Source organism: Mesorhizobium sp. M7A.F.Ca.US.010.02.1.1 (genome assembly GCF_004023085.1).
Taxonomy (GTDB): domain Bacteria; phylum Pseudomonadota; class Alphaproteobacteria; order Rhizobiales; family Rhizobiaceae; genus Mesorhizobium.
Genome location: NZ_RZRV01000011.1, coordinates 111969 through 167975, shown reverse-complemented (window position 1 = coordinate 167975; position 56007 = coordinate 111969). Strand labels below are relative to the sequence as shown.

Below are 56007 nucleotides of genomic sequence, written 5' to 3'. Positions count from 1 at the left end.
TTGTCAAATGGATTTGGTTCGCGGGAATTCAAGCAGCCATGGAAAACGAACCCTTGATCGACGACGCGCTGAAAAGCGAGCTTTCGGCTCTCTATCGGGCGCCAGGCCGCCACTATCACAACCTTTCCCATATCGAAGCAATGCTGGCGCTCGCTGGCGACTATCGAAGGTTGCTCGGCGACCCCGAGGCGATCGAAGCGGCGATCTGGTTCCACGATGCCATCTACGACAGCAAGGCCAAGGACAATGAGGCGCAAAGTGCGGCCCTTGCCGAGAAAGAGCTGGCGGGCCGCGCGGATTCTTCACGTCTCGACCGCATCTCGGCAATGATCGTCGCCACCGCCACGCATCAGGTGCCGCCGTTCGACGACGCGGCGGCCATACGGGACGCAAGTCTGTTTCTGGATATGGACCTGTCGATCCTGGGAGCCGCGCCGGACGCCTTCGACGCCTATGAGCGCGCCGTGCGGCGCGAGTATCACTGGGTGGAGGAGCCGATGTGGCGAGCCGGACGCAGTGCGGTGCTGAAGAATTTCCTCGCCCGCCCACACATTTTCCACACCGAGGAATTCCGGCAACGCTTTGAACGGCAGGCCCGGGAAAACATGGCGCGGTCGCTGGCGGCTCTCACCACAGGCTGAGGGCAGTCACGTCCCGCGTCCCTCGCCGTCCGCTCAGAGCGGATTCTCGGCATAGAACTCCAGCACGCGCTGCTTGAAGGTCTTGTCCCCGACGGCCAGCATATGATCCCGGCCCTCGATGTGAAAGGCGCTGGCGTTCGGCATCAACGCTGCAAGCTCGTCGGGCGAGCCGCCAATGTCGTCGGTGGTTCCGACGGCGACAAGCGTCGGCTGGGCGATGCGCGCGATATCCTGCTCGCTCAGCAATTCGCGCGATTTGGCGATGCAAGCGGCCAAGGCACGGCGATCGCTGCGGGTCTGGTCGGCGAAGGCGCGAAACGACCGGCCGCGCGGATGGCTGGTGGCGGCCGGATCATCGGCAAGCAGGGCGGCGGCGATCGGATCCCAATCGCCGACACCGTCGACCATGCCGATGCCGAGACCGCCGAAGACCAGCGTCGCCACCTTGTCCGGATCGGACAGCGCCATGAACGCCGCGATGCGGGCGCCCATCGAATAACCCATGACATGAGCGCGCCCGATGCCGAGATGGCCGAGCAAGGCAGCGGCATCGGAGGCCATCTTGACCGGCGTATAGTCGGCTTCGTCATAGCTCTTGGACGACGCGCCGTGGCCGCGATTGTCGAAGGCGATGGCGCGGTAACCGGCATCGTTCAGCGTCTTGAACCAGCCGGGCGACACCCAGTTGACATAATGGCTCGAAGCGAAGCCATGGATCATGAGCACCGGATCGCCTTCGCCCGATGCCGGCTGGCGGTCGAGGAAGGCAAGCTCGAAGCCGTCATGGGTGAAAAACTGCATCTGCGATCCCGCCTGTGTGCTCAACCGCCACCGCCATTCGGCGCATCGCCATTGTCGGCTGGTGGCATGCCGGGGCCGGATACCGTGCCCACGGCCGGGTGGCGCAAAAGGTCGTCATACTCGATGCCGTTCCTGGCGGCAGTGCCGGCCTTGAGCTCGAGCACGAAGCGCACCGGCACGCCGGGCGAGATGACGGCGTCCGATTGCGGCTCGCCGTGCTTGACCGCCCGGATCTTGCCATCCTGGCCGACGAAAATCAGATCAAGCGGCATTGGCGTGTTGTGCATCCAGAAGCCAACCTGCTGCTGGACCTCGAAGACGAACAGCATGCCGTGGTTGTCCGCCATGTCCTGGCGGTACATCAAGCCGGCCTCGCGCTCCGCAGCGGTGTCGGCGACTTCGATGGAAAAAGAGCGATCACCGCCTTTCGTCACCACGACCAATGGCGCCGGATCGGCCGGAAGGATCATCGCCCGGCTGTCCGCCGAGGTCGGCTTTTCGGAATAGAAGTAACCACCGGCGGCGGCGATGAAGGCAATCGCGCACATCGCGCCCGCGGTCAGCCAGTTCCTGTAAGCCATTCGAAATCCTCGGCCGGAAACGCCCTAGTGCGAGACCGGCAAGGTCCCCATATCGGGGTGAATTTCGGCGGCCATAAGGCCTTTGTCGCCGCGCCCGAAACGAACCAGCACGACCTGTCCGGGCCGAAGCTCGGTGATACCGTAACGGCGCAAGGTCTCCATATGGACGAAGATGTCCTCGGTGCCCTCGCCGCGGGTGAGAAAACCAAACCCCTTGGTGCGGTTGAACCATTTCACCAAGGCGCGTTCGAGACCGCTCTCCGGCGTCACCGCGACATGGGTGCGCTGCTCCTGCATCTCGGCCGGGTGGACCGCGGTGGTGAGGTCCATGGAGAGCACCCGGAAGGCCTGCAATCCGCGGTCGCCATGTTTGACAAGGCAGACCACGCGCGCGCCCTCCAGGGCCGTCTGAAAGCCGTCCTTTCGAAGACATGTCACATGGAGGAGGATGTCGCCCGAAATGCCGTCATCCGGGAGGATGAAACCATAGCCCTTGGCCACATCGAACCACTTGATGGCGCCGGCAATTTCTCGCAGGTCGGCGGCGTCGCCGCCTTCGTCACGCTGCGGGGCGTCGCCAAGGGGTCCGTCCCGCCCCATGAAAGAGGCCTTTTCCCCCATAAGAATGCCCCCTCTTTTCAAGAACACCGCAACTGATTCTTGCCAACAGATTAACACTGCGGCTTCCGGTCTGTGCAAGACCTGCCGTGCCTTTTTTCACGGTTCATTTGGGCAATACCGGATTTGTTCTTTGCCGGCATTGCGCACCGCCGCACGATTGCCCTTTGACAGGGCCGACCCTATGTTGCGCCGCAACGCAATTTATCAAGGAAATCACATGCGCTATCTGCACACCATGATCCGCGTCACCGACGTCGATGCCTCGCTCGACTTCTACTGCAACAAGCTCGGCCTCAAGGAAGTGCGCCGCTACGAAAACGAGCAAGGCCGCTTCACGCTGATCTTCCTCGCGGCCTCCGAAGACGAACAAAGCGCCATCGCCGACAAGGCGCCGCTGGTCGAACTGACCTACAATTGGGACCCGGAAGACTACAAGGGCGGGCGCAATTTCGGTCACCTCGCCTATGAGGTCGACGACATCTACGCCACCTGCCAGCACCTGATGGACAATGGCGTCATCATCAACCGGCCGCCGCGCGACGGCAACATGGCCTTCGTCAGATCGCCGGACGGCATTTCGATCGAGCTTCTGCAGAAAGGCCCGGCCAAGGCCAAGGCCGAACCATGGGCTTCGATGGCGAACACCGGAAGCTGGTAGCCGATCACGCTGTCTTGAGCGGACAATGGCAGTCTGACGGCCCGGTACTGTTTGGTTTTTCAGGGACGGCGCCTATCTCTCTGGCTGAGGCGCCAGGCTTGGGCCGGTGCCCCGGCCACGCAACAGGCGCTTGCCCAGGAGAATTCATGCCGACCAGCCATGCCGACGTCGCCACCGAACATGCCAGCCGCTACCTGCAGCAGCTGTGCAAGCACTGGGCGCACAAATTCCCGGTCGAGTTCGATCTCACCCACGGCATCATCGATCTCTCAATGGGCCGTACCGTCATGGATGCCGATGCGGCAACGCTTCATATCACGGTGTCGACTGACGAAGCAGGATCGATCGAGCGCCTGGAAAGCGTTGTCGCCGATCACATCAAGCGCTTTGCTTTCCGCGAAGAGCTGACCTTCGACTGGAAACCCACCTCCGCCTAGGCAGTGACCTACTTCTCACCGGCGTGTGCGGCCATCTCCAGCAACGCCTGCACGGAGCGCCAATTGCGCGCGGTTCCCGGCACTTTCAGCGTGCGCGGGATCAGCCCGGCAAACACCGATTTGCCCAGCCCGTCCGGTGCGCTGAGGTAGAGCACATCGCCCTTGATCTCGAAGCGTTCGGGGCCGGTATACTTTTCGGTCAGCCGCGCCACCTCGTCCGCTGTCGGCTCGCGCTCCAGCACATAGGCGTGCAGCTTCGTGTGGTCCGCGGCAATTTCCGGATAGGGATTTTCGCTCACCAGCCGCTCGAACCACGAGAGATCACGCACCATGATGCGCGAATAAAAACCCCATTTCTTCTCGAAGGCTGCTTCGATCTGTTTCGTCAACGTGACCGCTTCGCCCTCTTTCGCCCGGAACACGGCATTGCCGCTCTGCACATAGGTGGCGACATCGGAGAAGCCGAGCCCCTCGAAGAACGACCGCAGCTCCGCCATCTTGACGATGCGATTGCCGCCGACATTGATGCCGGAAAACAGCGCGACGAAGATTTTTCCCGGCTCAATCATTTGATCTCCGATCGCTCATATGATGAACCCGGCCAGTGTCTCGTTGTCGGTGATGTCCTGATACTGGACGCCCTCGGCCTCGAACTTCGCCTTGAGCAGATCGAAATTGCGGCGGTCCCTGGTTTCGATGCCGATCAGCACCGAACCGAAATTGCGCGCCGATTTCTTCAGATATTCGAAACGGGCGATGTCGTCGTCGGGCCCGAGCAGTTCGAGGAAGTCGCGCAGCGCGCCGGGCCGTTGCGGAAAACGGATGATGAAGTATTTCTTCAGGCCCTCGAAGCGCAGCGCCCGTTCCTTGACGTCCGGCAGCCGCTCGAAATCGAAATTGCCGCCCGAAACCACGGCGACGATGGTCTTGCCCCTGATCTCCTTCTTGGAGAAATCCTTGAGCGCATCGATCGCCAGCGCGCCGGCCGGCTCCAGCACGACGCCTTCGACATTGAGCATCTCGATCATGGTGGCGCAGAGCCGGTTTTCCGGGATCAGTCGCACCGTGTCAGCTGGAAAATCCTTGAGATGACGCAACGGCTCGCGGCCGATCTCGGCCACCGCGGCGCCATCGACGAAATTGTCGACCTTGGCGAGTTTGAGCCGTTTTCCCGCCGCGAGGCTCTCGCGCAGGCTCGGCGCGCCGGCCGGTTCGCAGAAGACGAAGCGCGCTTCCCGGCCCTGATCGGCGAAATAATGGGTGACACCGGCGGCAAGCCCACCGCCGCCAACCGGCAGCATGATGATGTCAGGCATGCGGGCGCCCGGCATCTGGTCTGCGATCTCGTAGGCGACGGTTGCCTGGCCCTCGATGATGTCCTTGTGATCGAAGGGTGGCACCATATGGGCGCCGGAACTGCCAGTGAATTCCAAGGCAGCGCGATAGCAGTCGTCGAAGAAATCGCCGACCAGTCTGATCTCGATGAAATCGCCGCCGAACAGCCTGGTCTTGTCGATCTTCTGCTGCGGCGTCGTCACCGGCATGAACACAACGCCTCGCCTGCCGAAATGGCGGCAGACGAAAGCAAAACCCTGCGCGTGGTTGCCGGCCGACGCGCAGACGAACAGTTCAGCCTCGTTGCCGGCCGCCAGTGTCTTGCGGAAGAAATTGAAGGCGCCGCGGATCTTGTAGGAGCGGACCGGCGACAGATCCTCGCGCTTCAACAGCACCCGCGCACCGGTCTTTTTCGACAGATAATCGTTTTCCTGCAGCGGCGTTTCACGGAAGATCTGGCGGATCGCGGCGGCAGCGGCAGCAACACGGGAAGAGAAACTGTTCATCGGAAACCACCCTTGGGAAAGCCGCCTTGCGCTGCACGCTGTCCGCGGACCTCTATCATTGATCGGGTCGCGCACGTCGGTTGTTGAGCGCCCGGACAAGGTGCGGCGCGAGCCCGCGTATTGCATATCCGGCTACGCGGCGCCATCGTCCATCATGTGCGTCCTTCCGGGCGGAAATTTTGCGGAATACTTTCAGCTACTTGCGGGTGCATTCTAATGCCCCCTCGCACCGGGCGGCTTGAAATCGCTATCTCTGCGGGAATTGGAAGGCCGGCGGCGACGGCGCTTATTGCGCGGATCACGCAGGCGTTTTCCGCCATTTTGGCTTTCGCGCAACACTGCGATGCCCGCAGCGGGGCGCCGATCACATTTCGACTGGACATGACTTAGTTCTGCCGCACTCTGCCTGTCCGGGAGGTATCGTGAGGATAGACAGGCCTTTCGGCCGGAGTTGGAAATTCAGGCGTGCCTTTGAAGAAGATTTTTACCGTTGTCCTGGCCTTGTTCGTCTCCGGCTGCGCCGGCCAGCAAACACAGGAATTGCTGGGCAGCGCCATGGTGTCCGCGCCGGTGACGGAGATTGCCGGCAACCACTCGATCTTCATCGCCACGACGCGCAAGAAATCCGACGATCCCAACAAGGTTTTCGACGGCGAACGCTCGGCGACGCTGAACTATGCCCGCGTCAACGTCACCGTTCCGGGGCTTCACAAGACCGGCCAGATCGAGCGCCGCTCGCGCGGCAAGTCGGACGACCCGGCCAAATATTTCATGGCTTCCGAGGTCGTCGGCTACGACACGCAGCCGAAATTCTCCAGCGTGCTCAACGCCGACATCGCGGCGCGTGGCGGCCGCGTCATGGTCTTCGTGCATGGCTACAACACCGGCTTCGATGCCGCCGTCTATCGCCTGACCCAGATCGTCCATGATTCCGGCTATCCCGGCACGCCCGTGCTGTTTTCCTGGGCATCGGGCGCCAGGACCACCGACTACGTCTATGACAAGGAAAGCGCCAGCGCTGCCCGCGACCAGTTGGAGGTGACGCTCAGGATGCTGGAGCAGTCCGGCGCGCGGCGCATCGACATCGTCGCGCATTCGCTCGGAACCTGGGTCACCATGGAAACGCTGCGGCAGATGGCCATCACCGGCGACCGCGATCTCGGCGGCAAGCTCGGCGACGTGGTGCTGGCCTCGCCCGACATCGATGTCGACGTGTTCAAGAGCCAGATGCGGCGCTATGGCAAGCCCGACAAGCCGTTCATCCTGCTGTTGTCGGACGACGACCGCGCGCTGCGGCTCTCCGGCCTGATCGCCGGATCCCGGCCGCGCGTCGGCGACTACAAGGATGCCGCCGATCTCGCCTCCTATGGCGTGACGGTCGTCGACCTGTCCAAGGTCAAGGGATCGGACAGCTTCAACCATACGAAGTTCGCCGACAATCCGACGCTGGTGAAGATGATCGGCCAGCGGCTGCGCGAGGATGACGGCTTTGCCAGCGACCGTGACGTGACCGATCGTATCGGCCTGCTTGGACAATAGATGCGGTCCCGCGGTTTTCGCCGTGCCTGTTCACCACTGCGGATGTATCGATTCACTTTGAACTGGACCGCGCCGGTCTCCGGCCTTATCGGAATAGCCAGCGACGTCATGCGTTTGACGTCCCCCTTTGCGGGAGCCGGCGTATGACCATGCGTTCGAAGAGTTATCTCGTCGTTGCATTGACGCTCGCTGTCACCGGCTGCGCCGGCGGGAAAACGCACGACCTGCTCAACAAGACGACGGTCACGGTGCCCGCTTCCGACATCGCGGCCACGCATGAGATCTTCGTCGCCACGACACGCCAGAGGGCAACAAAAGACCCGCGACAGGTGTTCGATGGCGATCGCTCGCTGACCACCAGCTTTGCCCGTGTCGACGTCACCGTCCCGAAAAACCATCAGGTCGGCGCCATCGAGCGGGCCAAGGGATCCGCGAACAGCAATCCGGCCAAGGATTTCACCGCCAAGGACGTCACCTTCTATGAAAGCGCGCCGCAATTCGCCAAGGCGGTCGGCGCCGACATTTCCATGCGCGGCGACCGTGCGCTGGTTTTCGTGCACGGCTTCAACAACGGTTTTGACGACGGCATCTACCGGCTGACGCAGATCGCCCACGACACGAAATATCCCGGCACGCCGGTGCTGTTCTCGTGGGCTTCGAGCGGCAAGACCACGGGTTACATATACGACAAAGAAAGCGCCAACGCAGCGCGCGACGACCTCGAGGCGACGCTCAGGATGCTGGCCAAGACCAAGGTCAAGAGCATCGACATCATCGCCCATTCGATGGGGACCTGGGTGACCATGGAGGCTCTGCGCCAGCTTGCCATCACCGGCGATCGAGATCTCGACGACAAACTCGGCTACGTCATCCTGGCCTCGCCCGACATCGATGTCGACGTGTTCAAGAAACAGATGATCCGTTACGGCAAACCCGACAAGCCATTCGCCATCCTGCTCTCGGCGGATGACCGGGCTCTCAAGCTGTCCTCCCTGATCTCGGGCGATAAGCCGCGCGTCGGCGATTACGGCGATGCGGCCGACCTCGCCAGCTATGGCGTGTCGGTGGTCGACCTTTCCCAGGCCAAGGGCGGTGACCGCCTCAACCACGCCAAATTCGCCGACAACCCGATGCTGGTGCAACTGCTCGGCGACCGGCTGCGGGCGCCTGCCGGTCTTGCCTCGGACGAGCCCGTCCCGACTCAGCTCAACAATCTCGGCCAGGGCCTCGGAAAGGCCGTCGGCTCGGTCGCCGAGATCGTCATCACCACGCCGTTCAAGGTGCTCACCATCGCCACCGGCGGGTGAACGGCCGAGCGCCGACGGCTGATCTCAAACAAACAGATCGACTTTCTGGAACGTCGTCACGTCGATCAGGCCGACATCGGAAATCCTGAGTTCGGGAATGACGACCAGCGCCAGCAGCGAGTGCTGCATGTAGGCGTTGTTCAGCGAACAGCCCATCTTGCGCATCGCCTCGGTGAGCTTCTCCGCCTTGGCCGCGACGATCTCGGCCCGCTCGTCCGACATCAGGCCGGCGATCGGCATTTCGACCAGCGCCAATTCCTTGCCCTTGGAGAACAGCACGACGCCGCCGCCGACCTCGCCCAGGCGGTTTACCGCCAGCGCCATGTCCTGCTTGTTGGTGCCGACGCAGATGATGTGATGGGCGTCATGCGCGACGCTGGACGCCATGGCGCAGTCGCCCATATAGCCGAAGCCGGAAACGAAGGCGTTGGTGACGCCGCCCGTGCCCCGGTGGCGCTCGACCAGCGCGATCTGGCAGATGTCGTTGCGGCGGTCCATGGCGACCAGCCCGTCCTCGACCGCCAGATCGGCCTCCAGCGCGCGCGTCGGCGCCTGGTTCTCGATGACGCCGATAACACGCACCCGCACCTCGTTGGCGCCTTTGGGAGCAACGATATCGAAGTCGCCGCCCTTCAGCTTCTTGCCGAGCTTGACGGTGTTCTTCGCCGTCTTCGGGTAATCATAGGCCGGAATATCGATTTCGAGCTTGCCGCCCTTGGCCAGCCTGACGCCGCGTGCATAGACCTCGTCGATGGTCATTGCGGCGAGATCCGATACGATCAGCAGGTCGGCCAGCCGGCCCGGCGCGATCGAGCCGATCTCGCGCTCCAGTTTGAAATGCTGGGCGGTGTTGAGCGTCGCCATCTGAATCGCCGTCACCGGCTTCAACCCCTGTTGGATGGCGTGGCGCACCACGCGGTCCATATGGCCTTCCTGGACCAGCGTGCCGGAATGGCTGTCGTCGGTGCACAGGATGAAGTTGCGCGGGTCGATGCCGCTCTCCGTCACCGCCTTGATCTGCGAGGCGACGTCGTACCAGGCCGAGCCCAGCCGCAGCATCGCCTTCATGCCTTGGCGCACCCGGGCAATGGCGTCCTCGGCGCGTGTGCCCTCATGGTCGTCCTCGGGGCCGCCGGCGACATAGCCATGGAACGGCAGGCCGAGATCGCGCGAGGCATAGTGGCCGCCGACCGTCTTGCCTGCATGAACCGTCGCCGCGATCTCGCCCGACATGACAGGATCATTGGCGGCGACACCGGGAAAATTCATCACTTCGCCCAGGCCGATAATGTTTTCCCAGGTCATCGCCTCCTCGACATCGGCGACCGTCAGCTCGGCGCCGGCATGTTCCAGCCCCGGCGCCGAAGGCACGCAGGACGGCATCTGCACATGCACGTTGATGGGCATGGCGACCGCTTCGTCATGCATCAGCCGCACGCCGGGCAGACCCAGAACATTGGCGATCTCGTGCGGGTCGATGAACATCGAGGTGGTGCCGTGCGGAATGACGGCACGGCAGAACTCGGTCACCGTCACCATGCCGCTTTCGACATGCATGTGCGCGTCGCAGAGACCGGGCACCAGATAGCGCCCGCCGGCGTCGACCACCGTGGTGCCCTGCCCGATGGCATGGCTGGCATTGGGCCCGCAATAAGCGAAGCGCCCGCCGGCAATGGCGATGTCGGTGCCGGCGATGATCTCGCCCGAATGGACGTTCACCCAACGGCCGTTGCGGACGACCAGGTCAGCGGGTTTGCGCCCCATGGCGACATCGACCAGATGTGTCGCCATCTCGGTCCACGGTCTGGGTTTTGCGGGCGTTGCTTTCGTCATTGGCGATTCCTTCGGTTGTCGCCAGTCTCGCAAATGTCGGCGGGCGCCGCCAGAGCCGTCGGGCCAACACACCGCGGCAGACTGAGCTTGTTGACTAATCTGGCCAAAGCGCGATGCTGGCTACGGACCGAGCCGTAAGGGGAAAACATGACCCGTTTTTGCAAAGTGTTCGCCATCGTCATCTTGTTCGCCGCCTCGAGCGCTTTTGCCGCCGCCGAGGAACGTTGGCAGACCTTGCCGGAGCCTGCGGCCATGCCCAAACCCGATCAGAGCGGATATGCGCCGGTGAACGGCATCCAGATGTACTACGCCGTTTTCGGCGCGGGCGACCCGGTGCTCCTCATTCACGGCGGCCTCGGCCACGCCGACATCTGGGCCAGCCAGGTGGCCACGCTTTCCAAGACGCACAAGGTGATCGTCGCCGACAGCCGTGGCCACGGCCGCTCCACCCGCACCGAGCAGCCCTATGGCTATGACTTGATGGCGTCGGACTATCTGGCGCTGCTCGATTACCTGAAGATCGACAAGATCGCGCTCGTCGGCTGGAGCGACGGCGGCATCATCGGTATCGACATCGCGCTGCATCATCCGGAGCGGCTGACAAGGCTGTTTGCGCAAGCCGCCAACGTAACCACCGACGGCGTCGATCCGGGCGTGATGACCAACAAGACCTTTGCCGCCTACATCGACCGCTCCGGCCGCGACTACAAGAAGATGTCGAAAACACCGGACCAGTATGACGCCTTCGTGGCGCAGATGAGCCATATGTGGGAGACCGAGCCGGCGTGGACCAAGGAGCAGCTCGCTGAGATAACCACGCCGACGGCGATCGTTGCCGGCGACCATGACGAAGCGATCAAGCGCGAACACACCGAATATATCGCCTCCGCCATCCCGGGCGCGAAGCTGATTATCCTGCCCAACGCCAGTCATTTCGCCATGCTGCAAGCGCCGGATGAATATAACCAGGCTGTGCTGGACTTCATCGACGACAAATAGAGGATTCTGTGCGGCGACAGGGGGATTGCGATTGCGGCGAATGCGGTTATCCTTCTGGCGAGGATCTTTCTGAATCGTCATTTGGGGAGTTCGATGCGTCGACTGATAGTCGCAAGTGCCGGTTTTCTCGCCGTTCTGGCCGTGCCGGCTTTTGCAGCCGACCCAACGGTCGACGTGCCTATGACCGCGCCCGGCTTCGACTGGACCGGCTACTACGCTGGTCTGCAGGCCGGCTATGGCTGGGGCCAATCCGATATATCGGTGACAGAAGGCGCGCCGTTTTCCATCGCGCCCGACATTGACGGCGGTTTTGTCGGCGGCCATGTCGCAGGCCTGTGGCAGTTCAACCAGGCGGTGCTCGGCGCCGAGGCGGACCTCAACTATTCCTCGGTCGGCGGCACGACGGTATCGGCGCTGGGAAGCACATTCGGCACCGACATCAAGTGGTTCGGGTCGGTCAACGCCAAGGCCGGCTACGCCATGGATCGCCTGCTGGTCTACGGCATTGGCGGCGTCGCCTTTGCCGGCATCGAAACATCGCAAGTCGCGGGTCCGGCGTTCGCCAGCACGCGCACGAATGTCGGCTGGACCGTGGGTGCCGGCGTCGACTACGCGTTGACCGACAAGTTCGTCGTCGGCGCACAGTATCGCTACTATGATTTCGGCTCCGAGCACTACGACGTGGCGGAACCCTTCAACGATCGCGATCAGAACGTGAAGCTCAACACGGTAGGCATCAATTTGAGCTACAAGTTCTGAGCAGGGCCACAATCGCGACGCTGCCGGACCAGGCAACCACTCAAAGGGCTCTTTCATGGAAGGGTGGCCGACGCTCCCAGTGGGCGGGGGGAATGGGTTGGGCCTGAGAGGCGCCGGCCTTGGCAGATCAAATCCACCACACAGGCATCCTACCACTACCCGCCGCGCCGATAATTCCGTGATCGCGCCAGTATCATCAAGCCGCCCCGTCTGTTTGCACGTTCGGCGAACGCTCAACAACACGACTTGACGGCCTGTGTCAGGCGTCTGAAAAGGGCTGGCCTGCGGACGTGGCGGAATTGGTAGACGCAAGGGACTTAAAATCCCTCGATCTCTGATCGTACGGGTTCGATTCCCGTCGTCCGCACCAGCCTTCGCTCTTCGAGCTTGGGGTGGCGGGCCACCTGAAGCTCGTTAGTGCATGTCGCCCAAAGTGACCTCGGTTTTGGGAGAGCGACATGCACAAAGACAAAGACCTGAAGCGGGTCGCCTGAAGGCGCGACACCGCTTAGACAAAGGAGCGTCCTCCGAAGCCTTGGCCAAGGAGGACCGGTTCGAATTTCATCCGTTCAGGCGCACCAATTTCACCAGCCAGGGCTTGTTGGCATCTCTACGCCTCGAACACTTTCTGTGTGAACCATTCCGCCAGCCTGGCAAGCTCAGGCCCCAGCACACGATCGGCACCGACAGGCGGCACGATAGCTCTGATTTGATCGACGAAGGAGCGCAGTGCCGGCGGCGGCGTCCGTTCGGTGACGTGCAGCGCCTGCGAGGCGATCATCGCCAGCATCGCCATGGCGGCATCGACGCAGCGGCCGGCGGTCGCTTCCTTGGTCCATGCGAAGAATGCCGTCGTGGCGACGTCGTCCTGCCCCGCACCGGCCGATTCCGTGCCCGGAATGAAGGTACGTTGCGCCGCCAGCTTGGCCTGCTCGAGATAGCCGGTGATCGCCATCGGCACGTAGCCGACATTGCCGTGGCCATCGCTGTCGGCCGAGTGTCGTCCGGTCATCAGAAGATCGGGCAGCAGCGACACCTTGCCGTTGAGCAGCTTGGAGGCGTGGCGATCACAAAGCAGGCAGATGTCGGCCCATATCGCCGCCAGATCATCCAGCGCCGGCGTCGCCATGGCGTTGTGATAGCCGCCGGTCGAGATGCAGCGGCCGAGCGGATGTGCATCTTCGGGCGGGATATAGACCGGATTGTCCGATATAGAGGCCAGCGACACATTGGCTGCCCGCTCGGCCGACGACAGCGCACGATGCGCCTGGCCGAGGACGCGCGGCACGATGCGGTAGCTGACCGGCGCCTGATAATTGCGTCGCCCATCGCCGGCGCCAACCAGAAATTCCCGCAAACCCTGCAGGGCCGCGGCCTCATGCTCATCACCCCAGAGCGTATCGAGGGCGGCGTCATAGTGTTCGAGCGGGGCGCGAAACGCCTCGATCGACAGCGCGAACACTTTTTGCGCCATGCGGATCCGGCGGCGCGCCGCGAGCGCCGCGTCCGCTACGAGGGCTGCAGCGCAGGGCGAGCCGTTGATCAGCGAGCCGCGTTCCTTGACCTCGAGATCGAAGCGCGTCGAAAGCTCGGCAAACAGCGGATAGAGCGCCAGGATTTCGCCGGCGCCGCCCTGGCCCGAGGCCGGCACTGTTGGCATCGGCCCACCATTGAGCATTGCGGCCACGGCAAGCGCGATGCGTGGCGAGGTGGCGGCGTTGCCCTCGATGAAGTTCGTCAGGCGGGCAAGCACGATCGCCCTGACCACGCGATCCGGCAAGGGATCGCCGAACGAGGTGGCGGCGGCAAACGCCTTGATGCGCGCATGGCGATCCCGCTCGTCGAGTTCGAGCTTGCGGCTCGCCAGCTCTCCCATGGCGGTGGTGACGCCATAGATGACCGGTGGCGGATCGGATTCAATCAGCCTGAGAAACGAGGCGCGGCATTCGGCGATGCGCTGCAAGGCCTTCTCGTCGATGTCCACCGTGTCCTTCTTCCAGGCGACGCGGAAAACAGTGTCGAGGTTGATGTCCTCACGCGTCGACAGGCTAACTGGCATGTTTCACACCACTGCAAATAAGGGACTTAGTAGAGTGGTTCCTCGAACAGCGTCTTGTCGCCGTCCACCAGCGCCTTGATCTGCGCGGTGCCGTCGCCGGCGAGCGCAAGACGGATGCCGAATGGCCGCACCCGCATGTCGTTCTGGATCGCCATCCCCTCGCCTTCCGGCAGATAGAAGCGTTCGATGCCATAGTCCGGCGCGATGGTCATCCCTTCGCCGCGAAGATCCCAGCCCTCGGCGATGTGGCCTAAAATATCGGCCTCGTCCGCAGCGGCCGGCTTCGGCGCCTTGCCGAACCAGGCTGTCGTCGGCTGCCAATAGCCGTCGGAGCCCTTCTTCAGGCGCACGACAATCGAGGTGTCGTCGCTGGAAAACTTGTCGGGCGGAATGTTGGCGATCATTTTCACCGGTATGCGCGAAATATCGTAGCCCAGGATAATATAATCGCCGCGCAGGAGGTCGCGCGGATCGACAGGTTCGATCTTCAGCAAGACTTCCTTGCCGTTGCGCAGGATGGCCGCGCGACCGGCGATGATCCAGCTCAGGAAGCCGATTTGAACGAGCGCCAGCACCAGTGCCGAGATGACAAGCCTTTTCCCGGTGATCATGCCGTGGCTCCTTTGGCATCTGGGCCCTTCATGCGTTTTTCCACGCGGATGATGACGATCGCAAGGATGCCGAGCAGCACCGCGGCGGCAAGGAAGAAGCCGGCTGTATCGAGCATCGATTGCAAGGTCACCACATAGATGATGGCGAGTTCGAAGGCGAAGCCGGCATAGGCAAGCCAGCGCAGCCCACGGCTCTCCCGTCCTGCCAGCACGATTGCGGCGACAATGCCGGCAAGCGCGATCACCGAAGCGAGGGCAAAACCGCTTTCGTAGGTGCTTTCATCGGCCAGTTCGAACTGGATCATTGCGAGGCCGGTGAGGAAGCCGAGCAATGCGTGCAAGGGCAAGCGGCCGCCGAGCTGCACGACCCGGTCGACCGGATCCGGCGCGAAGACCGAGGCCGCGAACAGCAGCGCCGAGACGACGACCAGCGGGATCGCCACCTGCAGCGTGTCGTGGTTGGTGACCAGCAGCACAAGATAGAACAGAACCGACAGGGTGATCAGGTGGCGCGCCGCCTGGCTGCGGGTCCAGAACGAGACGGCAAACAGCACGATCGCCATGATCAAGAAGGCATGCGGAAATTCGCTGCGGCTGTAGTAGTCGAAGCCTTTCAGGAACAGCCAGGCATCGGCGATGCCGACCGAAGCCATGGTCAACGGGTTCGAACGCATCGCCACTGCCGCCAGCGCCGTGCCGGCGCCCCAGGTGACCAGAGCCGAGGCCTCGTCGCCCGAGAGATGATACATCTGGCCGACCAGTGCGATCGAGCCGCCGAAAGCCGCAGCCGCCACGATCCAGAGCGCTTCCCCGATGGCCGCATGGTCGCGGGTCTTCAGCACCGCGCCGCCGACATAGCCGCCGAGGATGACGGCAAACAGTGCCGCCACGCGTGCCAGGCGCGGGATGGCGTCCCAGTTGGCGGCGACGAAAATCAGGATGGCGGCGCCGAACAGCAAAGCGGCCATCATTGCCAGGATAGAGCCGAAGCTGATCGACTCGCGCGCGTTGGCCTCGACATTGCGCGAAAGCGAATCGGCTGTGGCGGCGTCAATCAGCCCGGCCTGCAGCCAACGCGCGATATCCGCCCTGACTCGCGACGAATACCCCGCCATGCTGTGTCTCCCCCACGTTTGGTCTTTTTTTCAGCCGATCCGGTCAAATCGTTGACGCGGCGGCATTTTCCGATTCGGGTTTCTTTGTGTCAGGTCCGTGAACGCCCGTTAATGCTGCATTGCACAATTTGCATTGCTGCCATGCAGCCATAGCGCTTTTAAATCGATATGGGTCCGCCTATTTATAGTTCGTACACAAACGGAATGATCCGCAAGAAAGACGAAACGAGAACTACCATGAACCTGATCCGCAACTACCGCAACTGGCGCCGCTACAGGGACACCGTGTCCGAGCTGAGCCGCCTGAGCAACCGTGAACTGACCGACCTCGGCATCAGCCGCAGCGACATTCCTTACGTCGCTCGCAAGGCGGTCTAATTCTTCGGACCGCGAATGGTCCGAACCAGTTTTGAAAAAGAGAACGACAATGAACCTGATCCGCAACTATCGTAACTGGCGCGTTTATCGCGAGACGGTTACCGAGCTGGGTCGCCTTTCCAACCGCCAGCTGCATGATCTCGGTATCGTCCGCGACGAAATCAAGATCATCGCCCGCCAGGCGATCTAGACAGAATTTCGGCAGGGTCGACCTCCTCCCCGACCTTGACGAATACGGTCACCCCTTACCTCCTCCCAAGGGTTGACCACAAAAACGGCGCCCGCCGCACCTCCTCCCGCGGCGGGCGCTGTTTCCCCGGGGCAGATCAAATTTGCCCCAAAGGGTTTCGCCCCTTTCAAAATTAGCGAAAGAGATTTCGTCAAAGCCGACCTCCTCCCCGGCAATGACGAATAGGTCCGACCTTCACCTCCTCCCGAGGGTCGACCCCAAAAACGACACCCGCCGGACCTCCTCCCCCGGCGGGTGTTGTTGTTTTCAGGGGCGCTCCGATCAGCAGCTGTTTGCTCCGCACCGCGCACGGCAATTGCAATCGCCGCACCAAGCGATTATTCCGGCGTTCATGAGCAAAAACCCAATCCACATCATCGGCGGCGGCCTCGCCGGTTCCGAAGCCGCATGGCAGGCAGCCGAGGCCGGCGGGCCCGTCATCCTGCATGAAATGCGGCCCGTTCGCGGCACCGATGCGCACAAGACCGACAGCCTGGCCGAGTTGGTCTGTTCGAACTCCTTCCGCTCCGACGACGCCGACAACAATGCCGTCGGCCTGTTGCATGCCGAAATGCGGCTGGCCGGCTCGCTGATCATGAGCGCCGGCGACGCCAACCAGGTGCCTGCTGGCGGCGCGCTCGCCGTCGACCGCGACGGATTTGCCGACGCGGTGACGAAAAGGCTTGAAGCGCACCCGCTGATATCAATCCAGCGCGAGGAAGTGCCGGGCCTGCCGCCGGCGGATTGGGACCAGGCGATCATCGCCACGGGTCCATTGACCGCGCCCTCACTTGCCCAGTCGATCGCGGAAGCGACCGGCGCCGATGCGCTAGCCTTCTTCGACGCCATCGCGCCGATCGTCCACTTCGACACGATCGACATGGACATTTGCTGGTTCCAGTCGCGCTACGACAAGGTCGGGCCCGGCGGCACCGGTAAGGACTACATCAACTGCCCGATGGACAAGGACCAGTACCTTGCCTTCGTTCAGGCGCTGGTCGACGGCCAGAAAACCGAATTCAAGCAATGGGAAGGCACGCCCTATTTCGACGGCTGCCTGCCGATTGAGATCATGGCCGAACGCGGCGTCGAGACGCTCCGTTACGGCCCCATGAAGCCGATGGGGCTGACCAATGCACACAATCCGACGGTGAAGGCCTATGCCGTCGTCCAGCTGCGGCAGGACAATGCGCTGGGCACGCTCTATAACATGGTCGGCTTCCAGACCAAGCTGAAGCACGCCGAGCAGGTGCGCGTGTTCCGCACCATACCGGGTCTCGAAAACGCCGATTTCGCCCGCCTCGGCGGCCTGCACCGCAACACCTACATCAACTCGCCGACCTTGCTCGACGCTTCGCTGCAGCTGAAGTCGCGCCCCGGCCTGCGTTTTGCCGGCCAGATCACCGGCTGCGAGGGCTATGTCGAGAGTGCCGCGATCGGCCTGCTCGCCGGCCGTTTCGCCGCCGCGGAAAGGCTCGGCCATGCGCCGTCGCTGCCGCCGCTGACCACGGCCTTCGGCGCGCTGCTCAACCACATCACAGGCGGCCACATCGTTTCGGATGACGAGCCGGGAAAGCGCTCTTTCCAGCCGATGAACGTCAATTTCGGCCTGTTCCCGCCTGTGGAAGCGCCGAAGACCGAGGGCAAGCGCATGCGCGGCAAGGACAAGACCGTCGCCAAGCGGCATGCCATCACATCGCGCGCACGCGCCGATTGCCGGCAATGGCTGGGATTGGCGGCGCAAACGGAAACGGCCGAAGCTGCAGAGTAGCCAGCTTCCTCTCTGATTGGACCATAGGCGTCAAGTAGGATACTATCTCACTTCTTGCCTAAGAGAGACAGCCATGGAATCCGCCGAGAAACTATCGGTCACCGTCACGCCCGCAATGGCGCGCATGATCCGCGAAAAGGTCGAAGATGGCTCCTTCGGATCGGCCAGCGAAGTCATCCGTGCAGCCCTTCGCGCCTTCCAGCGCGAAGAGGAAGAGCATGCCGAGCGCATGGCGTCGATCAGAGCCCGGGTGAAGGCGTCGATCGAGGATACAAGGCCGGGCCATTCGGGAGAAGAGGTTCGCACTCACCTCCGGGGACTCTTCGCCCAGTATTCGAGCCGTGCCGATGATTCGGCGGCTTGAGGTCGAGTATCGTGAAGATGCCAGAAATGATCTGGCCAACATTTTCAGACATATAGTCGAAGCCAATGGAAGTCCTGACGTCGCGCTGAAGTTCGTTCTGCGCATCGAAGACCGGTGCCAGAGCATCGGCAACGCGCCTCGCGGCGGTCGTTCCCGCGACGACATCCTGCCAGGATTGCGAACAGTTCCGTTCGAGCACTCTGCAGTCATCGCTTACATCATCGACGATAACTTCGTCCGCATCGTCAACATCTTCCATGGCGGTCGCGACTATGAAACGCTGATGCGCGAGGGCGGGTCGAGCGAACCATCCTGAGGCGATGGTTATTCGGCTGGCTCGACACCAGCCGCCGGCAACCCCGGCTTGCCCGCCTCATCAGGATTTCGCCTGACATAGGCAGCTTTCAATGTCTCGGAAGTTTCGCGCGAGCCGTCATGGCTCCAGCCCGGCGGCTTGATCAGATAGTTCAGGCGGTCGCTCAACGTCAGACCGGGCGCAAAGGCATCCCTGAACATGCCGATCCATTCATGGAACGCCACTTTCAGCGGATTGAAGGTGCCGAGATTCCTGACGATGCCGTAGCGCGGCCGGTCTTCTTCCAGTTCTCCGACGAAGGTGCCGAACACGCGATCCCAGATGATCAGCGTGCCGGCATAGTTGGCGTCGAGGTAGCGCGGATTGGTGGCGTGATGGACGCGGTGGTGTGACGGCGTGTTGAAGACGAACTCGAACCAGCTCCACATCTTGCCGATCGTCTCGGTGTGGATCCAGAACTGCCAGACAAGGTTGAAGCCGAAGGTGAAGGCAATCACCGCCGGGTGGAAGCCGAGCAGCACCAGCGGCGCCTGCAAAACGAACATGAAGGTGAACAGACCGGTCCAGCTTTGCCTGAGCGCCGTCGACAGATTGTAGTGCTGGCTGGAATGGTGGTTTACGTGTTCGGCCCACACCCAGCGCACCCGGTGCGCGATGCGATGATAGACGTAGTAGCGCAGATCATCGAGCAGGAAGGCGGCCAGGAACACCCAGACCGACAGGCCGAGATTGAAGACGCGGAATTGCCACAGCCACAGCAGTGCCCAGTAGGACACGACGCCAAGCAGCAGCCCGGCAACGACATTGCCGGTGCCCATCATCAGGCTGGTCAAGGTGTCGCGCGTCTCGAACGAATCCCTGGCGCGGCCGGTGCGCACCAACCAAAGCTCGATCAGGATCGCGACCACGAAGAACGGGATGGCCAGTTGGGTGACTTGCGGGAAATTGTAGCTGTCCATCACGCGGCCTGCCCAGTGGAATTTGAACCTTGCGGCTCAAGCGCTTTCAGCACGCCCTGTGCATCCGTTGAGCTGGCAAAGCGGAAGCGGCCGCCCTTCCAGGTGAAATCGGCGAGCCGCAGCGAAACCGTGTTCGCATCTCCGGCGTTCAAAACCGCGACATTCTGAGGCGAGACGATGCGGGTCAAAAAGCGATCGCCGATGCTGTGAACGATGCCGATGCGCCCTCGCCCGATATCCAGAAACGCCGTCTTGGCATCCGCTGTCAGGCGGACCACCGTCGCGATCTCGTCGGGAAAATCCTCAGTGAATCGGCTCACTGCGCGATCGACACTGCTGAGCGTCGCCGTCTTGCTGCCGCCGGTGAAATGCACCGCCGCAACCGACAGCGCGATGCCGAAGGTAACGATCGCTACCAATATGGGTAAGCTCATTCATCTCCTCCGGGCCGGCCTGTTGTCTTCAGCAACAGTTTGGCGCGGGGACGTCTTAACATGATTGACGTTTACGTCAAAGCGCAGGCCAGCCCTTGCTCGCGCGACGCAGCAGCAGCCAATGCCGGCGCAAGGCCGACAGCCGCGCCACGCCTTCGAGCGGCGAACCATTCTCCATCTTGCCGAGATAGGCACGTGACAGGGCGAGCGGCAGGAATGCCGGACGCAGCGATACAGGCAGAGCCGGAGCGCCTCGCTCGAAGGCGGAAAGATGTTCCCGTGCCAGCGCCATCATCGCCGCCACCGCGCGTTTGGCGCCGGGTCCGCCATCACCGGCAACGAACTCCTGCGGCGAAGAGCCGGCCGCTGCAAGGATATCGGCCGGGACAAAACACTGTCCGCGCCGGCGATGCAGCGGCAACAGCAGCAGCAGGCCGGTCATCGCCTGCGCACAGCCTGCCCTGCCCGCCAGATCGGCAAAGCGCGGCGCCTCGACGGGATCGAGCACCATCGCCGCAAGCTGGATGAGTGCTGCGGCCGTCTCGCCGCAATAGCCTTCCAGATCGGTGCGCGACGGCATCGGGTCGTCGTAGAGGTCGAAGATGCGCGCATCGAGCATGTTCTCGAAGGCCGGCTCCGGAAGGCCGAACGTCGCTATCGTGGCGTTCAAGGCTTCGGCAACGGGATGGCCGGCGCCGGCCTCGCCGCCGGCGGCAATGACATCGCGCCACCACTGCAGCCGCACTTCGCCCGGCAGCGCTTCATGGATGCGATCGCGAATGCCTGCGATCTCGGCATTGAAGGCATAGAGCGAAAACAGCGCGTCGCGCTTGTCCGCCGTTGCATAGAGCGCGGTCAGATAGCGGTCATGGTCGGTGGCGCGCACCGCGTCCATGACGATTTCAGCGCTTCGAGACATGTCAATCGACGGCAATGAGCGCTGCGGCCACCGCGCGCTCTTCCGCCAGAAGGACATTGTAGGTCCGCACCGCGGCCCCCGTCGACATCGGGTCGGATGCAATGCCGGCGGCCTTCAGCGCGGCCCGCAATGCGGCGGGCAATGGCCTGAGATCCCTGCCCATGCCGACCAGCAGGATTTCGACCTTGTCGGCCTCAGCCAGCAGCCTGTCGAAATCCGCCACCGTCAGCGCCAGGGGATCAGCCGGTTCCCAACCATGGATGCCGGATGGCAGGCACATGAGCGAACCACGGTGCGACATGTCGGCAAAGCGGAACCCGCCATTGCCGTAGGCTTCGATCGGCGCGCGGCCCGGAAAATGCGCCTCGCGGATGACGATGCCTTTGCTGGTCATCGTTCTGTCATCCCTTCGGGGCGGCGCGTCAGGTCGCGACCGCCTTGCCGCCATTGACCGGCTTCTCCTCGTCGGCAGTTGCCTGCGGCCGCAACTTGAACAGGATCAGCAGCGGTGCGGCGATAAAGATCGAGGAATAGGTGCCGAAGACGACGCCGAACAGCATGGCCATGGTGAACGAGCGGATCACCTCGCCGCCGAACAGCACCAGCGCCAGCAGCGCCAGGATCGTCGTCACCGATGTCAGTGTCGTCCTCGACAGAGTCTCGTTGATGGCGTTGTTCAACAGTTGCGGCAGCGGCATCCGCTTGTATTTTCGCAGATCCTCGCGAACACGGTCATAGACCACGATCGTGTCATTCAGCGAATAGCCGATGATGGTCAGGATCGCCGCCAGTGACGACTGGTTGAACTCCAGCCCGGTGATGACGAAGAAGCCAAGTGTCATGACCACATCGTGCACCGTCGCCACGATGGCGCCGACCGCGAACTGCCATTCGAAGCGGAACCAGACATAGACCAGGATGCCGAGCAGCGCGATCAGCATGGCGATGGTGCCTTGCTTGGCGAGTTCTCCGGAGACTGTCGGTCCCACCACTTCCACGCGGCGGAAGTCATAATTGTCCTGCAGTTCGCCGCGCACCTTGTCGATGACGGTCTGCTCGGCATTCTCGCCGCCATCCTGCGTGCCGACGCGGATCAACACGTCGTTGGGCGTACCGAACTGCTGGACCTGGACTTCGCCGATGTTGAGCTCGGTCAGGCGCGAGCGGAGGTCGGCGAGGTCGGCATTGCCGCTCTTGGCCTGTACCTCGATCAGCGAACCGCCCTTGAAATCGATGCCGTAATTGATGCCGACGGTCATGAACATCACCACCGAGAGGATCGACAGTGCGCTTGACAGCGTGAACGTCCAGCGACGGATGCCCATGAACGGAATTTTCGTGCCGGGCGGAACGAAGGTCACCGGCGCGCGCGGCAGTTCCTTCGGGCGAGCCCGGCGCAGCCAGATCGAGACCAGCAGCCGGGTGAAGGTGAAAGCGGTGAACACGGTCGTCAGGATGCCGATGGCATAAGTGATGGCAAAGCCCTTCACCGGCCCGGTACCGAGATAGAACAGCACCACGGTGGCGATCAGCGAAGTGATGTTGGAATCGACGATGGTCGCCAGCGCCTTGGTGAAACCGGTATCGATCGCCTGGATCACGGAGCGGCCGGCGCGTCGCTCCTCGCGGATTCGTTCGTAGATCAGCACGTTGGAATCGACCGCCATGCCGATGGTCAGCACGATACCGGCGATACCAGGCAAGGTCAGCGTCGCGCCAAGCAACGAGAGCACGCCGACGATCATCGCCACGTGCACCGCCAGCGCGATGTTGGCCAGGAAGCCGAGGAAGCCGTAGGCGACGAACATGAAGGCGACGACGAGGATAGAACCGATGATGCCGGCGACCTTGCCGGCATGGATCGAATCCTGGCCAAGGCCCGGACCCACCGTGCGTTCTTCGATGACCGTAAGCGTTGCGGGCAACGCACCGGCGCGCAGCAGCACCGCAAGGTCGTTGGCGCTCTGGGCGGTGAAGTTGCCGGATATCTGGCCGGTGCCGCCGAGGATCGGCTCGCGGATCTGCGGCGCCGAAATCACCTGGTTGTCGAGGATGATGGCGAACAGCTTGCCGACATTCTGCGCAGTGGCCTGGCCGAAGCGCGCCGCCCCTTTCGAATCAAAGCGGAACGACACCACCGGCTCGTTGTTCTGCGAATTGTATGTCGCCTGTGCGTCAACGAGGTTTTCGCCCGAGACGATGACGCGATTTTCGATCAGATACGGAACCGGCGGATCGTCCTGCGAGTACAGCACCGACGAGCCGGCTGGCGGACGGCCGTTGAGGGCATCCTGCACCGGCATCGACTGGTCGACCATCTGGAAGGTCAGCTTGGCGGTCTGGCCGAGGATTTCCTTCAGCCTTTGCGGGTCCTGAAGACCCGGCACCTGGACAAGGATACGGTCGTCGCCCTGTCGCTGCACGATAGGTTCGGTCGTGCCGAGTTCGTTGACGCGGCGCTCGACCACCTCGATCGACTGCGTCAGCGCCGTCGATGTGCGATATTTGATGCCGGCGTCGGTGACGTTGAACTTGAGCAGGCCGGGCTCGGAATCATCGAGCGTCATTTCCTGGATGGAGCCGCCGGTGAACAGGCCGGCAGCGACCGGATCGGTCAGCGTCTTCAGCGCCGTCTTGGCGGCATCGATCTGGGCGGGATCGGTGATACGGACCTGCAAGACACGTCCGGTGCCGGCGAGGCCGGTGTAGCCGATCTTGGCGTCACGCAGCAGCGTGCGGATTTCGTCGCGCGTCGTCTCCAACCGGTCCTTGATCAGATCGTTCTGATTCATCTCCAGCAGGATGTGCGAGCCGCCCTGCAGATCGAGGCCGAGCGTCATCTGCCGCTTCGGCACCCAGTCGGGAAGCTTGGCCAAAGTGCTTGCGGGGATGAGATTGGGCGCGGCGAGGATCACCGTGATGGCCACGGCCACCCAGATCAGGATCATCTTGAAGCGCGAAAAATACAGCATATGGCGTCGTCCGTCAGAGCGTGTCCGCGGATCGCTCCGCCTAAAATTCGGTTATTTCTTGGCATTCTGGTTCGCCACCGGCTCACCATTCATCCGCGCATCTGTGGTTGTCGAGCACAAGGCGGTCACTTTGGTGCTGCCATCGGACTTTCTTCAACTATTGTCAATCGTGCGGGTAAGCGGCCATTGCGTAATAGCACGGCGAGATCGTTAGCGTCCTCGACAGTGAAATTGCCCGATATCTGGCCGATGCCGTCAAGGATGGGCTCGCGGATTACCGGTACTGAAACCACCCGACCGTCCAGCACGACTGCAAACGAACTGCCGACATTCTGCGAGGTCTCCCGGCTTAGCCGTGCGGTTCCTTTTGAATCGACCCGAAACAGGACAATCGGCTTGTGACTTTGCGGGCTGTAGGCCGGCTTCGCATTGATCAGGTTGTCATCCGAAACGATGACACGGTTCTCGATCAGGTAGGGGACCGGCGGATCGTCGTGTGAATAAAGCATGCTGGACGAATTGGGCAGCGGCCCATTAAGCGCGTCTTTCACCGGCATCGATCCATCAATCATCTGGACAGTCAGCTTGGCGGCACGAACAAGGATATTACTTAGCCTATGCGAATCCTTGAGGCCCGACACTTGGACCATAATCCGATCATCGCCTTGCTGCCGCACGATCGGCTCCGAAATGCCCGATTCAACCCTCCTGAAGTCATGGATGCGATGCTTGATGACCTCCACTGACTGCTTCAAAGCCGCGGACGTTAGGTATTTGATGCCGGCGCCCGTGATGACGAATTTGAGCAAGACTGGTCCGGACTCATCCAGCACCAGCTCCTGGACTGCGTCATCATCGGCAGACGGATCGGTCAGTGTCTTTAGCGTTACTTTGGCCAAAACAAGCTGAGCGGCATCCGAAATGTGTACCTGAACCGCGCGACCCGATACAGCCAGACCGGTATAGCCGATGTGAGCGGAACGCAGCAGTGAGCGGATTTCGTCTTGGGTCGTCTCCAGCCTGCCTTTGATCAATTCGTCCAGATCCAGGCCGAATACGAAGCGCGAAATGCCCTTTTGATCGAGGCCAATCGCCGTCTGGATTTTTGGTGCCCAATAAGGCTGCTTCGCGAGCGGACTTGCCGCGAAAAGGATGGACACATCAAGCACTGCTGTAATGACCGCAGCCACACAGATCAGAACTATCCTGAAGCGCGAAGAAGGCGGCAAATGGCGTCCTCCGTCAGGCATGCTGGCGGATCCCTCCGCCGACAATTCGGTTATTTCTTGGCGTTCTGGTTGGCGACCGGCTCGCCCTTGACGCGCACATCGGCGATCGTGGAACGCAGCGCCGTCACCTTCATGCCACCGCCGAGGTCGATCTCGAGCTCGTTGTCGTCGATCACCTTGGTCACCTTGCCGACGAAGCCGCCGCCGGTGACGACCGTGTCGCCGCGACGGACCGCGGCCAGCATCTCGCCGCGCTTCTTCAGCTGCGTGCGCTGCGGCCTGATGATCAGAAAATACATGATCACGAAAATCAGGACAAACGGCAAAATGCTGATAAACATGTCTGGAGAAGCGCCGACGCCTTGGGCGTATGCCGGTGTCACGAACATCGAGGTACTCCTGAATTTTGAAAACAGCCGCCAATCTGGCGGCCCCTTGAAATTTGGCCGGAATATAGTCGGTAAAGTTGTCAATGCAACTGCGCGGCCGCCCAAATCGGCTGCTTTTCCGGCCTGTTGAGCCGTGTTAGAGCAGGATCGCGAAAAGCGCGAGCCAGTTTTTGGAAAAGATCACGCTCGAACAAAAGGTTGCAGCCGGTTTTGTATCAGACGGAATCGGCCAGCTTCACGCCCCCACACGTCAAAACGCGAAACAAAAGACAGCCATGACCGACAGCAGCATTGAAGCCCTGAACCAGAAACTCGACCGGCTGATCGAAGCGGTGAGCCGTCTTGCCCCGCCGCCGGTACCCCAAACCGACATCGGCGCGGCCGATTGCTTCGTCTGGCAGGCCGATCCGGGCTATCTGGAACCGGTGCGCAGGGTTAACCGCGTCGACATCGGCCTGATCCGTGGCGTCGACCGCGTCCGCGACATCCTTGTCGACAACACCGAACGCTTCGCTGGCGGCTATCCGGCCAACAACGTATTGTTGTGGGGCGCGCGCGGCATGGGCAAATCGTCGCTGGTCAAGGCCGTGCATGCCCAGATCAACGCCAGGACCAAGTCCGACCTGCCGTTGAAGCTGATCGAAATCCACCGCGAGGACATCGACACGCTGCCGAAGCTGATGGGATTGCTCAAGGCGGCGCCCTTCCGCTTCATCCTGTTTTGCGACGACCTCTCCTTCGACCATGACGACACCTCCTACAAATCGCTCAAGGCAGCGCTCGAAGGCGGCGTCGAGGGCCGCCCCGCCAATGTCATCTTCTATGCCACCTCGAACCGCCGGCATCTTTTGCCCCGCGACATGATCGACAACGAGCGCTCGACCGCCATCAACCCGTCCGAGGCGGTCGAGGAAAAAGTGTCGCTGTCCGACCGGTTCGGGCTGTGGCTCGGCTTCCACAAATGTTCGCAGGACGAGTATCTCGACATGATCGACGGCTATGTCAGGCACCATGGCCTTGTCGTGGATCCCGAGCAACTGCGCGCCGAAGCACTGGAATGGGCGACCACCCGCGGCAGCCGCTCAGGTCGCGTCGCCTGGCAGTTCACCCAGGACCTGGCTGGCCGGCTCGGCAAGCCACTGAGGGACTGATACGTTGGGTGGCGTCGCCAACGCCATCCAATGACAAGATCATTTGGGCTGCGACCGCCGCAAGTCACGCGGCGTTTGGCCGATCTCACGACGCATCCAATGCGCCAGGTGTGACTGGTGCGCAAAGCCCGTCAATTCCGCAACCTCGCTTGTGCTGAGATCCCCGCGCCGGAGCAGGACGCGTGCGCGTTCGACCCGGCGTCGCAACACGTACCGGTGCAGGGTGAAGCCTGTCGCCGCCTTGAACCAAGCCCGCAAGTGCGAGCTGCTCGCCCCGGCAACTCGGCTCAGTCGGAGGATCGAAAGGGGCTCGTGCAGGCCAGCCTCAATATGCTCCAACACACGCTTGAGCTGGGCATCTGACAACCGGTTTCTTCGGTCGACATCGAGATTGTCAAGACCGAGCAGCCTCACCGCAAGAGCTGCGCCAATGCTGTCGGCAAACAAAGGTCCACTCGGTGAGTTTGCGTTGACATCGCTCTCGAGTGCTCGGGCGAGATGTTGGATGCGCTGATCACGAAGCAGGTGACGTGTGTCGAGCGGCAATGCGCGCGCCTTGCCGCCAAGCTCAGCCGCCACCCTTTCCATCAGGGCTGGTTGTAACGCGATCTCGATCGTGTCGAACGGGGTTTCAGTCTCGAAACCGCCCTCTTGGCCAGCGGGCACCAGGTCAATATCGCCGGCGCGCCTCACGAAATATCGACCAACCTCATTGCAGTAGGAACGCGTCGCCGCGCTTGCATGCACCATGATGCGATGATGGGCCGCTTTGGAGAGACGATGGACGCCCGCTTCGATATGCCAGAAGGCCATTGTGACGTCGGGCGGAAATCGAGCCGGAACAGACTGCGAATGCAGGCTTTCTCACTTCATGGCAAAACCTGTCCAAGAATTGGCAATTTCCGCGCGATTTTCAATGCCGGGGACATGTACCTACGCCTCTCCATAGAGTTTGGACGAGAGGTTGCCATGGGTTTTTATGTAGTTGTCGGAGCAGGCCCGGTCGGGCACGAGACCGCGCGCCTTCTGGGAGAAGAAGGACATGATGTCGTTCTCACGAGCCGGAGTGTCGGCTCAAACGGGTTGCGGAACGTCCGGGCGGTGCAGGCCGATGCCACCGATGGCGTTGAACTGGCGCGTATCTGCCGAAACGCCGACGCCGTTTTCATGTGTGCCATGGCCGCCTATCACCGGTGGCCGACCGACTTTTTCCCAATCATCGACGGCACCGTGCGGGCCGCGGAAGCGGTCGGCGCGAAGCTTGTGATACTCGGAAACCTCTATGGCTATGGCGAACATGCCGATAGTCCGCTTCACTCCGACCTGTCTCTGGATCCGACTTCGAAGAAAGGAACCGCCCGGACGATCATGTGGCAGCGCGCGGTCCGTGCGGACGTGCCGGCAGTCGAAGTGCGGTCCAGCGATTATCTTGGACATGGCGCGATCAGCTCTTTCTCACTGGTCGCGCTGCCCTCCATAATCGAGGGGAGGCCGACTGCTTTCATTGGAAACCTCGACGCGACTCATGCCTGGTCCTTCACGAAGGACGTGGCCAGGACACTGGTCGCCGCTTCCCGCTACACGGGCGAATGGGGACGAGCATTCCATGTTCCATCGCAACACGCCTCACCCCGGGAACTCATCCTAACGACGGCGGCAATGCTTCACCGTGAAATTCCAGAGACACGTTCCTATTCCATCCCCGAAATGGAGGCATCGGGCATGCATGAGCTCATCGAAATGAGCTACCTCTTCGACAATCCCTTGCTGGTCGATTCCTCCGACGCGGAGACGCTTCTCGGCATCAAGGCCAGCAGCCTTGGCGTCATGATCGCCGACACCCTGCGTGATCATCTTTGAAGCTTGAAGACTGGCGCGTCGCGTTGAAGCTGAAAAAGCCCGCTCCTTTCGGAACGGGCTGAGCCGGCGGGCCGGACTGGAGGTCAGACGGCCCGCAAAATTGCTTTTTTTCTTCTATTCGAGATAGCCTCGACTATTCGAGATAGCCGGACGGATCGACCGGGGCGGAGTTCTTGCGCACTTCGAAGTGCAGCTTCGGCGAGTCCGTCGTGCCGCTCATGCCCGACAGCGCGATTTCCTGGCCGCGCTTGACCTTCTGGCCGCGCTGGACCTCGATCGAGCTGGCGTGGCCGTAGACGGTGACCAGGCCATTCTCGTGGCGCACCAGCACCGTGTTACCGAATTCCTTGAGGCCGTCGCCGGCATAGATGACGACACCGTTTTCGGCTGCCTTGACCGGTGTGCCAGAGGGTACGGCGATGTCAACGCCGTCTTTGCCGGAGCCGAAACCGGAAATCACGCGGCCGCGCACCGGCCAGCGCATCTTGCCGATGCCGGTGGCGTCTGGCGCGACGGCGTCGTCGGCCTCGGCCTGCTGGATGACCTTCGAATCCTTCTTCGGCGGCGTGTAGGACGCCAGCGTTTCCGACGGCGTGGTCTTTGCCGCGGGCTGCGTCGTGGCCGTCGTCACCGGATCGACCTTGGCCGGCTTGGCGGCGGCGACGATCGCGGTTCCACCGGCAGGCACCTTCAGGGTCTGGCCGATCTTGAGCAAGCCATCCTGCATGCCGTTGGCCTGCTTGATGGCAACGACACCGACACCGGTCTTCCTGGCAATCGAGGAAAGCGTGTCGCCCGACTGAACCGTATAGGTGCCAGCTGCATTGGTCGCCTTGGCCGCAGCTACCTGCGGCTTGGGCTCCTTGGGCTGGCTCGCGGCGGCCGACGTGTCGACCGGAGCGGCGGACTTGCCCTCCCTAGGCTTCGGCTGCTGCGGCAGGACGGCCACCTTGTCGGGCGCGGTGGCCGGCAGGTTGTGCTTGGTGTCTTTCGCCGGCTTGGCATCCGCGAGCTTCGGCTCGCTCTTGCTCGAATAGGCGTAGGCCGGGATGACCAGCTTCTGGCCGGTCTTCAGCCCCTTGGTCGCGCTCAACCCGTTGACCTTCATGATCACGTCGGACGGCACCTTGTAGCGCTGCGCCAGGCCGCCGATCGTTTCGCCGTCCCTGACGACGATCTCGGTTGCATGCGGAGTGCCGGAAGCAGCCACGCGGGGTTCGTCAGGTTGCGAAACCTTGAAAGGCGACGCCACTGGGGCGACGGTGCCGGTCGTGGTCCTGTCGACATGCGGTGCCGGGGCCAATGCGGTGCGTACCGGCTTCGACACCGGCGCCACTTCGGAAGCCTGGGCAACCGGCGGCGGCAGCGGCCGCGTCGAGACCGGATCGAGGCTGGAGCGGCTGACCGACTGTGTATGGCTGCCATCGATCGGAGCGGCGGCGACATCGCCCGGATAGGGCTGCTGTACGGCATCCTGCTTGTTGATGATGGCGCGCTGATTGTTGGTCGAGGATGTAAAGACATCGTCGACGCCATTGAACCGCGAAACTTGGGAACTGCACCCCGCAGCGGCACCCGCGACCATCAGTATGGCGCAGCCTCGCGCCAGATTGCGACCGTTTGTCTTCAAAACACTGAGTTGCATCGCACTAACCCGCACATACCCGGTACAAACTAGGCATGATTAAAGCGCGTTAATGTTACTCGACGGTTAACCCCATGGAATCCGACGCAATTTTTCTTAAAATATTAGAGAGCGAGCCCAGGGGAGATTTTCAGGTCATGCCGGCCGGGGTCGAAGACGGCGCGCGCACCCGACGCGGCGCGGCCTGAACATCGACATACGCGCTAGATGACAGCGGCGACACCGCGCAGGATCGGCTGCAGGCGAACGAGGCCGATGTCTTCACGCTCGAAGCGGCTGCCGACCTTGGTCAGCTTGGCCAGCACCTGTTCGCCCTCTTCGGGGCCGATCGGAGCGATGACGATACCGCCGCTCGACAACTGGTCGAGCAGGAAGCGCGGCAGGCTGTCGAAGGCAGCCCAGGCGACGATACGGTCAAATGGCCCTTCATTCGGCAGCCCGCCGGAACCATCGGCGTGGCGCACGATCACATTGCCGATGCCGAGCGCCTCGAAGCGCTGCCGCGCCTGCTCGGCGAGCGTCTTGTAGCGATCGGTGGTGATGACCCGCGCCGCCAGCCGCGACATCACCGCCGAAGTGTAGCCCGAGCCGGTGCCGATCTCGAGCACGCGGTTGCCCTGCTCGATAGCGAGCGCCGCGATCACCGCCGCCTGCATGTCGGCACCTTCGATCGCCTCGCCGCATTCGATCGGCAGCATACGGTCCGACCAGGCGATCTGATGGAACTGGGCCGCCAGGAAGCCGCGCCGCGGCGTCGCCTCGAAGGCCGCGATCAGCGCCTTCGGCACAGTCCCCCGGCCGCGCAGGCGCAGCAGAAAGGCAGCAAAACCTTCGCGGTCATCGATCGGGAGGCCTTGGTTCATGCAAGCGCCTTGCTCAATTGGTCACGGATTTCATGCGCGGTCAGGTCGAGCTGCAGCGGCGTCACCGACACCAGCCTGTTGCGCAACGCGTAGAGATCGGTGCCTTGCTTGCCCTCGACCGGCTCGCCGCCGAAGCGCAGCCAGTAGTAAGGCAGGCCGCGCCCGTCGCGGCGCTCGTCCACCCACAGGGAGTGCACGAGCTTGCCTTGCGTGGTGACCACCGTGCCCGCGACCTCTTCGGGCGTGCAGTTGGGAAAATTGACGTTGAGCAGCACGCCGTCCGGCAACGGCGTCGCGACAAGTTTCTTCAGCAGCGCCGGCGCCAGCACTTCTGTCGTCTCGTAGGGCACGACGCGATCTTCGCCGACATAGCTGTAGCCCTGGCTGAGCGCGATCGAGCGGATACCGAGCAGCGCGCCTTCCATGGCGCCGGCGACGGTGCCCGAATAGGTGACGTCATCGGCGATGTTGGCGCCCGAATTGATGCCGGACAGGATCAGGTCGGGTGCGCCAGGCAGAATTTTCTTGACGCCCATGATGACGCAATCCGTCGGCGTGCCGCGCACGGCAAAATGCTTCTCGCCGATCTTGCGCAGCCGCAGCGGCTCCGAGATCGACAGCGAATGCGCGTAGCCGGACTGGTCCTGCTCGGGCGCCACCACCCAGACATCGTCGGACAACGTACGTGCGACGCGTTCGAGCGACGCCAGGCCCTCGGCATGAATGCCGTCGTCGTTGGTCAGGAGGATACGCATTATTTCGCTTCGATCTTTTCCAGACCGCCCATGTAAGGCCGCAGCACTTCAGGAATGGTTACGCTGCCATCTTCATTCTGGTAGTTTTCGATGACAGCGATGAGCGCGCGGCCAACGGCTGTGCCCGAGCCGTTGAGCGTGTGGACGAAGCGGTTGCCCTTGCCGTCCCTGTCCTTGTAGCGGGCGTCCATGCGGCGCGCCTGGAAATCGCCGCACATCGAGCAGGACGAGATCTCGCGATAGGCGTTCTGGCCGGGCAGCCAGACCTCGATGTCGTAGGTCTTGCGCGCGCCAAAGCCCATGTCGCCGGTGCACAGCGTCATGGTGCGGAACGGCAGGCCGAGCCGCTTCAGCACTTCCTCGGCGCATTGCGTCATCCGCTCGAGCTCGGCAAGCGACGATTCCTGGTCGGTAATCGACACCAGCTCGACCTTGTAGAACTGGTGCTGGCGCAGCATGCCGCGCGTGTCGCGCCCGGCCGAACCCGCTTCCGAGCGGAAGCACGGCGTCAGCGCGGTATAGCGCAGCGGCAGTTTTTCATGCGCGGTGATTTCTTCGCGCACAAGGTTGGTGAGTGGGACCTCGGCGGTGGGAATCAAGCCAAGCCTGCCCTCCCCGTGCGGCGTGAAGAACAGATCTTCCTCGAACTTCGGCAATTGGTTGGTGCCGAACAGAACATCGTCCTTGACCATCAACGGCGGGATGACTTCCTCGTAGCCGTGTTCGGTCGTATGCAGGTCCAGCATGAACTGGCCGAGCGCACGTTCCATCCGGGCCAGTCCGCTTTTCAGCACCGTAAAGCGCGAGCCCGACAGCTTTGCCGCGCGCTCGAAATCCATCATGCCGAGCGCTTCGCCGATCTCGAAATGCTCCTTCACCCAGTTCGGCCGCGTCGGCACCTTGCCGACGATGTGCTTGACCACATTGTCGTGCTCGGCCTTGCCGACCGGCACATCGTCGAGCGGCACGTTGGGAAGCACTGCCAGCGCGTCGTTCAGCGCCTTGTCGAGTTCGCGTTCACGCGCCTCGCCGTTCTGGATGAAGACCTTGATCTCGCCGACTTCGGCTTTCAGCTTTTCGGCCAAGGCGGCATCGCCCGAACGCATGGCGTTACCGATCTCCTTCGACGCGGCATTGCGGCGCTCCTGCTTGGTCTGCAGTTCGGTAACGTGCTCGCGCCGCGCCTCGTCCGAGGCGATCAGCCCGTCGACCATGGACTGCGCCTCGTCAGCCGACCACGAGCGCTTCACCAGCGCCTCGACAAGGGCCTTCGGGTTGTCGCGAATCCATTTGATGTCAAGCATGGTTTGAACGCTCCTGGGTAGCATGTCGCCCAAAAGTGCACAGCGATTTTGGGACAACGATATGCTCAAAACAAAACTGAAACGCATCGCTTTGAGCGCGATGCGTTTCAGCCAGAGGGCGTAAACCGCATCCGAGATCGATGCAAGATGGGCGGGGCGACGACTATGTTTTTCCGCCGCTGCAGCCGCTCTGTTGCCTATGAGGAGGCAGGTGCCGGGGGCTCGTCCGGTGCTTTGTCCGCCACCTCGTCCGCCGCATCCTGCTTCTCGCGTGCCACGCGCTGCTTTTCCCGATCGCGCTCGATCAGCCGGGCAGCCCAGATGGACACCTCGTAGAGAAGGATGGTCGGGATGGCCAGGCCGATCTGACTCATCGGATCGGGCGGCGTCAGTATCGCCGCGACGACGAAGGCAATGACGATCGCCCATTTGCGCTTCTCGGCCAGTCCCTTGGACGACAGCATGCCGACCCGTGTCATCAGGCTGGTCACCACCGGCAGCTGGAACACCAGGCCGAAGGAAAAGATCAGCGTCATGATCAGGCTGAGATATTCCGACACTTTCGGCAGCAGCGAAATCTGCACCTGATCGTCGGTGCCGGCCTGCTGCATGGCGAGGAAGAACCACATCACCATCGGCGTGAAGAAGAAATAGACCAGCGACGCACCCATCAGGAACAGGATCGGCGACGCGATCAGGAACGGCAGGAAGGCATTCCGCTCGTTCTTGTACAGGCCGGGCGCGATGAACTTGTAGATCTGCGTGGCGATCAGCGGAAAGGCGATCACCATGCCGCCGAACATGGCGAGCTTGACCTGAGTGAAGAAGAATTCCTGCGGCGCCGTGTAGATCAGCTCGACCTTGTGCGGATCGAGCCCTGCCCATTGCGTCGCCCATTTGAACGGCACGACCAGGAGGTTGAACAGTTTCTTGGCGAAGAAGAAACAGACCAGGAAGGCAACGAAGAAGCCGCCCAGCGACCAGATCAGCCGCCGGCGCAACTCGATCAGATGCTCCATCAGCGGCGCCGACGATTTCTCGATCTCGTCCTTTTCGGTGTCCGAAACGCTCACTTGGCGGCTCCAGCCGTCTTCTTGGCCACCGGCTTCTTCACCGCTGCAAGCTTCGGTTCGGCTTTCGCCCCCGTCTTGGTCGCTACAGTCTTGGCCGCGATAGCCTTGGCCGCAGCGGGCGTCTTGGCCCTGAGCGTTTCAGGCTGTGCCGTCGTCACGGCCTTCGCCGGCGTCTTGGACGCAGACGCTGCCTTCGCGGCAACCTTTGCACCATTTGCCGAAGCTTTTGCAGCCGGCGTCGCTTTTGCCGGTGCAGGCTTGGTTAGTTTCTTCGCCGCGGATGCCTTCGGCGCCACGACAGGTGCCGCCGGTACTGACGTCGTCACCACCGATTCGTCGGTCATCGCCGGGAAAATCGGCGCTGCTGGCGCTGCTTCCGGTCCGTTGACGCCAGGCATGGTCGTTGCACCGTTCTTCAACGGCTCGGCCGCCTGCGGGGTCGAAGCGACAGAGCTTGCCGGATCGGCCGGCTTCGGCTTCATCGCCGCATCGACGCCGGAGCGAACATCGGCCGCGGCCTGTTCGAACGGATTGAGCTGCTTCCTGATCTCGGCCATCGGGCTGAGACCCCTGAGCTCGTCGACTGACTTCTTGACGTCGTCGAGCTCGGCTTCCTTCAGCGCCTCGTTGAACTGTTTCTGGAAATCGGACGCCATGGCGCGCAGCTTCGCCGTCGTGCGGCCGAAGGTGCGCAGCATATTGGGCAAATCCTTGGGTCCGACGACCACGATCATGACGATCGCGATGACCAGCATTTCGGTCCAGCCGACTTCAAACATGGCACTCTGTTCCGACTAGAACCTTTGGCTCAGCTCTTGCTGGCTTTTTCCTTCGCGGCCGCAACGGTCTCGTCGGCACGGTGTTCGACGGTGCGCTTGTCTTCGGCAACCTCGTCGTCGGCCATGCCCTTCTTGAAGCTCTTGATGCCCTTGGCCATATCGCCCATCAGCTCGGGAATCTTGCCGCGGCCAAACACCAAAAGCACGATCACCAGCACGATCAGCCAATGCCAAATCGAAAATGAACCCATAGCAAATCTCTCTCGAATGTTTTCCCTGGCGATGATCTATGCGTTTTCGCGTTGGGATTCAAACACAACTGCGACAGAGTTTATGAAAGGGTGACGGATGTCACGCATTTTCGACGGGAACGCCCGCTACGAATCCGCGCATCCTCATCAAGTTCGCCGCCAATGCCAGTCAATCTTCCGTGACGCGCGGCGTCAGCAGGCCGAGTTCCTCGAGATCGATATCGGTCAGCGCATCCTCGTCGTCGGTCAATGCGTCGGGATCGGCCGGCGGCTGCGGAATGGAGAAATTCGACGGCATGCGGCCCGAAAGCAGTCCGGCCCCCTTCAGTTCCTCCATGCCAGGAAGATCGCGAATCTCTTCCAGCGCGAAATGGTCGAGGAAGGTCTCCGTCGTGCCGTAGGTCACAGGGCGTCCGGGCGTCTTTCGCCGGCCGCGCATGCGCACCCATTCCGTTTCCAGCAGCGTGTCGAGCGTACCTTTTGAGGTCTCCACGCCCCTGATGTCCTCGATCTCGGCACGCGTCACCGGCTGGTGATAGGCAATGATCGCCAGCACTTCGAGAGCCGCGCGGGAGAGCTTCCTTTGCTGGACGGTATCGCGGCTCATCAGGAAAGCCAGGTCGCCGGCGGTGCGGAACGCCCAGGCGTCGCCCACACGCACCAGATTGACGCCGCGCCGCGCATAGATCTGCTGCAGCTCGGCCATGGCCAGGGCAATGTTGATGCCGTCAGGGAGGCGGGCCGCAAGCTGCTTTTCGCTGACGGGTTCAGCGCTGGCGAACACGATCGCCTCGGCCATGCGCACGGCCTCGGCCAGATGCAGCCGTTCGGCCGGGTTCTGTAGCTGCTGCTCGGCCGGATCCTGGGAAAGCAACTCCTCTTCGGGTTCATCGCCGACCTTGAACGGGACAACCGAAGCGTTGAAGCGTTCGCTCATGATGCCACCTCGACTGCCTTGATTGCCTGCGTGCGGCCGCGCAGGTAGATCGGCGCGAACGTCTGATCCTGCCGCACGTCCATCGTGCCGTCGCGCACCAGCTCCAGCGTGGCCGCAAACGAACTGGCGATCGCCGTGCGCCGCTCCTCGGGACTGGTCATGTATGCGATCAGAAAACTCTCCAGCGCCGTCCAGTCGCTTGCAGCCCCGACCAGGCGGGTCAGGATGTCGCGCGCGTCCTTGAGCGACCAGACACCGCGCCTGGCGATGGTCACATTGTTGATCGCCTGCTTCTGGCGCTGCTGGGCATAGGCGGTCAAGAGATCGTAGAGCGAGGCCGAATATGCGTTACGCTTTTCGACGATGACCATTTCCGGCATGCCGCGCGCAAACACGTCTCGGCCGAGCCGGTTGCGGTTGACCAGACGCGCCGAGGCGTCGCGCATGGCTTCCAGCCGCTTCAGGCGGAACTGCAGCACCGCCGCCAGTTCCTCGCCGCTTTCGCCCTCGTCGCCGGGCTGCTTGGGGATCAGGAGCTTGGACTTGAGGAAGGCCAGCCACGCCGCCATCACCAGATAGTCGGCGGCAAGCTCCAGCCTGAGCGCCCTCGCCGTCTCGACAAAGGTCAGATATTGCTCGACCAGCGCCAGGATCGAAATGCGAGCCAGATCGACCTTCTGGGTGCGGGCAAGATGCAGCAGAAGATCGAGCGGACCTTCGAAGCCGGCCACGTCGACGACCAGCGACGGGTCGCCGGTAACGCGTGAATCGTCATTCTCGGCCCACAGACGGTCCATCGGTGCGGCCTTCGCGGCCTTGCTTTCCAATGTTTCCGCCACTGCCTGTCGCTTTCCCTTTGCTATGCCACCGCATCGAAGTAGGTGGCGAATTCGGCACGTATTTCGGTTTCTTCAACCGTGTCACGGTTCTTTATATAGGTCAGCGCCCGCTTTGCGCGCTCCAGCGACGTGCCCTCAAGCCCCATGGTGCGCGATGCGATGCCGGCCATCTCCTCAAAAACGCCGTTGCAGTGAAGGACCAGATCGCAGCCCGCCGCAAGGATCGAGGCCGCCTTTGTCGGGAAATCCCCAGAAAGTGCCTTCATCGAGGTGTCGTCGCTCATCAGCAGTCCGTCGAAGCCGATTTCGCGCCGGATGATCTCGTCGATGACCTTGCCGGAGGTGGTCGCCGGATTGTTGGGGTCGATCGCGCTGTAGACGACATGGGCTGTCATCGCCATCGGCAGATGGCTAAGCTCCTTGAACGGGGCGAAATCATGCCGCTGCAGATCGCTGAGCGAGGCATTGACCACCGGCAGTTCGAAATGCGTGTCGGCAAAGGCACGTCCATGACCCGGAATATGCTTCATGACCGGCAGCACGCCGCCCGACATCAGCCCTTCCGCGGCTGCGCGGCCGAGCTCGATCACCGGTCGCGGATCCTTGCCATAGGCCCGCGCGCCGATGACATCGCTGGCGCCTTCGATCGGCACATCGAGCACCGGCAGGCAATCGGCTGTGATGCCGTAGCGCAGCAGGTCGAAGGCATGCAGCCGCGCCATCAGCCAGGCCGCTCGGGCGCCGGCATCATGATCGTCGCGCCACAGCGCGCCGAGCGCGCCGCCGGCGGGATAGTTCGGTGCCAGCGGCGGTCGCAAGCGCTGCACGCGGCCGCCTTCCTGATCGATGAACACCAGCGCGTCCGGACGCCCTAGGCAGTCCCGCATCTCGGCGACCAGATCGCGGATCTGTTCGGTCTCGCCAATGTTGCGCGCAAACAGGATGAAGGCCCACGGGCATTCATTGCGATAGAAATTGATTTCTTCGCGGGTAAGCGATTTCCCGGCACAGCCGAGGATCATGGATTTTGATTCGGTCATGTCGGCAGTTTAGGGCTTTGTGCGATCAAAGGGAATCGCCAGGGATTCATCCGGGACAATGCCGGATCTGCTTTCCCCATGAAAAAGCCGGCGCGGTGGACCGCGCCGGCTTTTGATGGTTGGCTCCGGCTTTAGCGCGAGACGAAGCAGTTGCCGCCGGCGGCCTTGTAACTGGTGCACAAATTGATCGCGTCATTGCGTGACTGGGCCGGAACGCGCACGCGGTAGAACGTGCCTTTGCCGGCGATCTCGGCCTTGACGATGTTGGCGGTACGCCCGGCAAGCACGCTGCCATAGCGGCGCTGCAGATCCTGATAGCTGGACTGGGCGCTTTCGACGGTCGGCTGCGAGGCGATCTGCATCGACCACGAGCCACCGCCGGCCGCGGTCGATGCCGGATCTATGGACGCAACCTGATCGGGCTTGACCTCGCCGACAACATCGACCGGCTGGTCGGACGGACGCTGCGGCGCGAGCGGAACCTTTGCCGGCGTGTTCGCCGATTGGGCCTCGGCTTTCGGCTTGGCGACCGGCTTGAGGGTCGGCTCGTCGTCCGCCTGGGCGGCGGCAGGCGCCACGGTGCCGGTCTGGTCCGCATCGGCTTGCGCCGCCGGGGCGACATGCTGCGGCGCCGGATCGACCGGCTCGGTAGCGGCCATTTGCGGAGCGGCGGGCGCTGCCGGATCTTCACGCGGCACCAGCGAACCGTCCGACTTGACCACCATGGTCCTCACCTTGCGCGGCGCAACGGCGACGACATCGGCATTGGTGCCCTTGTCGGCATCCTGCAGCACCTGCGCGATGCGATCCTCGGACTTGGGCGCCGGCGCAGTGCTATCGGCAGAAGCGTTGTCGGCCGAAGCGGCGCCGGACATCGGCGCGGCATTGCCGACATCGGTTCCAGCGGCGGCTGCATTCTGGTCCGGCGAAAGATCGATGGCGCGGGCCGGGTCCTTCGCCTGCACGTCAACCGGCTCTTCGACGTTGGTGACCAGCTTTTCCTGGACCGGCTCGGCTGGCTTTGCGCCCCTGACCGCGTCGTAGACCTTGTTGTCCTGGTTGGGCACCACGGCGCCGCCCGGATTCTCCGGCTTAACCTTGATCGGCGCGTTGTCGGCCTTGACGATGACAGGCGCTTCGCTGCCGCCCTTGCCGCCAAAGGACAGCGCAAAGGCACCGAGACCGCCCGCGACGGCGACCGCGCCGACAATCGCGGCGATGAACAGGCCGCGTCCGCGCGACGGCCTCGCGGCCTCACGCTCGCCGAGCCCCGGGACAGCCATAGCCTCGTCGAGTTCGGGATCGTAGTCGAGTTCATCGACGGTGAAATCATCGGCTTGGGAAACCGGCTGGCTCCCTGGCAGACTGTCAAGGTCGAAACCAGAGGCGTCGGCATAACCCGTGGGCGCCGCCGCGCGGGCGGACATGTCCATCGGCCGCGCGGCATAGGTCCGCGCTTCCGGCTCATAGCCCGGCTTGATCCCATCATAGCCCGGCTTGACCCCGTCATATGCCGGCTTGAGGCTGTCATAGCCCGGCTTGAAGCCCGCGGCATAGGAGTCATCATCGTAAGACGCGCCGGCCAAATTGCCTGTGGGAGCGGCAGCGACCTCCACCGCGTTCATCTCGGAGAGAAGGCTGGAGAACTCCGCATCGAGATCGTCGTAGCCAGGCGACGCTGGCTGGTCTTCCTCGAAGTGCAGTTCGGGAATATCGAGATCGTCCGCCAGCGCGACGACACGCTCGGGTACATCGACCGTTTCGACGTCGGGCATGTCTTCGTAATGCGCCGGCTGGCGCGATTGCGGCGCCGATACCGGGGCAGCGGGAGCCACGGCCTCGACCGGCTCGGACGAACGGTAGGATGTCATGGCGGCGACTGCCGGCCCGGCGGCCACGGATGCCACCGAAGCGGCCGGCTGAGCACCAAACGCAGGCTGAGCGCTGAATGACGGCTGCTGCGGAACCGGCGTCACGCGGCTCCACGAACGCGGCGGCTCTGCCGGTTGGGAACGCTCCGCAAGCCAATCGAGAGAATCCGCCGAATTGTCCCGGTCAGCGGCTTCGTCACGCGGATCAAGATCCTTGGGCAAAGCCGCGTCGAACGCATCATCGTCGAAATCGACATCGCCAACCGTGTTCCAGGTCGTATCCTGGAGTTCATCAAGCATAAGGTCGTCAATATCCGCATCGGCCGCTTGGGCCGTGCCAACATGCCGGTCCTGCTCAGGCGCGGGTTCGTCAAGATCCCAGTCGAGGTCGCCGACAAGGTCGGCCGGTTCCTCGGCGGGCTCGGCAACAGGCGGCAGGGCAGCGACAGCCGGCTGAGCCGTGACGGGCTCACTGGCCACCGGCACTGTGCGCGCCGTCATGGCACCCAGCAGCGCATTCAACTCGTCTTCCAGGCTCCGTTCGTCCGCGGTCGGGGCATGCACCGCGGCTGCGATGTAGGCTTCCGGCGCCGCCGGCTGGGGGGCAACGGCGGCAACCTCTGTGACCGGCTCTTCGACCGTTTCGGCAAACGCGTCGTCCAAATTCAGGTCAAAAGCATCGTCCGGCACGCTCTCAGGGCTGGGAAGCTCGCCCTTCGCGTCAGCGACATCGGCAAACGCATCATGCGTTGGCGGCTCGTCGAAGGCATTCGGCTCATCCGCGCGAACGTCGAAATCCATGTCGACATCAGCCATGGCGTCGTCGAAATGGCCGGCAAAGCTTTCATCGGAGATTGCATGGCCGTCACGCGCCGCCGCTTGCTCCGGCATGGGATACTCGACGGGCTCGGCGACCACGAATGACTGTTCGGCCGCCGAATGGTCGTCGAGCACCAGCTCGTCTTCAAGCGAGACTGCCACCGCATCGTCGAATTCGTCATCTGAGGCAACTGGCTCGACAGAAGCGTGCGTGTCGGCAACGGCGTATTGGGCCTCTTCGGCTTCCTCATCGATCCGGAGGTCCTGGTCGAGCGAAGTGGCAAGCTCGTCCGCCATCGACTGATCGTCCTCGAAGGGGGAGACGTCCTCAAGCGAACCGGCGACGGCATCGTCAAAATCAGACGCGAAAGCCGGCTCGACGGACGGCGCGGCTTCAGCTGCGACCGCATGGCTGGTGCCGGCGACGTGGCCGTCGATCTCAGCCATGTCCAGTTGGAAATCGTCGTCGAGCGACACCGAAAGCTCGTCGTCCATCGCGCTGGCGTCAGCCGCTTGGAATGCCGGCTCATGCTCGAAGGTCGGCTCATGAGCCTGGACAACCGGAGCGGCGTCGCTGTCGTCAGCGCCGAACTCGCCCATCATTTCTTTCTCGAGATCGATATCGAAATCGCCCTCTTCGAGCCCGCGATCGGCGGCTGGGGCCTGCGGCTGGGCGGGCGATTGCGGCCTGACCGGCTGGCGCGGGTCGAATCCCATGATCCTGGTCAGTTCCGCGAACGGATCATCGTCAGCGATGTCGTTGTTGTCGGCTACTCTCAGCTGGGTTCTGTCTGCCATTATTGTTCCCGAACTCGCACTCATTCGGACGCCATGGACGTCGCGTAGGGTTGGCCCTTACCAGCGCAATGTGGGCAAAAGGTGACAGGTTATTTAGTCAAACCTAACGCATTTCGGTGGGCGCGGCGGCCCCGATCAACGTCAGGCCGGACGTCAAAATGTCCGAAACAGCCTGCACCAGCCCTAGTCTGGCATGCGTCAATTGTCGGTCGTTAACCTTAACAAAACGTAAGTCCGGATTATCCGTGCCACGGTTCCAGTGTCCGTGGAAGCTGGAAGCCAGATCATAGAGGTAAAATGCCAGCCGATGCGGCTCGAGCGCAAGGGCGGCGGACTCGATCAGCCGCGGGTATTCGGCGAGCTTGCGGATCAGGCCGATCTCGCCCTCATCGGTCAGCAATGCCGCGGCCGACGCCAGGCTGTTGCGGTCGAAATTGGCTTCGCCCAGTTGCTCGCTCGCCTGCCGGAACACCGAATGACAGCGCGCCGAGGCGTACTGGACATAGAACACCGGATTGTCCTTGGACTGCTCGGTCACCTTGACGAAATCGAAATCCAGCGGCGCATCGTTCTTGCGGTAGAGCATCATGAAGCGGATCGCGTCGCGGCCGACCTCCTCCACCACTTCGCGCAGCGTCACGAAATCGCCCGACCGCTTCGACATACGCACCGGTTCGCCCTCGCGAAACAGCTTGACCAGATTGCACAGCAGGACAGTGAGCTTCACCTCGTCGCCGGCAATCGCCCGCGCCAAGGCCTCCAGCCGCTTTACGTAGCCGCCATGGTCGGCGCCGAGCACATAGATCAGGTCGACGAAGCCGCGATCGACCTTGTCCTTGAGATAGGCGACGTCGGCGGCGAAATAGGTGAACGAGCCATCGGACTTGACCAGCGCCCGGTCCATGTCGTCGCCGACCGCGGTCGAGCGGAACAGCGTCTGCTCGCGGTCCTCCCAATCGTCGGGTTTCTCGCCCTTGGGCGGCGGCAGCTTGCCCTTGTAGATATGGCCCTTCAGCGTCAAATCGTTGATCGCCGAGCGGATCTTCCTGGCATTGTCGGCATGCAGCGTGCGCTCGGAGAAGAACACGTCGTGATGCACGTTGAGCATCGCCAGGTCCTCGCGGATCATCGCCATCATCGCATCGATGGTGCGATCCTTGACGATGGCGAGCGCCTCGTCATCCGGCATCTGCAGAAGCGAGCGGCCGAATTCCGCGACCAGCGCCTGGCCGACAGGCACCAGGTAATCGCCGGGATAGAGACCGGCGGGTATTTCGCCGATATCGTCGCCCAGCGCTTCGCGGTAGCGCAGGAATGCGGAACGGCCGAGCACGTCGATCTGCGAGCCGGCATCGTTGATGACATATTCCTTGGTCACATCGTAGCCGGCGAAGGCCATCAGATTGGCAAGCGCGTCGCCGACGACAGCACCCCGGCAATGGCCGACATGCATCGGCCCGGTCGGATTGGCCGAGACATATTCGACATTGGTCTTCCTGCCGCCGCCAACCGTCGAGCGGCCATAGTTGCGGCCCTCGCCGAGCAGTGCGGTCAGATGTGTCTGCCAGAAGCCGTCCTTGAGCCTGAGATTGACGAAACCGGGCCCTGCCACTTCCGTCGCCGCGACATCCTTGTCGTCACGCAGCGCCTGCGCCAGTCTTTCGGCCAGCGCGCGCGGGTTCTGGCCGGTCGGCTTGGCCAGCACCATCGCCGCATTGGTCGCCAGGTCGCCGTGGCTGGCGTCGCGCGGCGGCTCGACGGCAATGCGCGACAGGTCAGGCGAAACGCCGTCTTTGTCTTTCAGATCAAGCGCTTCGACGGCTTTTATGATTCGCGCGGTGAAATCGGCGAAGATGTTCATTTGTGTGACTCTGGGGTCTGGCTCTGGCGGCTTTGCAGCGAATCCGGCTCGTTGGCCGGCAAAATCGAGCCCGCCCTAGCCCAATTCAGGCGTATGGTCAAACAAACGCCGGTGTTCCTTGAGCGCGTAGGTGTCGGTCATACCCGCCAGGAAGTCGGCGACGCTGCGCGCCTTGATGCGGTCGTCGGCCCGATCCAGCCCCTCGCGCCAGCCGTCCGGCATGGCGCGCGGATCGGCGAAATAGGCGTCGAACAGATTTTTGACGATCTGCTCGGCGTCCGCGCGCACCCGCATAACCTCCGCGTGCCGGTAGAGGTGCTTGTACAGGAAGGCCTTCAGTTCTTTCTCCAAGGCAGCCATTTCGGCCGAGAAAACTACCATCGTCTCGCCAGCTGCCCTCACTGCATCGGCGCTCCGCGGCTTGATGCGATCGAGATTGGCGGTCGTCGACTTGATCACGTCCTCGACCATGGCGGTTATCTGCCGCCGCATCAGCTCGTGGCCGGTGCGCACATCATCGAGGGAGGGATAGCGTGAGCGAACGCCTTTCAGGATCGTTCCCGGCAGCGAAACCGTCTCCAGCATGTCCAGCGTCAGTAGCCCTGCCCTCAAGCCGTCATCGATGTCATGCGTGTTGTAGGCTATATCGTCGGCGATCGCCGCGCATTGCGCCTCGATGCCGGCGAACCGGTCGAGTTCGAGATCGTGCAGTTCAGAGTAATCACGGATCGCCTGCGGCACCGGCCCTTTCAGACCCTTGCCGTTGGCGTCCGTCAGCGGTCCATTGTGCTTGACCAGGCCTTCCAGCGTTTCCCAGGTCAGGTTGAGCCCATCGAACTCGGCGTAGCGCGCCTCCAGCCTCGTCACGATGCGCAGCGATTGCGCGTTGTGGTCAAAGCCGCCCCAGGTGGCCATCTTTTCGTTCAGCGCGTCCTCGCCGGTGTGGCCGAAGGGCGTGTGGCCGAAATCATGCACCAGCGCCACCGCCTCAGCGAGATCCTCGTCGCCGCGCAGCGCCCGTGCCAGGGCGCGCGCGATCTGCGCCACTTCGATCGAATGGGTCAGCCGGGTGCGATAGTGGTCGCCTTCATGCGCGATGAAGACCTGCGTCTTGTGCTTCAGGCGCCGGAAGGCCGTCGAATGGATGATGCGGTCACGGTCACGCTGGAATGGCGTGCGGGTCGGGCTTTCCACCTCGTCGAACAGCCGTCCGCGCGACTTTGCCGGGTCGCAGGCATAGGCGGCGCGCGGCCGATAGCCAAATCCGATGTCGCCCAACTCATTGGTCATGGCTGATGCTGCCGCGTTTGACTTAGCCAGGTTGACTTGGCCCCTCGCGCTTCATACCTATCATGTGAAACCGAAAGCAAGGTGACGCCCATGGGCGCTGATGCCAAGACTGCCATGAAAGTCGATATGACCGAGGCCGCCGCCAAGCGGATCGCCAGGATTGTCTCGAACGAGGCCGGCAAGACGGCGCTGCGCGTGTCGGTCGAAGGCGGCGGCTGCTCGGGCTTCTCCTACAAGTTCGATCTGGTCGATACGCGCAATGACGACGACGTCGCCATCGAGAAGGACGGTGCCACCGTGCTGATCGACGATCTGTCGCTGGTCTATATGGGCGGCTCTGTGATCGATTTCGTCGACGATCTGATGGGCCAGTCGTTCCAGATCCGCAATCCGAACGCCGTCGCCTCCTGCGGCTGCGGCACGAGTTTCTCCATATAGAATGCCTGCTATCGGTGCGGTCCGTCAGATCGCGCTGTCGGCTGGCCGTGATCTCGACGCCACGCTGGCTTTCTGGCGCGACGTGCTCGGCATGGCGGTTCATGCGCGCTTCGACCCGCCGGGCATCGCCTTCATCATGGCCGGCGATATCAGGCTGCTGTTCACCGACGGCATACCGGCCGGAACCGTCTATCTCGACATATCGGGCCTCGATGACTTCCATGCCTCTGCGGTCGCGGCAGGCGTACCCTTCACCGCGCCGCCAACACTTGTCCATCGCGACACAGAGGGCCAGTTCGGTCCAGCGGGGGAAAGCGAATGGATGGCCTTCCTAAAGGACCCGGCTGGCAATACGATTGGCCTCGTCGAACGCCATCCGCCGCAAGAATCCAACTGAACAGCATCGAGACCGCCATGAAAATCGTCACCTGGAACATCAACGGTGTCCGCGCCCGCATTGGCAACCTCACCCATTGGCTGACCGAGAGCGCACCCGACATCGTCTGCCTGCAGGAGATCAAGTCGGTCGACGAGCAATTCCCGCGCGCCGAGATCGAGGCGCTTGGCTACAATGTCGAAACCCACGGCCAAAAGGGTTTCAACGGCGTCGCCCTGCTGTCGAAGCTGCGCTTCGACGAGGTGATCCGAGGCCTGCCCGGCGACGATGCCGATGAACAGGCGCGTTTCATCGAAGGGGTTTTCTCGACTGACAAGGGCGCGCTGCGCGTCGCCTCGCTCTATCTGCCGAACGGCAATCCGATCGATGACGAGAAGAAGTTTCCTTACAAGCTGTCCTGGATGGCGCGGCTGGAGCGCTGGGCCGAAGAACGGCTGAGACTGGAGGAGGCTCTGGTGCTCGCCGGCGACTACAACGTGATTCCCGAGCGGATCGACGCGCGGTTTCCGGAGAACTGGCTGGGCGACGCGCTGTTCCAGCCGCAGACGCGACAATCCTTCCGGCGGCTGCTCAACCTTGGTTTCACCGAGGCGGTGCGCGCGGTCACCGACGCACCCGACACCTACACATTCTGGGACTATCAAGCCGGCGCGTGGCAGAAGAACAACGGCATCCGCATCGACCACCTGCTCTTGTCGCCGGAAGCCGCCAACCGGTTTTCTTCCGCGTCGATCGAAAAGCACGTGCGCGCCTGGGAAAAACCGTCCGATCACGTGCCGGTGGCGATCGATCTCGCACTTCAGCCGGCCTGAGAGAACCCTCGCCGGGCACGTCTGCGCTGGACCTCATATCGCCACATTTCGCGCCGCTCATTGCGGGCCAGCATGGCGGCTGGGGTTCCATGAGCACACGATTTCATCTTTGTCCGATCGGCCTGGCATTTGCCATGGCCGCTCCCGGTGCGGCATTTGCCGACCAGGAATGCCTGGCCAATGGAAAATCCTACCAGCTTGGCCAGGTCGCCTGCCTGACGCTTGCCGACCGGAGCCATCTGGCTCGCTGCGACATGGTGCTCAACAACACATCGTGGACGAAGATCGGGGATAGCTGCCCGGAAAACACGCTGGCGCCACAACCCCATGTCACGCCGATCTCGACGCCGGCGCCCAGCATGGTGCCGACGGAGCCGATCGAGAACTGATCACGATCGAAAATCGAGTGCTGCTGGTGAAGCTGACGCGGCCGCGAGATTACTGATCCGCGTTGTTGCCCTTGGTGAGGATATCATCGGCCAGCGAGATGGCGGTGCGGCGGTCGGCCTCGCCGGCGGTGGCAAATGCCTCTTCCTGCATGCCGCGGATCCAGGGCTGGTCAGCCGGCGAAGCGCGTTCGAGCGCTGCCGTCATCATCGCCAGGCCACGAACGATCTTGCCGCTCTGGAACAACAAATGGCCCAGTGTCGCCTGTGCGCCGGCATGGCCTTTCTCGGCGGCGAGTTGGAACCAGCGCCCGGCCTGCTTGACGCTGGCCTTCACGCCGCCCTCGCCCTTCAGGAACATCTGCCCCATTTCGAACTGCGCGTTCGGATTGCGGTAGTTGGCGGCGGCGCGCATGTAATATTCCTGGGCCGCCACCTCGTTCTCGGCGACCGGGCTGCCGGGAATGCCCGTGCGCAAATAGTCGCCAAGCGCCACCAGCGCGTCGGAGACATAGCTTTCCTCAGGCGAGCCGGGCTCGACGTCCTGATCGACGATCTCGGAGAAGAACTTGAACGCCTCGTAGTCGTCACGCGCCACGCCGTCGCCCTCGGCATACATGCGGGCAAGCTTCCAGGTGGCGCCGATCTGGCCGTTTTCGGCGGCGTATTTGTAGGCCTCGGCAGCCTGTTCCTTGTGGCCGTTCTTGTAGGCGGAGAAGCCGAACTGGAAGACCGCCCATGGGCTGGATTGCGGCTTCACCCCGGTCTTGTCGTCGAACACCTTGTCGTCGAAGGCCATGGCCTGGCCCACGGCGCCAAAGGTCGCGCCAAAAGTGGCGATCACGACCAGTGCCGAAAAGACAGACGACCTCAACAACTCTGGTGTTGACTTCAACAACTCAGATGTCCGCATAACAGTGTGTTTCTTTCGCACCGCCTGGATGGGTCACCGCGCCATCGCGCGCCGGCCCTACCGTCTGTGCATATTTCCATATCGCGCCCGACTGATAATCGGTCGCGCGCGCCTTCCACGTCTTTGCCCTCGCCGCTAGTTCGCCATCGGACAACGCCACGTCGATCATGCCGTTCACCGCGTCGATCGAGATCACGTCACCATCCCTGAGCAGTCCGATCGGGCCGCCCACGGCTGCCTCGGGGCCGACATGGCCGATGCAGAAACCGCGCGTCGCGCCCGAGAAGCGCCCGTCGGTGATCAGCGCCACCTTGCCGCCCATGCCCTGGCCGTACAGCGCTGCCGTCGTCGACAGCATCTCGCGCATGCCGGGGCCGCCGCGCGGCCCTTCGTAGCGGATGACGAGAACCTCGCCTTCCCTGTAGTTGCGATGCGTCACCGCCTCGAAACATTCCTCTTCCGAATCGAAGCAGCGTGCCGGGCCGGAGAACTTCAACTCCGCCATGCCCGCGACCTTCACGATCGCGCCTTCGGGGGCAAGGTTTCCCTTCAAGCCCACGACACCGCCGGTTTGGGTAATGGGTGTGTTGGCCGGGCGGACCACGTCCTGATGCTCATTCCAGACAACGTGCTGCATGTTTTCGGCCAAAGTGCGGCCAGTCACGGTCATGCAGTCGCCATGCAGATAGCCGTGGTCGAGCAGCGTCTTCATCAGCAGCGGAATGCCGCCGGCCTCGAACATGTCCTTGGCGACATATTTGCCGCCCGGCTTGAGGTCGGCGATGTAAGGCGTCTTCTCGAAGATCTTGGCCACGTCGAACAGGTCGAACTTGATGCCGGCCTCGTGGGCGATCGCCGGCAGATGCAGTGCCGCGTTGGTCGAACCGCCGGTGGCCGAGACCACGGTCGCCGCATTCTCCAGCGCCTTCAGCGTGACGATGTCGCGCGGCCGGATATTTCTGGCGATCAGCTCCATGATCTTTTCGCCGGAGGCGAAATTGAACCGGTCGCGCATTTCGTAAGGGGCAGGCGCGCCGCAGGAGTAGGGCAGCGCCAGGCCGATCGCCTCGGCGACGGTGGCCATGGTGTTGGCGGTGAACTGGGCGCCGCAGGAACCGGCCGAGGGACACGCGACCTGCTCGATCTCAAGCAGTTCGTCGTCGCTGATCGTGCCGACCGAGTGCTGGCCGACCGCCTCGAAAACATCCTGCACGGTGATCTGGCGGCCGCGATAGCTGCCGGGCAGGATCGAACCGCCATAGATGAAGATCGACGGCACGTTGAGCCGCACCATGGCCATCATCATGCCGGGCAGCGACTTGTCGCAGCCGGCCAGCCCGACCAGCGCGTCGTAGCAATGGCCGCGCATGGTGAGTTCGACCGAATCGGCGATGACCTCGCGCGACACCAGCGACGACTTCATGCCCTGGTGACCCATGGCGATGCCGTCGGTGACGGTGATGGTGCAGAATTCGCGCGGCGTGCCGCTGGCGGCAGCGACCCCCTTCTTGACCACCTGCGCCTGGCGCATCAGCGAGATGTTGCAGGGCGCCGCCTCGTTCCAGCAGGAGGCGACCCCGACCAGCGGCTGCGCGATCTCGGCCGCCGACAAACCCATCGCATAGAGATAGGAACGATGCGGCGCACGCGCCGGACCGACTGTCACATGGCGGCTGGGGAGCTTAGCCTTGGAGATGACTTTGGCGTCCATACTCTTCCTTGCCCCATCTTCCCTGCAAATGGGGCGGAGCGGCCTGCCCCCTCGCCGAGCCTTTTGGCGCGTGTCCCGAGACAAGATCGAGGTGCGCCGGGTTTATGGCGGGAAATGGGCAATTTCCTCAGCCCGGCTTCCAGCGCAGGGGTTGTTCAGAAAGTGTTGCCAAAACGTCACAATCGCACGGGGCGAAAGAGGTGCGGCTAATATGCAACGCAGCTTGGATACGGGGCGCACGGGCGATGCCGGCTCAAACGAAAAAGGCCGAGCAACGCCCGGCCTTTTGCTTAGAATTTTCAGTTGCTTAGAACTTGATCTTGATACCGCCGGAAATTGCCGTGACCAGATCGTTGCCGAAGTCATAGCTGTCATCGGTGCCCGCGATATAGCCGTTCTCGCCAGCCAACTCCCCTGAATGGCCGCTGGTCAGCACACCGACCGCACCTGCCAGACGAACCTCGATATTCGGCCTGGGCGTATAGGCAACGCCACCACCCAGCGTCCAGGTATCGGTCTGTGCACCATAGCCATGCGACGTGCCACGATCCCAGGAAAGCTGCCCAGCGGCACTCCACTGATCATTGAACTTGTGACCGATACCGCCCGTGACAGTCCAGCCATCACGATACATCAGGTCGAGTGAAGTTAGTTGGCCCAGACCATTCGTGACGCAGAATGAGGAGGGTGTACCCTGGGCACAGATCGGAACGCTTTGCAGGACGCTCCAATTGACCCACTTGATCGAACCGAAAGCGAGCCAGCCAGGTGCGATGCCCGACTGCAGTTTCAATTCGAGCGAATCCGGCATTGACTCCGTCGCACCATAAATCGGTACAGAGACGACGCCGCCGATGTTCAGAGTACCAGAGATATTGTCGAGCTTCACTTGCGAATTGTAGACAAGGCTGGCGCGCAGCGCGATATCTGGAATTTCATAAGCGACGCCCGCACGCCAGCCCCAGCCATCGGCCTCCAGATCGACACGACCGACCATCGTGCCGAAGCCAATATCTGTGTAGTTCTCCTTGAAGCCATAGATCTTCTGGTAGAAAACACCGCCTATGAACCGAAGCTGGCCTTTGCCGGCGTCCATCTTGTAGGAGCAGGTAGCCGCGTAGTTGTCGCTCTTGATGTCGGTTTCGATATTCGAAAACGCGCCGTTCCACGCATTTCCCGGCGCGGTATGTGCACCCCAGGGCTGCGAATAATCGACCATGCAATCCACGCCTTGCACGACCTGGACCTTGGCTCCAATGCGTGGAACCCAATAGCCCTCGGCTCCGTCGGCCGAGGTGCCCAAACCGAGATCGGCTCCGCCCGGGCCGCGCGCATTCTTGTACTTGCGGTCCGGCATCACATAGGTCGCTTCCGCTTCGGTCGCGAACGGAGCCGGATCAAACAACAGGTCGATATCGTAGCCAGCACGCTCCAGGCCGCCGGCATGTGCCGGGTTCATCGCCGTCCCGATCAAAGCCAGCGAAAAGCAGCCCGCCCCAAGCAGCGCTTTCAGTCGCAGAATAGTCATGAAATGTCCTCCCCGAATTCGAGTGCATCAAGCTAGAACCAATTCGGGTTAACGGTGCAACAACGAATTCAAGAGCGTACATGTACACATTCGCCAGGCGCATTTTCGAGGAAATGTAACCGGATGCGGCAAGGCCGAAAACGGTCCGTGATGGCGGATCTGCTTCCAAAAAACAGAGGAAACCCATCCAAAAAGGTTCGAAAACAGCGTTTTTTGCGGTCCGGGAGCCCCATTGTTACATTATGGCAACAATGGGGCTAAAACTTCCGTTTACGTCAAAATTAACGCAACGGCATGCTGATTTTCGAGGCGGAAAACCAGCAGTTTAGAGAGGGCTAAAGTCTCGCGAATCTATCCTTAGCCGGCGTCGCGAACCCTGGCCAACGCGACTGACAGCTTGCCCTGCGCATCGCGGTATTCGGCGAGCTTTTCACGCTCGGCATCGACGATCTCGGCCGGCGCGCTGGCGACGAACCTTTCGTTCGACAGTTTCTTGTGCAGGCGCGCGATCTCCTCGGTCACCTTGGCCAGTTCCTTCTGCAGCCGTGCCGCCTCGGCGGCGAGGTCGATCAGGCTGCCAAGCGGCAGGCAGACCGTCGCCTCATTGAGCACGATCTGCGCCGAGCCCTTGGGCGCGACATCGGCAAGCGAGATGTCGCCGACCCGCGCCAGCCGCTTGATCGCCGAATCCTCGCGAACGAGGCGCTCGCGTGTCACATTATTGGCGCCGACCACGACGAGCGGTGCAATGGCTGCCGGCGGCACGTTCATCTCCGAACGCACGGAGCGAATGCCGGAGACGAGTTCGACCAGCCAATTGATGTCCGCTGCGGCCTCGGCGTCTTCGAAATCCGGTGACGGCCATGCCGCATGACACAGCAGCGAGAGGCGTTGCTTGCCTTCGCCAGCGGTCTGCGCCCACAGTTCCTCGGTCATGAACGGCATCATCGGGTGCAGCAGCTTGTAGATCTCGTCGAGTACGAAGGCGACGCAGGCGCGGCTTTCGGCCTTGGCCGCCTCGTCGGCGCCCATGAACACCGGCTTCAGCAATTCCAGATACCAGTCGCAGAACAGGTTCCAGACGAAGCGGTAGGCGGCACCCGCCGCCTCGTTGAAGCGGTATGAGGTGATGCCGTCCGTGATTTCGCGCGCCGCGCGCGTCAGTTCGGTCAGGATCCAGCGGTTGACCGCCAGCTTCGCGTCATTCAGCCAGAACTCGTCATTGCGCGCGACCTCGTTCATTTCGGCGAAGCGCGTGGCGTTCCACAGCTTGGTGCCGAAATTGCGATAGCCGGCGATGCGCGCCGGGTCGAGCTTCACGTCGCGGCCTTGCGCCGCCATCACCGTCAGGGTGAAGCGCAGCGCATCGGCCCCGTATTCGTCGATCAGGTCGAGGGGGTCGACGACGTTGCCTTTCGACTTCGACATCTTCTGCCCGTTCTTGTCGCGCACCAACGCGTGCATGTAGACGGTGTGGAACGGCTCCTCGTCCATGAAGTGCAGGCCCATCATCATCATACGGGCAACCCAGAAGAAGATGAGGTCGAAGCCGGTCACCAGCACGTCGGTCTGGTAGTAGGTCTTCAGCTCCGGCGTCTCATCAGGCCATCCCAATGTCGAGAACGGCCACAGCGCCGACGAAAACCAGGTGTCGAGTACATCCTCGTCGCGGGTCAGGATCTCGCCCGGCTGGAAATTCTCCAACTTGTCCTCGACCCAGCCCTTCCAGGGTCCTTCCAGAGCCAGGTAGTATTCGATCGCGGCGCCGAGCGCCTCTTCCTCGGTCTTCTCGACGAAGACGCGCCCATCCGGCCCGTACCATGCCGGGATCTGATGACCCCACCACAGTTGGCGTGAGATGCACCAGGGTTCGATATTTTCCATCCACTGGAAATAAGTCTTTTCCCAATTCCCGGGTATGATCTTGGTGCGCCCCTCGCGCACCGAAGCGATCGCTGGCTTGGCCAGTTCCGCCGCATTGGCATACCATTGCTCGGTCAGGAACGGCTCGATCGGCACGCCCCCGCGATCGCCATGCGGGACGGCGTGGCGATGCGGCTCGACCTTTTCGAGGAAGCCGCCCTCTTCCATCAGCTCGACGATCTTCTTGCGCGCGACGAAGCGGTCGAGGCCGTCGAGTTCGTCCCAGACAATTTGGCGCTCCGGCGTCACCTCGAGGCCGGCAAGGAAATCCTCATTATCCCTGAGACTTACCGCCGCCTCCGTGGTCAGGATGCTGATCGCCGGCAGCTTGTGGCGCTTGCCGACCTCGAAGTCATTGAAATCGTGCGCGGGCGTGATCTTGACCGCGCCCGAACCCTTTTCCGGATCGGAGTACTCGTCCGCCACCACAGGAATCCTGCGACCGACGATCGGCAGGACGATGTTCTTGCCGACCAGATGCCGGAAGCGCTCGTCGTCAGGGTGCACGGCGACGGCCGTATCGCCCAGCATCGTCTCCGGGCGCGTCGTCGCCACGGTGATGAAGGTTGTTGGGTTTTCCGGGTCGAAGACCTGGCCCTCTACGGGGTAGCGGAAGTGCCAGAGATTGCCGTTGACCTCCTGCTGCTCGACCTCGAGATCGGAGATCGCGGTGAGCAGCTTGGGATCCCAGTTCACAAGGCGCTTATCCTTGTAGATCAGCCCTTCCTTGTAGAGCGTGACGAACACTTCGAGCACGGCCTTGGACAGGCCTTCGTCCATGGTGAAGCGTTCGCGTGACCAATCGGCCGAGGCGCCGAGCCGCTTTAACTGGTTGAAGATCGCGCCGCCGGATTCGGCCTTCCACTCCCACACTTTCTCGATGAACTGCTCGCGGGTCAGGTCGCGGCGATGGATCTGCTTTTCCATCAGCTGCCGCTCGACCACCATCTGCGTGGCGATACCGGCATGGTCCATGCCCGGCTGCCACAGGACATTCTTGCCGCGCATGCGCTCGAAGCGCACCAGTATATCCTGCAGCGTGTTGTTGAGCGCGTGTCCCATATGCAGCGAGCCGGTGACGTTCGGCGGCGGGATGACGATGGTGAAGGCTTCCGCCCCCTCCTCGGCCCCGGCACCGGCGCGAAACGCGTCGGCCTCTTCCCAGACTTTGGCGATCTTCGGCTCGACGGTTTTGGCGTCGTAGGTCTTTTCAAGCATGGGAAAATGGTCCGCGCTGTCGGGAGTTTTGCTGGTCCGCTGTAAATCGGAAGGCTTTGACCAAGTCAACCGCAAGGGCTGTCTCGGACCCTCACAACCAGATAGGCGCGGCCTTGGTCATTTCAACGGAAAGCGATCCGTCGTCCTGCCAACAAGCTGACCTCACCAAAGGAAACGGCGCCACGAGGGCGCCGCTTCCTTTGGTGATCGGCATGGGGAACTACTGCGCCCCGCGCGCCACGCGCTCGATCTCCTCGCGCACCAGCCTTTCGACCAGTGTCGGCAGATTGTTGTCGAGCCAATCCTGCAGCATCGGCCGCAGCATCTCTTCGGCCATTTCGTCGAATGTCTTCTTGCTGCGGCTGGCAAACGCGTCGGAAAGCTCGCCAAAGGCAGCCGCGACCTGCCGGCCGGTGTGCTCGGAAACGATCGCCGGACGCGGCGCGTCGCTGGCCGCCACCGGTCGCACCACGCTTGCATCCGGACGAGACGGCTCGACGGCTGCTTTCGCGGTCGGTTCGTCACTTGGAGTCTCCACGGACGGCTGGGCAGCGGTCTTGGGGGCTTCGCTCCGGTCCGACACCGCCCTCGCCTGCTCACCGACCGCGGCGATCTCGCGACGCCAATCGGCGATGGAAGCGTCGGCGACAGGACGCGATCCCGGCGCTTCAACCGTGATTGGCTCGGCGGCGACGCGGGCGCTGACCTCGGCAAGTGTCATCGATGGCTTTGCCGGGCCGGGATCGGGGCGCACCGGCGTTTCCATGCGTGCGGCCACCGGCTCGGCCGCCGGCAACTGTGCCTGGACTTCCGCCAGCGTGACCGGCTTCCTGCCGTCGGGGGCGGCATGCAGGTCGGCACGGAATGCTTCCACGTCGGGGGCTGCATAGGCGCTCGACGCGCGCTCCAGATCCTGGCTCAACTCATCGGCGTCGCCCGGCTGCTTGCGGCCGCCGTCGCTGTCCTCGATGATCCGCCTGATGGAAGCCAGTATCTCTTCCATGGAAGGTTCGCGCTGTGCGCTGCTTGCCGTTGCCATCGTCACATCCGCCGCCCTTGTGACCCCTGTTGGGTTTTCCGATCCGGCAGAGCCGGATCGAATCATGGCGACAGCGTAACCGACGGATCGCCGCACGAGAATCCCCAATCTGGGGACTTGTGGGATTTCAACAGATTAGCGCGATCTGAACCCGAGAGCGCAGTACGAAAGATCCTGCTCAAACGAGGAGCACGGCCAGTCCTGGCCGAACGCTTCAGCGGCCGTCCGGCGTGCGCAGGCCGTACCACTTGTCCTTGACCGCGTTGTAATGCTCTTCAGGCTTGTATTTCGCTACCTGCAAGCCAAGGCGGTCGACGGACAGACGGCCGGTCGCCTGCAGGATGGCGTAGCTCGCCACCACCACATCATGTTCGTAACCGGCCTGGTTGATCTGGGCGGTGATGACCGTCGCCTGCGCGTTGAGGACGTCGAGCGTGGTGCGCTGGCCGACATTGCGCTCTTCGATGACACCGTTCAGTGCCAGCTTCGCGGCCTCGATCACCTGCCTGTTGGCCGTCAGCTGCTGCTGCGCGGCGGTGTACTCGGTCCAGGCGGCGGTGACGGCCTGGCGCACCTGGTCGCGGCTGACGTCGACCTGGATGCGGGCCTGGCTGAGCGATTCCTTGTCCTGGCGCACGATCGCCGAGGTGCGGCCACCCGAATAGATCGGGATGGTCAGCGTTGCCCCGACACTGGCCGAATTGGTCGTGCCATCCTGCGAACCGACGCCCGGCAAAGGCGAGG

At 62.5% G+C, this 56007-nt stretch carries 55 protein-coding genes and 1 tRNA gene (1 of these 56 cut by a window edge); 20 read left to right on the top strand and 36 right to left on the bottom strand.

The features are described from left to right. Positions 1-38 precede the first annotated feature (38 nt). Positions 39-641: a hypothetical protein gene (locus EOA19_RS14895; protein ID WP_128304032.1), complete on the top strand. Its 603-nt coding sequence runs from the start codon at positions 39-41 to the stop codon at positions 639-641. A gap of 33 nt (positions 642-674) precedes the next feature. Here the strand turns inward: EOA19_RS14895 and EOA19_RS14890 are convergent, their stop codons facing one another. From EOA19_RS14890 to EOA19_RS14880, 3 genes are read right to left on the bottom strand one after another with little or no spacing between them, the layout of a single operon-like run. Next, the gene (locus tag EOA19_RS14890; RefSeq protein WP_164892932.1) at positions 675-1442 is read right to left on the bottom strand and encodes an alpha/beta hydrolase; all 768 of its coding nucleotides are present in this window, start codon (positions 1440-1442) and stop codon (positions 675-677) included. Between the two features lie 20 nt (positions 1443-1462). Further along, positions 1463-2023, bottom strand: coding sequence for a DUF192 domain-containing protein (locus EOA19_RS14885; protein WP_128304030.1), 561 nt, complete (start codon positions 2021-2023; stop codon positions 1463-1465). Between the two features lie 24 nt (positions 2024-2047). Beyond that, positions 2048-2623 carry a cold-shock protein gene (locus EOA19_RS14880; protein WP_348629753.1) on the bottom strand — a complete coding sequence of 192 codons (576 nt, stop codon included), beginning with the start codon at positions 2621-2623 and terminating at the stop codon, positions 2048-2050. 238 nt (positions 2624-2861) lie between these two features. On the opposite strand from EOA19_RS14880, the gene gloA reads away from it, so the two are divergent. Then, a complete protein-coding gene (gloA, locus tag EOA19_RS14875) occupies positions 2862-3302 on the top strand; it encodes a lactoylglutathione lyase (protein WP_127291474.1) in 441 nt (146 codons plus the stop codon). Between the two features lie 146 nt (positions 3303-3448). Then, positions 3449-3739, top strand: a complete 291-nt coding sequence (locus EOA19_RS14870) for a DUF2218 domain-containing protein (protein ID WP_023812160.1) — start codon at positions 3449-3451, stop codon at positions 3737-3739. An 8-nt stretch (positions 3740-3747) separates the two neighbouring features. Here the strand turns inward: EOA19_RS14870 and EOA19_RS14865 are convergent, their stop codons facing one another. Continuing rightward, positions 3748-4308 carry a DUF1697 domain-containing protein gene (locus EOA19_RS14865; protein WP_128304029.1) on the bottom strand — a complete coding sequence of 187 codons (561 nt, stop codon included), beginning with the start codon at positions 4306-4308 and terminating at the stop codon, positions 3748-3750. 15 nt (positions 4309-4323) lie between these two features. Beyond that, positions 4324-5580 (bottom strand): threonine ammonia-lyase IlvA, encoded by a 1257-nt coding sequence (ilvA, locus tag EOA19_RS14860; RefSeq protein WP_128304028.1) that lies wholly within the window; start codon positions 5578-5580, stop codon positions 4324-4326. Positions 5581-6045: 465 nt separating this feature from the next. On the opposite strand from ilvA, the gene EOA19_RS14855 reads away from it, so the two are divergent. Next, the gene (locus EOA19_RS14855) at positions 6046-7119 is read left to right on the top strand and encodes an alpha/beta hydrolase (protein ID WP_128304027.1); all 1074 of its coding nucleotides are present in this window, start codon (positions 6046-6048) and stop codon (positions 7117-7119) included. 143 nt (positions 7120-7262) lie between these two features. After that, positions 7263-8426: an alpha/beta hydrolase gene (locus EOA19_RS14850; protein ID WP_128304026.1), complete on the top strand. Its 1164-nt coding sequence runs from the start codon at positions 7263-7265 to the stop codon at positions 8424-8426. 24 nt (positions 8427-8450) lie between these two features. Here EOA19_RS14850 and ade read toward each other — a convergent pair whose 3' ends face one another. Further along, on the bottom strand, positions 8451-10259 hold the full coding sequence (gene ade, locus EOA19_RS14845; protein WP_128304025.1) for an adenine deaminase: 1809 nt from the start codon (positions 10257-10259) through the stop codon (positions 8451-8453). A 147-nt stretch (positions 10260-10406) separates the two neighbouring features. Here ade and EOA19_RS14840 point away from each other — a divergent pair, with 147 nt between their 5' ends. The 3 genes from EOA19_RS14840 (at position 10407) to EOA19_RS14830 (ending at position 12387) form a co-directional block, all read left to right on the top strand. Beyond that, the gene (locus EOA19_RS14840) at positions 10407-11258 is read left to right on the top strand and encodes an alpha/beta hydrolase (protein WP_128304024.1); all 852 of its coding nucleotides are present in this window, start codon (positions 10407-10409) and stop codon (positions 11256-11258) included. A gap of 93 nt (positions 11259-11351) precedes the next feature. Next, a complete protein-coding gene (locus EOA19_RS14835) occupies positions 11352-12017 on the top strand; it encodes an outer membrane protein (protein ID WP_128304023.1) in 666 nt (221 codons plus the stop codon). A gap of 284 nt (positions 12018-12301) precedes the next feature. After that, a tRNA-Leu gene (locus tag EOA19_RS14830) sits at positions 12302-12387 on the top strand. A 240-nt stretch (positions 12388-12627) separates the two neighbouring features. Here the strand turns inward: EOA19_RS14830 and EOA19_RS14825 are convergent. Genes EOA19_RS14825 through EOA19_RS14815 form a run of 3 tightly spaced genes read right to left on the bottom strand, consistent with a single transcriptional unit; the run spans position 12628 to position 15802 of the window. Beyond that, positions 12628-14076, bottom strand: coding sequence for an aromatic amino acid lyase (locus EOA19_RS14825; RefSeq protein ID WP_023812169.1), 1449 nt, complete (start codon positions 14074-14076; stop codon positions 12628-12630). A 26-nt stretch (positions 14077-14102) separates the two neighbouring features. After that, positions 14103-14687 carry a GDYXXLXY domain-containing protein gene (locus EOA19_RS14820; protein WP_128304022.1) on the bottom strand — a complete coding sequence of 195 codons (585 nt, stop codon included), beginning with the start codon at positions 14685-14687 and terminating at the stop codon, positions 14103-14105. Then, complete coding sequence (locus EOA19_RS14815) at positions 14684-15802, bottom strand: DUF2157 domain-containing protein (RefSeq protein WP_128304021.1); 1119 nt, start codon at positions 15800-15802, stop codon at positions 14684-14686. The genes EOA19_RS14820 and EOA19_RS14815 overlap by 4 nt, the downstream gene beginning before the upstream one ends. A 237-nt stretch (positions 15803-16039) precedes the next feature. Here EOA19_RS14815 and EOA19_RS14810 point away from each other — a divergent pair, with 237 nt between their 5' ends. The 5 genes from EOA19_RS14810 (at position 16040) to EOA19_RS14790 (ending at position 18860) form a co-directional block, all read left to right on the top strand. After that, complete coding sequence (locus tag EOA19_RS14810; protein ID WP_013531315.1) at positions 16040-16180, top strand: DUF1127 domain-containing protein; 141 nt, start codon at positions 16040-16042, stop codon at positions 16178-16180. A gap of 49 nt (positions 16181-16229) precedes the next feature. After that, positions 16230-16370, top strand: coding sequence for a DUF1127 domain-containing protein (locus tag EOA19_RS14805; protein WP_013531314.1), 141 nt, complete (start codon positions 16230-16232; stop codon positions 16368-16370). 391 nt (positions 16371-16761) lie between these two features. Further along, positions 16762-18180, top strand: coding sequence for a methylenetetrahydrofolate--tRNA-(uracil(54)-C(5))-methyltransferase (FADH(2)-oxidizing) TrmFO (trmFO, locus tag EOA19_RS14800; protein WP_128304020.1), 1419 nt, complete (start codon positions 16762-16764; stop codon positions 18178-18180). 73 nt (positions 18181-18253) lie between these two features. Further along, on the top strand, positions 18254-18544 hold the full coding sequence (locus EOA19_RS14795) for a type II toxin-antitoxin system ParD family antitoxin (protein WP_128304019.1): 291 nt from the start codon (positions 18254-18256) through the stop codon (positions 18542-18544). Beyond that, positions 18528-18860: a type II toxin-antitoxin system RelE/ParE family toxin gene (locus EOA19_RS14790; protein WP_128304048.1), complete on the top strand. Its 333-nt coding sequence runs from the start codon at positions 18528-18530 to the stop codon at positions 18858-18860. The genes EOA19_RS14795 and EOA19_RS14790 overlap by 17 nt, the downstream gene beginning before the upstream one ends. Before the next feature lie 8 nt (positions 18861-18868). On the opposite strand, the gene EOA19_RS14785 is transcribed toward EOA19_RS14790, so the two are convergent. From EOA19_RS14785 to yajC, 7 genes are all read right to left on the bottom strand, one after another. Further along, positions 18869-19819 carry a sterol desaturase family protein gene (locus EOA19_RS14785; protein ID WP_206638039.1) on the bottom strand — a complete coding sequence of 317 codons (951 nt, stop codon included), beginning with the start codon at positions 19817-19819 and terminating at the stop codon, positions 18869-18871. Further along, positions 19819-20193, bottom strand: coding sequence for a hypothetical protein (locus tag EOA19_RS14780; RefSeq protein ID WP_348629836.1), 375 nt, complete (start codon positions 20191-20193; stop codon positions 19819-19821). Before EOA19_RS14780 ends, EOA19_RS14785 begins: the two co-directional genes overlap by 1 nt. Positions 20194-20329: 136 nt before the next feature. Beyond that, entirely contained in the window at positions 20330-21172 is an 843-nt protein-coding gene (locus EOA19_RS14775) for a phytoene/squalene synthase family protein (RefSeq protein WP_164892931.1), read from the bottom strand. Position 21173: 1 nt separating this feature from the next. Next, a complete protein-coding gene (locus tag EOA19_RS14770; protein WP_023812175.1) occupies positions 21174-21566 on the bottom strand; it encodes an Mth938-like domain-containing protein in 393 nt (130 codons plus the stop codon). A gap of 28 nt (positions 21567-21594) precedes the next feature. Then, positions 21595-24144 carry a protein translocase subunit SecDF gene (gene secDF, locus EOA19_RS14765; RefSeq protein WP_128304016.1) on the bottom strand — a complete coding sequence of 850 codons (2550 nt, stop codon included), beginning with the start codon at positions 24142-24144 and terminating at the stop codon, positions 21595-21597. 125 nt (positions 24145-24269) lie between these two features. After that, entirely contained in the window at positions 24270-25394 is a 1125-nt protein-coding gene (locus EOA19_RS14760) for a hypothetical protein (RefSeq protein WP_128304015.1), read from the bottom strand. A gap of 29 nt (positions 25395-25423) precedes the next feature. Then, positions 25424-25762 (bottom strand): preprotein translocase subunit YajC, encoded by a 339-nt coding sequence (yajC, locus tag EOA19_RS14755; protein ID WP_023812178.1) that lies wholly within the window; start codon positions 25760-25762, stop codon positions 25424-25426. Here yajC and EOA19_RS35275 point away from each other — a divergent pair. Together EOA19_RS35275 and EOA19_RS14750 are read left to right on the top strand one after the other, a co-directional pair. Then, positions 25671-25892 (top strand): hypothetical protein, encoded by a 222-nt coding sequence (locus tag EOA19_RS35275; protein ID WP_164892929.1) that lies wholly within the window; start codon positions 25671-25673, stop codon positions 25890-25892. The genes yajC and EOA19_RS35275 overlap by 92 nt on opposite strands. A 145-nt stretch (positions 25893-26037) precedes the next feature. Next, the gene (locus EOA19_RS14750) at positions 26038-26913 is read left to right on the top strand and encodes an ATP-binding protein (RefSeq protein ID WP_023812179.1); all 876 of its coding nucleotides are present in this window, start codon (positions 26038-26040) and stop codon (positions 26911-26913) included. A 39-nt stretch (positions 26914-26952) separates the two neighbouring features. Here EOA19_RS14750 and EOA19_RS14745 read toward each other — a convergent pair whose 3' ends face one another. After that, positions 26953-27771, bottom strand: a complete 819-nt coding sequence (locus tag EOA19_RS14745) for an AraC family transcriptional regulator (RefSeq protein WP_023812180.1) — start codon at positions 27769-27771, stop codon at positions 26953-26955. A gap of 111 nt (positions 27772-27882) precedes the next feature. Here EOA19_RS14745 and EOA19_RS14740 point away from each other — a divergent pair, with 111 nt between their 5' ends. Continuing rightward, entirely contained in the window at positions 27883-28773 is an 891-nt protein-coding gene (locus EOA19_RS14740) for an NAD-dependent epimerase/dehydratase family protein (protein WP_023812181.1), read from the top strand. Positions 28774-28906: 133 nt separating this feature from the next. Here the strand turns inward: EOA19_RS14740 and EOA19_RS14735 are convergent, their stop codons facing one another. The 13 genes from EOA19_RS14735 to EOA19_RS14675 form a co-directional block, all read right to left on the bottom strand. Then, a complete protein-coding gene (locus tag EOA19_RS14735) occupies positions 28907-30418 on the bottom strand; it encodes a LysM peptidoglycan-binding domain-containing M23 family metallopeptidase (RefSeq protein WP_128304014.1) in 1512 nt (503 codons plus the stop codon). 203 nt (positions 30419-30621) lie between these two features. Continuing rightward, complete coding sequence (locus EOA19_RS14730; RefSeq protein ID WP_023812183.1) at positions 30622-31281, bottom strand: protein-L-isoaspartate(D-aspartate) O-methyltransferase; 660 nt, start codon at positions 31279-31281, stop codon at positions 30622-30624. Beyond that, the gene (surE, locus tag EOA19_RS14725; RefSeq protein WP_023812184.1) at positions 31278-32036 is read right to left on the bottom strand and encodes a 5'/3'-nucleotidase SurE; all 759 of its coding nucleotides are present in this window, start codon (positions 32034-32036) and stop codon (positions 31278-31280) included. The genes EOA19_RS14730 and surE overlap by 4 nt, the downstream gene beginning before the upstream one ends. Further along, positions 32036-33340 (bottom strand): serine--tRNA ligase, encoded by a 1305-nt coding sequence (serS, locus tag EOA19_RS14720; RefSeq protein WP_128304013.1) that lies wholly within the window; start codon positions 33338-33340, stop codon positions 32036-32038. The genes surE and serS overlap by 1 nt, the downstream gene beginning before the upstream one ends. Positions 33341-33537: 197 nt before the next feature. Then, positions 33538-34413: a twin-arginine translocase subunit TatC gene (gene tatC / locus EOA19_RS14715; protein ID WP_023812186.1), complete on the bottom strand. Its 876-nt coding sequence runs from the start codon at positions 34411-34413 to the stop codon at positions 33538-33540. Next, a complete protein-coding gene (tatB, locus tag EOA19_RS14710) occupies positions 34410-35192 on the bottom strand; it encodes a Sec-independent protein translocase protein TatB (protein ID WP_128304012.1) in 783 nt (260 codons plus the stop codon). Before tatB ends, tatC begins: the two co-directional genes overlap by 4 nt. Positions 35193-35221: 29 nt before the next feature. Beyond that, positions 35222-35443 (bottom strand): twin-arginine translocase TatA/TatE family subunit, encoded by a 222-nt coding sequence (locus EOA19_RS14705; protein WP_023812188.1) that lies wholly within the window; start codon positions 35441-35443, stop codon positions 35222-35224. A gap of 169 nt (positions 35444-35612) precedes the next feature. Beyond that, on the bottom strand, positions 35613-36380 hold the full coding sequence (gene scpB / locus EOA19_RS14700) for an SMC-Scp complex subunit ScpB (protein WP_128304011.1): 768 nt from the start codon (positions 36378-36380) through the stop codon (positions 35613-35615). Further along, complete coding sequence (locus tag EOA19_RS14695) at positions 36377-37177, bottom strand: ScpA family protein (protein WP_050596706.1); 801 nt, start codon at positions 37175-37177, stop codon at positions 36377-36379. The genes scpB and EOA19_RS14695 overlap by 4 nt, the downstream gene beginning before the upstream one ends. A gap of 62 nt (positions 37178-37239) precedes the next feature. Next, positions 37240-38259, bottom strand: coding sequence for a beta-N-acetylhexosaminidase (gene nagZ, locus EOA19_RS14690; RefSeq protein WP_128304010.1), 1020 nt, complete (start codon positions 38257-38259; stop codon positions 37240-37242). Positions 38260-38390: 131 nt separating this feature from the next. Next, positions 38391-41747, bottom strand: a complete 3357-nt coding sequence (locus EOA19_RS14685) for an SPOR domain-containing protein (RefSeq protein WP_128304009.1) — start codon at positions 41745-41747, stop codon at positions 38391-38393. A 103-nt stretch (positions 41748-41850) separates the two neighbouring features. Beyond that, a complete protein-coding gene (argS, locus tag EOA19_RS14680; RefSeq protein ID WP_128304008.1) occupies positions 41851-43608 on the bottom strand; it encodes an arginine--tRNA ligase in 1758 nt (585 codons plus the stop codon). 75 nt (positions 43609-43683) lie between these two features. Continuing rightward, positions 43684-44898 (bottom strand): deoxyguanosinetriphosphate triphosphohydrolase, encoded by a 1215-nt coding sequence (locus EOA19_RS14675; protein WP_023812194.1) that lies wholly within the window; start codon positions 44896-44898, stop codon positions 43684-43686. A gap of 90 nt (positions 44899-44988) precedes the next feature. On the opposite strand from EOA19_RS14675, the gene erpA reads away from it, so the two are divergent. From erpA to EOA19_RS14655, 4 genes are all read left to right on the top strand, one after another. Beyond that, positions 44989-45336 (top strand): iron-sulfur cluster insertion protein ErpA, encoded by a 348-nt coding sequence (erpA, locus tag EOA19_RS14670; RefSeq protein ID WP_013531288.1) that lies wholly within the window; start codon positions 44989-44991, stop codon positions 45334-45336. A 1-nt stretch (position 45337) separates the two neighbouring features. Then, positions 45338-45733 carry a VOC family protein gene (locus tag EOA19_RS14665; RefSeq protein WP_128304007.1) on the top strand — a complete coding sequence of 132 codons (396 nt, stop codon included), beginning with the start codon at positions 45338-45340 and terminating at the stop codon, positions 45731-45733. Positions 45734-45750: 17 nt separating this feature from the next. After that, the gene (xth, locus tag EOA19_RS14660; RefSeq protein WP_023812197.1) at positions 45751-46545 is read left to right on the top strand and encodes an exodeoxyribonuclease III; all 795 of its coding nucleotides are present in this window, start codon (positions 45751-45753) and stop codon (positions 46543-46545) included. A gap of 89 nt (positions 46546-46634) precedes the next feature. Next, entirely contained in the window at positions 46635-46934 is a 300-nt protein-coding gene (locus EOA19_RS14655) for a hypothetical protein (RefSeq protein ID WP_023812198.1), read from the top strand. A 49-nt stretch (positions 46935-46983) separates the two neighbouring features. On the opposite strand, the gene EOA19_RS14650 is transcribed toward EOA19_RS14655, so the two are convergent. From EOA19_RS14650 to EOA19_RS14625, 6 genes are all read right to left on the bottom strand, one after another. Beyond that, a complete protein-coding gene (locus EOA19_RS14650) occupies positions 46984-47844 on the bottom strand; it encodes a tetratricopeptide repeat protein (RefSeq protein WP_031213511.1) in 861 nt (286 codons plus the stop codon). Beyond that, the gene (gene ilvD / locus EOA19_RS14645) at positions 47831-49555 is read right to left on the bottom strand and encodes a dihydroxy-acid dehydratase (protein WP_128304006.1); all 1725 of its coding nucleotides are present in this window, start codon (positions 49553-49555) and stop codon (positions 47831-47833) included. Before ilvD ends, EOA19_RS14650 begins: the two co-directional genes overlap by 14 nt. A 307-nt stretch (positions 49556-49862) precedes the next feature. Further along, positions 49863-51083 (bottom strand): OmpP1/FadL family transporter, encoded by a 1221-nt coding sequence (locus tag EOA19_RS14640; protein WP_128304005.1) that lies wholly within the window; start codon positions 51081-51083, stop codon positions 49863-49865. A 357-nt stretch (positions 51084-51440) separates the two neighbouring features. After that, positions 51441-54224 carry a valine--tRNA ligase gene (locus EOA19_RS14635; RefSeq protein WP_128304004.1) on the bottom strand — a complete coding sequence of 928 codons (2784 nt, stop codon included), beginning with the start codon at positions 54222-54224 and terminating at the stop codon, positions 51441-51443. Positions 54225-54444: 220 nt separating this feature from the next. After that, entirely contained in the window at positions 54445-55263 is an 819-nt protein-coding gene (locus tag EOA19_RS14630; protein ID WP_128304003.1) for a PopZ family protein, read from the bottom strand. A 214-nt stretch (positions 55264-55477) separates the two neighbouring features. Further along, on the bottom strand, positions 55478-56007 hold the 3' end of the coding sequence (locus EOA19_RS14625; protein ID WP_023812204.1) for a TolC family outer membrane protein. 862 nt of this gene lie beyond the right edge of the window; only the last 530 of its 1392 coding nucleotides appear in the window; its start codon lies off the right edge, out of view; it ends in the stop codon at positions 55478-55480.

Excerpts from the sequence above, each read along its gene's own strand:
- EOA19_RS14790 (WP_128304048.1), top strand. The coding sequence starts at position 18,528 with ATGATTCGGCGGCTTGAGGTCGAGTATCGTGAAGATGCCAGAAATGAT.
- EOA19_RS14865 (WP_128304029.1), bottom strand. The coding sequence starts at position 4,308 with ATGATTGAGCCGGGAAAAATCTTCGTCGCGCTGTTTTCCGGCATCAAT.
- EOA19_RS14890 (WP_164892932.1), bottom strand. The coding sequence starts at position 1,442 with ATGCAGTTTTTCACCCATGACGGCTTCGAGCTTGCCTTCCTCGACCGC.
- EOA19_RS14650 (WP_031213511.1), bottom strand. The coding sequence starts at position 47,844 with ATGCGGACATCTGAGTTGTTGAAGTCAACACCAGAGTTGTTGAGGTCG.
- EOA19_RS14675 (WP_023812194.1), bottom strand. The coding sequence starts at position 44,898 with ATGACCAATGAGTTGGGCGACATCGGATTTGGCTATCGGCCGCGCGCC.
- EOA19_RS14870 (WP_023812160.1), top strand. The coding sequence starts at position 3,449 with ATGCCGACCAGCCATGCCGACGTCGCCACCGAACATGCCAGCCGCTAC.
- xth (WP_023812197.1), top strand. The coding sequence starts at position 45,751 with ATGAAAATCGTCACCTGGAACATCAACGGTGTCCGCGCCCGCATTGGC.
- EOA19_RS14835 (WP_128304023.1), top strand. The coding sequence starts at position 11,352 with ATGCGTCGACTGATAGTCGCAAGTGCCGGTTTTCTCGCCGTTCTGGCC.
- EOA19_RS14760 (WP_128304015.1), bottom strand. The coding sequence starts at position 25,394 with ATGCCTGACGGAGGACGCCATTTGCCGCCTTCTTCGCGCTTCAGGATA.
- ade (WP_128304025.1), bottom strand. The coding sequence starts at position 10,259 with ATGACGAAAGCAACGCCCGCAAAACCCAGACCGTGGACCGAGATGGCG.
- EOA19_RS14655 (WP_023812198.1), top strand. The coding sequence starts at position 46,635 with ATGAGCACACGATTTCATCTTTGTCCGATCGGCCTGGCATTTGCCATG.
- ilvD (WP_128304006.1), bottom strand. The coding sequence starts at position 49,555 with ATGGACGCCAAAGTCATCTCCAAGGCTAAGCTCCCCAGCCGCCATGTG.
- EOA19_RS14730 (WP_023812183.1), bottom strand. The coding sequence starts at position 31,281 with ATGAACCAAGGCCTCCCGATCGATGACCGCGAAGGTTTTGCTGCCTTT.
- EOA19_RS14880 (WP_348629753.1), bottom strand. The coding sequence starts at position 2,623 with ATGGGGCGGGACGGACCCCTTGGCGACGCCCCGCAGCGTGACGAAGGC.
- trmFO (WP_128304020.1), top strand. The coding sequence starts at position 16,762 with ATGAGCAAAAACCCAATCCACATCATCGGCGGCGGCCTCGCCGGTTCC.
- ilvA (WP_128304028.1), bottom strand. The coding sequence starts at position 5,580 with ATGAACAGTTTCTCTTCCCGTGTTGCTGCCGCTGCCGCCGCGATCCGC.
- argS (WP_128304008.1), bottom strand. The coding sequence starts at position 43,608 with ATGAACATCTTCGCCGATTTCACCGCGCGAATCATAAAAGCCGTCGAA.
- EOA19_RS14895 (WP_128304032.1), top strand. The coding sequence starts at position 39 with ATGGAAAACGAACCCTTGATCGACGACGCGCTGAAAAGCGAGCTTTCG.
- EOA19_RS14885 (WP_128304030.1), bottom strand. The coding sequence starts at position 2,023 with ATGGCTTACAGGAACTGGCTGACCGCGGGCGCGATGTGCGCGATTGCC.
- EOA19_RS14630 (WP_128304003.1), bottom strand. The coding sequence starts at position 55,263 with ATGGCAACGGCAAGCAGCGCACAGCGCGAACCTTCCATGGAAGAGATA.
- EOA19_RS14635 (WP_128304004.1), bottom strand. The coding sequence starts at position 54,224 with ATGCTTGAAAAGACCTACGACGCCAAAACCGTCGAGCCGAAGATCGCC.
- erpA (WP_013531288.1), top strand. The coding sequence starts at position 44,989 with ATGGGCGCTGATGCCAAGACTGCCATGAAAGTCGATATGACCGAGGCC.
- EOA19_RS14805 (WP_013531314.1), top strand. The coding sequence starts at position 16,230 with ATGAACCTGATCCGCAACTATCGTAACTGGCGCGTTTATCGCGAGACG.
- EOA19_RS14850 (WP_128304026.1), top strand. The coding sequence starts at position 7,263 with ATGACCATGCGTTCGAAGAGTTATCTCGTCGTTGCATTGACGCTCGCT.
- EOA19_RS14640 (WP_128304005.1), bottom strand. The coding sequence starts at position 51,083 with ATGACTATTCTGCGACTGAAAGCGCTGCTTGGGGCGGGCTGCTTTTCG.
- EOA19_RS14810 (WP_013531315.1), top strand. The coding sequence starts at position 16,040 with ATGAACCTGATCCGCAACTACCGCAACTGGCGCCGCTACAGGGACACC.
- EOA19_RS14815 (WP_128304021.1), bottom strand. The coding sequence starts at position 15,802 with ATGGCGGGGTATTCGTCGCGAGTCAGGGCGGATATCGCGCGTTGGCTG.
- surE (WP_023812184.1), bottom strand. The coding sequence starts at position 32,036 with ATGCGTATCCTCCTGACCAACGACGACGGCATTCATGCCGAGGGCCTG.
- serS (WP_128304013.1), bottom strand. The coding sequence starts at position 33,340 with ATGCTTGACATCAAATGGATTCGCGACAACCCGAAGGCCCTTGTCGAG.
- EOA19_RS14775 (WP_164892931.1), bottom strand. The coding sequence starts at position 21,172 with ATGTCTCGAAGCGCTGAAATCGTCATGGACGCGGTGCGCGCCACCGAC.
- EOA19_RS14840 (WP_128304024.1), top strand. The coding sequence starts at position 10,407 with ATGACCCGTTTTTGCAAAGTGTTCGCCATCGTCATCTTGTTCGCCGCC.
- secDF (WP_128304016.1), bottom strand. The coding sequence starts at position 24,144 with ATGCTGTATTTTTCGCGCTTCAAGATGATCCTGATCTGGGTGGCCGTG.
- EOA19_RS14695 (WP_050596706.1), bottom strand. The coding sequence starts at position 37,177 with ATGGACCGTCTGTGGGCCGAGAATGACGATTCACGCGTTACCGGCGAC.
- EOA19_RS14740 (WP_023812181.1), top strand. The coding sequence starts at position 27,883 with ATGGGTTTTTATGTAGTTGTCGGAGCAGGCCCGGTCGGGCACGAGACC.
- EOA19_RS14825 (WP_023812169.1), bottom strand. The coding sequence starts at position 14,076 with ATGCCAGTTAGCCTGTCGACGCGTGAGGACATCAACCTCGACACTGTT.
- EOA19_RS14705 (WP_023812188.1), bottom strand. The coding sequence starts at position 35,443 with ATGGGTTCATTTTCGATTTGGCATTGGCTGATCGTGCTGGTGATCGTG.
- EOA19_RS35275 (WP_164892929.1), top strand. The coding sequence starts at position 25,671 with ATGATCACGAAAATCAGGACAAACGGCAAAATGCTGATAAACATGTCT.
- EOA19_RS14770 (WP_023812175.1), bottom strand. The coding sequence starts at position 21,566 with ATGACCAGCAAAGGCATCGTCATCCGCGAGGCGCATTTTCCGGGCCGC.
- yajC (WP_023812178.1), bottom strand. The coding sequence starts at position 25,762 with ATGTTCGTGACACCGGCATACGCCCAAGGCGTCGGCGCTTCTCCAGAC.
- EOA19_RS14685 (WP_128304009.1), bottom strand. The coding sequence starts at position 41,747 with ATGGCAGACAGAACCCAGCTGAGAGTAGCCGACAACAACGACATCGCT.
- tatB (WP_128304012.1), bottom strand. The coding sequence starts at position 35,192 with ATGTTTGAAGTCGGCTGGACCGAAATGCTGGTCATCGCGATCGTCATG.
- gloA (WP_127291474.1), top strand. The coding sequence starts at position 2,862 with ATGCGCTATCTGCACACCATGATCCGCGTCACCGACGTCGATGCCTCG.
- EOA19_RS14665 (WP_128304007.1), top strand. The coding sequence starts at position 45,338 with ATGCCTGCTATCGGTGCGGTCCGTCAGATCGCGCTGTCGGCTGGCCGT.
- scpB (WP_128304011.1), bottom strand. The coding sequence starts at position 36,380 with ATGAGCGAACGCTTCAACGCTTCGGTTGTCCCGTTCAAGGTCGGCGAT.
- nagZ (WP_128304010.1), bottom strand. The coding sequence starts at position 38,259 with ATGACCGAATCAAAATCCATGATCCTCGGCTGTGCCGGGAAATCGCTT.
- EOA19_RS14820 (WP_128304022.1), bottom strand. The coding sequence starts at position 14,687 with ATGATCACCGGGAAAAGGCTTGTCATCTCGGCACTGGTGCTGGCGCTC.
- EOA19_RS14785 (WP_206638039.1), bottom strand. The coding sequence starts at position 19,819 with ATGGACAGCTACAATTTCCCGCAAGTCACCCAACTGGCCATCCCGTTC.
- EOA19_RS14750 (WP_023812179.1), top strand. The coding sequence starts at position 26,038 with ATGACCGACAGCAGCATTGAAGCCCTGAACCAGAAACTCGACCGGCTG.
- EOA19_RS14735 (WP_128304014.1), bottom strand. The coding sequence starts at position 30,418 with ATGCAACTCAGTGTTTTGAAGACAAACGGTCGCAATCTGGCGCGAGGC.
- EOA19_RS14795 (WP_128304019.1), top strand. The coding sequence starts at position 18,254 with ATGGAATCCGCCGAGAAACTATCGGTCACCGTCACGCCCGCAATGGCG.